At 39.4% G+C, this 57,671-nt stretch carries 48 protein-coding genes, 1 tRNA gene and 6 pseudogenes (1 of these 55 running past the window's edge); 26 read left to right on the top strand and 29 right to left on the bottom strand.

Going from position 1 to position 57,671, the window contains the following annotated elements; genetic code table 11:
• The 4 genes from AM629_RS04005 to AM629_RS03990 form a co-directional block, all read left to right on the top strand.
• Positions 1 to 1,224, top strand: the 3' portion of a protein-coding gene (locus AM629_RS04005; protein WP_054476361.1) for a Tex family protein. Its footprint begins 1,101 nt before the window's first position; only the last 1,224 of its 2,325 coding nucleotides appear in the window; its start codon lies off the left edge, out of view; the stop codon is at positions 1,222 to 1,224.
• A 740-nt stretch (positions 1,225 to 1,964) separates the two neighbouring features.
• Positions 1,965 to 2,189, top strand: coding sequence for a ferrous iron transporter A (gene feoA, locus AM629_RS04000; RefSeq protein WP_054476360.1), 225 nt, complete (start codon positions 1,965 to 1,967; stop codon positions 2,187 to 2,189).
• A gap of 63 nt (positions 2,190 to 2,252) precedes the next feature.
• On the top strand, positions 2,253 to 4,565 hold the full coding sequence (gene feoB / locus AM629_RS03995; RefSeq protein ID WP_054476358.1) for a Fe(2+) transporter permease subunit FeoB: 2,313 nt from the start codon (positions 2,253 to 2,255) through the stop codon (positions 4,563 to 4,565).
• A gap of 9 nt (positions 4,566 to 4,574) precedes the next feature.
• Entirely contained in the window at positions 4,575 to 4,814 is a 240-nt protein-coding gene (locus tag AM629_RS03990; RefSeq protein ID WP_054476356.1) for a FeoC-like transcriptional regulator, read from the top strand.
• 38 nt (positions 4,815 to 4,852) lie between these two features.
• Here the strand turns inward: AM629_RS03990 and bioH are convergent, their stop codons facing one another.
• A complete protein-coding gene (bioH, locus tag AM629_RS03985; protein ID WP_054476354.1) occupies positions 4,853 to 5,626 on the bottom strand; it encodes a pimeloyl-ACP methyl ester esterase BioH in 774 nt (257 codons plus the stop codon).
• Here bioH and AM629_RS21845 point away from each other — a divergent pair.
• Positions 5,626 to 5,910 carry a hypothetical protein gene (locus AM629_RS21845; protein ID WP_200905750.1) on the top strand — a complete coding sequence of 95 codons (285 nt, stop codon included), beginning with the start codon at positions 5,626 to 5,628 and terminating at the stop codon, positions 5,908 to 5,910. The genes bioH and AM629_RS21845 overlap by 1 nt on opposite strands.
• Positions 5,911 to 5,968: 58 nt before the next feature.
• Here AM629_RS21845 and AM629_RS21840 read toward each other — a convergent pair whose 3' ends face one another.
• Positions 5,969 to 7,189 (bottom strand): MFS transporter, encoded by a 1,221-nt coding sequence (locus AM629_RS21840; protein ID WP_072161801.1) that lies wholly within the window; start codon positions 7,187 to 7,189, stop codon positions 5,969 to 5,971.
• Between the two features lie 778 nt (positions 7,190 to 7,967).
• On the opposite strand from AM629_RS21840, the gene AM629_RS03970 reads away from it, so the two are divergent.
• From AM629_RS03970 to AM629_RS03950, 5 genes are all read left to right on the top strand, one after another.
• Complete coding sequence (locus AM629_RS03970) at positions 7,968 to 8,609, top strand: hypothetical protein (RefSeq protein WP_054476348.1); 642 nt, start codon at positions 7,968 to 7,970, stop codon at positions 8,607 to 8,609.
• 128 nt (positions 8,610 to 8,737) lie between these two features.
• Positions 8,738 to 9,622, top strand: a complete 885-nt coding sequence (locus AM629_RS03965; protein ID WP_054476347.1) for a phytanoyl-CoA dioxygenase family protein — start codon at positions 8,738 to 8,740, stop codon at positions 9,620 to 9,622.
• 50 nt (positions 9,623 to 9,672) lie between these two features.
• Positions 9,673 to 10,656, top strand: coding sequence for a phytanoyl-CoA dioxygenase family protein (locus tag AM629_RS03960; protein WP_054476345.1), 984 nt, complete (start codon positions 9,673 to 9,675; stop codon positions 10,654 to 10,656).
• 10 nt (positions 10,657 to 10,666) lie between these two features.
• Positions 10,667 to 12,319: a B12-binding domain-containing radical SAM protein gene (locus tag AM629_RS03955; RefSeq protein WP_054476344.1), complete on the top strand. Its 1,653-nt coding sequence runs from the start codon at positions 10,667 to 10,669 to the stop codon at positions 12,317 to 12,319.
• Between the two features lie 2 nt (positions 12,320 to 12,321).
• A complete protein-coding gene (locus tag AM629_RS03950) occupies positions 12,322 to 13,119 on the top strand; it encodes a TylF/MycF/NovP-related O-methyltransferase (RefSeq protein ID WP_054476343.1) in 798 nt (265 codons plus the stop codon).
• 10 nt (positions 13,120 to 13,129) lie between these two features.
• On the opposite strand, the gene tyrS is transcribed toward AM629_RS03950, so the two are convergent.
• Positions 13,130 to 14,329 (bottom strand): tyrosine--tRNA ligase, encoded by a 1,200-nt coding sequence (gene tyrS, locus AM629_RS03945; protein WP_054476342.1) that lies wholly within the window; start codon positions 14,327 to 14,329, stop codon positions 13,130 to 13,132.
• A 459-nt stretch (positions 14,330 to 14,788) separates the two neighbouring features.
• Positions 14,789 to 14,917, bottom strand: a pseudogene (locus tag AM629_RS23225) (pimeloyl-ACP methyl ester esterase BioH); the annotation flags it as partial.
• Positions 14,918 to 14,956: 39 nt separating this feature from the next.
• Here AM629_RS23225 and gntX point away from each other — a divergent pair.
• The 7 genes and pseudogenes from gntX to AM629_RS21835 all read left to right on the top strand — a co-directional run bounded on the left by gntX (position 14,957) and on the right by AM629_RS21835 (position 21,307).
• Complete coding sequence (gntX, locus tag AM629_RS03940) at positions 14,957 to 15,640, top strand: DNA utilization protein GntX (protein WP_054476341.1); 684 nt, start codon at positions 14,957 to 14,959, stop codon at positions 15,638 to 15,640.
• A 59-nt stretch (positions 15,641 to 15,699) separates the two neighbouring features.
• A complete protein-coding gene (gene nfuA / locus AM629_RS03935; RefSeq protein ID WP_054476339.1) occupies positions 15,700 to 16,275 on the top strand; it encodes a Fe-S biogenesis protein NfuA in 576 nt (191 codons plus the stop codon).
• Positions 16,276 to 16,620: 345 nt separating this feature from the next.
• Positions 16,621 to 16,956: a thiosulfate sulfurtransferase GlpE gene (gene glpE, locus AM629_RS03930; protein WP_054476338.1), complete on the top strand. Its 336-nt coding sequence runs from the start codon at positions 16,621 to 16,623 to the stop codon at positions 16,954 to 16,956.
• Between the two features lie 10 nt (positions 16,957 to 16,966).
• A complete protein-coding gene (gene glpG / locus AM629_RS03925; protein ID WP_054476337.1) occupies positions 16,967 to 17,815 on the top strand; it encodes a rhomboid family intramembrane serine protease GlpG in 849 nt (282 codons plus the stop codon).
• A gap of 16 nt (positions 17,816 to 17,831) precedes the next feature.
• Positions 17,832 to 18,590 carry a DeoR/GlpR family transcriptional regulator gene (locus AM629_RS03920; protein ID WP_054476336.1) on the top strand — a complete coding sequence of 253 codons (759 nt, stop codon included), beginning with the start codon at positions 17,832 to 17,834 and terminating at the stop codon, positions 18,588 to 18,590.
• A 361-nt stretch (positions 18,591 to 18,951) separates the two neighbouring features.
• Positions 18,952 to 20,454: a glycerol-3-phosphate dehydrogenase gene (glpD, locus tag AM629_RS03915; protein WP_054476335.1), complete on the top strand. Its 1,503-nt coding sequence runs from the start codon at positions 18,952 to 18,954 to the stop codon at positions 20,452 to 20,454.
• Positions 20,455 to 20,787: 333 nt separating this feature from the next.
• Positions 20,788 to 21,307, top strand: a pseudogene (locus AM629_RS21835) (Hcp family type VI secretion system effector).
• 38 nt (positions 21,308 to 21,345) lie between these two features.
• On the opposite strand, the gene AM629_RS03910 reads toward AM629_RS21835, so the two are convergent.
• From AM629_RS03910 to AM629_RS03895, 4 genes are all read right to left on the bottom strand, one after another.
• Entirely contained in the window at positions 21,346 to 21,525 is a 180-nt protein-coding gene (locus AM629_RS03910; RefSeq protein ID WP_054476334.1) for a hypothetical protein, read from the bottom strand.
• A gap of 28 nt (positions 21,526 to 21,553) precedes the next feature.
• Entirely contained in the window at positions 21,554 to 21,862 is a 309-nt protein-coding gene (locus tag AM629_RS03905) for a hypothetical protein (RefSeq protein ID WP_054476333.1), read from the bottom strand.
• Between the two features lie 56 nt (positions 21,863 to 21,918).
• A complete protein-coding gene (locus tag AM629_RS03900) occupies positions 21,919 to 22,374 on the bottom strand; it encodes a hypothetical protein (RefSeq protein WP_054476332.1) in 456 nt (151 codons plus the stop codon).
• A gap of 485 nt (positions 22,375 to 22,859) precedes the next feature.
• Entirely contained in the window at positions 22,860 to 23,090 is a 231-nt protein-coding gene (locus AM629_RS03895) for a hypothetical protein (protein ID WP_054476330.1), read from the bottom strand.
• 444 nt (positions 23,091 to 23,534) lie between these two features.
• On the opposite strand from AM629_RS03895, the gene AM629_RS03890 reads away from it, so the two are divergent.
• From AM629_RS03890 to AM629_RS03870, 5 genes and pseudogenes are all read left to right on the top strand, one after another.
• A complete protein-coding gene (locus AM629_RS03890) occupies positions 23,535 to 24,422 on the top strand; it encodes an alanyl-tRNA editing protein (protein WP_054476329.1) in 888 nt (295 codons plus the stop codon).
• 4 nt (positions 24,423 to 24,426) lie between these two features.
• Entirely contained in the window at positions 24,427 to 25,065 is a 639-nt protein-coding gene (locus AM629_RS03885) for a LysE family translocator (RefSeq protein WP_054476328.1), read from the top strand.
• 79 nt (positions 25,066 to 25,144) lie between these two features.
• The gene (locus AM629_RS03880; protein WP_054476326.1) at positions 25,145 to 26,821 is read left to right on the top strand and encodes a TauD/TfdA family dioxygenase; all 1,677 of its coding nucleotides are present in this window, start codon (positions 25,145 to 25,147) and stop codon (positions 26,819 to 26,821) included.
• Positions 26,822 to 27,564: 743 nt separating this feature from the next.
• Positions 27,565 to 27,837 carry a type II toxin-antitoxin system TacA family antitoxin gene (locus AM629_RS03875; protein ID WP_054476325.1) on the top strand — a complete coding sequence of 91 codons (273 nt, stop codon included), beginning with the start codon at positions 27,565 to 27,567 and terminating at the stop codon, positions 27,835 to 27,837.
• Positions 27,828 to 28,317 (top strand): annotated as a pseudogene (locus tag AM629_RS03870) (GNAT family N-acetyltransferase). Before AM629_RS03875 ends, AM629_RS03870 begins: the two are co-directional and overlap by 10 nt.
• A gap of 82 nt (positions 28,318 to 28,399) precedes the next feature.
• Here AM629_RS03870 and AM629_RS03865 read toward each other — a convergent pair.
• Genes AM629_RS03865 through AM629_RS03840 form a run of 6 tightly spaced genes read right to left on the bottom strand, consistent with a single transcriptional unit; the run spans position 28,400 to position 34,767 of the window.
• Complete coding sequence (locus tag AM629_RS03865) at positions 28,400 to 29,029, bottom strand: bifunctional 4-hydroxy-2-oxoglutarate aldolase/2-dehydro-3-deoxy-phosphogluconate aldolase (protein WP_054476323.1); 630 nt, start codon at positions 29,027 to 29,029, stop codon at positions 28,400 to 28,402.
• Positions 29,029 to 29,991, bottom strand: coding sequence for a sugar kinase (locus tag AM629_RS03860; RefSeq protein WP_054476322.1), 963 nt, complete (start codon positions 29,989 to 29,991; stop codon positions 29,029 to 29,031). The genes AM629_RS03865 and AM629_RS03860 overlap by 1 nt, the downstream gene beginning before the upstream one ends.
• Entirely contained in the window at positions 29,988 to 31,412 is a 1,425-nt protein-coding gene (gene uxaC, locus AM629_RS03855; RefSeq protein ID WP_054476321.1) for a glucuronate isomerase, read from the bottom strand. Before uxaC ends, AM629_RS03860 begins: the two co-directional genes overlap by 4 nt.
• A gap of 18 nt (positions 31,413 to 31,430) precedes the next feature.
• Positions 31,431 to 32,888, bottom strand: coding sequence for a fructuronate reductase (locus AM629_RS03850; RefSeq protein ID WP_054476319.1), 1,458 nt, complete (start codon positions 32,886 to 32,888; stop codon positions 31,431 to 31,433).
• A 38-nt stretch (positions 32,889 to 32,926) separates the two neighbouring features.
• A complete protein-coding gene (locus tag AM629_RS03845) occupies positions 32,927 to 34,228 on the bottom strand; it encodes a TRAP transporter large permease (RefSeq protein ID WP_054476318.1) in 1,302 nt (433 codons plus the stop codon).
• Positions 34,229 to 34,260: 32 nt separating this feature from the next.
• Positions 34,261 to 34,767 (bottom strand): TRAP transporter small permease, encoded by a 507-nt coding sequence (locus tag AM629_RS03840; RefSeq protein ID WP_054476317.1) that lies wholly within the window; start codon positions 34,765 to 34,767, stop codon positions 34,261 to 34,263.
• Positions 34,768 to 35,097: 330 nt separating this feature from the next.
• Here AM629_RS03840 and AM629_RS03835 point away from each other — a divergent pair, with 330 nt between their 5' ends.
• From AM629_RS03835 to uxuA, 3 genes are all read left to right on the top strand, one after another.
• Entirely contained in the window at positions 35,098 to 36,078 is a 981-nt protein-coding gene (locus AM629_RS03835) for a TRAP transporter substrate-binding protein (protein WP_054476316.1), read from the top strand.
• Between the two features lie 119 nt (positions 36,079 to 36,197).
• Positions 36,198 to 36,959 carry an FCD domain-containing protein gene (locus AM629_RS03830; protein WP_054476425.1) on the top strand — a complete coding sequence of 254 codons (762 nt, stop codon included), beginning with the start codon at positions 36,198 to 36,200 and terminating at the stop codon, positions 36,957 to 36,959.
• 198 nt (positions 36,960 to 37,157) lie between these two features.
• A complete protein-coding gene (gene uxuA, locus AM629_RS03825; protein ID WP_054476314.1) occupies positions 37,158 to 38,345 on the top strand; it encodes a mannonate dehydratase in 1,188 nt (395 codons plus the stop codon).
• A 197-nt stretch (positions 38,346 to 38,542) separates the two neighbouring features.
• Here uxuA and AM629_RS23875 read toward each other — a convergent pair whose 3' ends face one another.
• From AM629_RS23875 to AM629_RS03770, 12 genes are all read right to left on the bottom strand, one after another.
• Positions 38,543 to 38,704 (bottom strand): PDZ domain-containing protein, encoded by a 162-nt coding sequence (locus AM629_RS23875; RefSeq protein WP_161804207.1) that lies wholly within the window; start codon positions 38,702 to 38,704, stop codon positions 38,543 to 38,545.
• Positions 38,701 to 40,200, bottom strand: a complete 1,500-nt coding sequence (locus AM629_RS03820; RefSeq protein ID WP_054476313.1) for an anti-phage dCTP deaminase — start codon at positions 40,198 to 40,200, stop codon at positions 38,701 to 38,703. Before AM629_RS03820 ends, AM629_RS23875 begins: the two co-directional genes overlap by 4 nt.
• A 671-nt stretch (positions 40,201 to 40,871) precedes the next feature.
• On the bottom strand, positions 40,872 to 42,461 hold the full coding sequence (locus AM629_RS03815) for a serine hydrolase domain-containing protein (protein ID WP_054476311.1): 1,590 nt from the start codon (positions 42,459 to 42,461) through the stop codon (positions 40,872 to 40,874).
• A 211-nt stretch (positions 42,462 to 42,672) separates the two neighbouring features.
• Positions 42,673 to 44,277, bottom strand: coding sequence for a serine hydrolase domain-containing protein (locus AM629_RS03810; protein ID WP_054476309.1), 1,605 nt, complete (start codon positions 44,275 to 44,277; stop codon positions 42,673 to 42,675).
• 346 nt (positions 44,278 to 44,623) lie between these two features.
• Positions 44,624 to 46,216, bottom strand: a complete 1,593-nt coding sequence (locus tag AM629_RS03805; protein ID WP_054476307.1) for a serine hydrolase domain-containing protein — start codon at positions 46,214 to 46,216, stop codon at positions 44,624 to 44,626.
• A gap of 207 nt (positions 46,217 to 46,423) precedes the next feature.
• Positions 46,424 to 47,305, bottom strand: a complete 882-nt coding sequence (locus tag AM629_RS03800; protein ID WP_054476306.1) for a DMT family transporter — start codon at positions 47,303 to 47,305, stop codon at positions 46,424 to 46,426.
• Positions 47,306 to 47,871: 566 nt separating this feature from the next.
• Positions 47,872 to 48,738 (bottom strand): 2OG-Fe(II)-dependent halogenase WelO5 family protein, encoded by an 867-nt coding sequence (locus tag AM629_RS03795; protein WP_200905749.1) that lies wholly within the window; start codon positions 48,736 to 48,738, stop codon positions 47,872 to 47,874.
• Between the two features lie 49 nt (positions 48,739 to 48,787).
• Positions 48,788 to 49,744, bottom strand: a complete 957-nt coding sequence (locus AM629_RS03790) for a fatty acid desaturase family protein (protein ID WP_054476304.1) — start codon at positions 49,742 to 49,744, stop codon at positions 48,788 to 48,790.
• 780 nt (positions 49,745 to 50,524) lie between these two features.
• A complete protein-coding gene (locus AM629_RS03785; protein WP_054476303.1) occupies positions 50,525 to 52,120 on the bottom strand; it encodes a serine hydrolase domain-containing protein in 1,596 nt (531 codons plus the stop codon).
• A 358-nt stretch (positions 52,121 to 52,478) separates the two neighbouring features.
• Complete coding sequence (locus tag AM629_RS03780) at positions 52,479 to 53,579, bottom strand: amidinotransferase (protein WP_054476301.1); 1,101 nt, start codon at positions 53,577 to 53,579, stop codon at positions 52,479 to 52,481.
• A gap of 753 nt (positions 53,580 to 54,332) precedes the next feature.
• Positions 54,333 to 54,638 carry a hypothetical protein gene (locus AM629_RS03775; protein ID WP_054476300.1) on the bottom strand — a complete coding sequence of 102 codons (306 nt, stop codon included), beginning with the start codon at positions 54,636 to 54,638 and terminating at the stop codon, positions 54,333 to 54,335.
• A gap of 731 nt (positions 54,639 to 55,369) precedes the next feature.
• Positions 55,370 to 56,302: an alpha/beta hydrolase family protein gene (locus tag AM629_RS03770; RefSeq protein ID WP_054476299.1), complete on the bottom strand. Its 933-nt coding sequence runs from the start codon at positions 56,300 to 56,302 to the stop codon at positions 55,370 to 55,372.
• Positions 56,303 to 56,915: 613 nt separating this feature from the next.
• Between AM629_RS03770 and AM629_RS25175 the strand changes: the two are divergent.
• Positions 56,916 to 57,101: pseudogene (locus AM629_RS25175) on the top strand (hypothetical protein); the annotation flags it as partial.
• Here AM629_RS25175 and rhuM read toward each other — a convergent pair.
• From rhuM to AM629_RS21820, 3 genes and pseudogenes are all read right to left on the bottom strand, one after another.
• Positions 57,042 to 57,227: pseudogene (gene rhuM, locus AM629_RS21825) on the bottom strand (RhuM family protein); the annotation flags it as partial. The pseudogenes AM629_RS25175 and rhuM sit on opposite strands and share 60 nt — an antisense overlap.
• 42 nt (positions 57,228 to 57,269) lie before the next feature.
• Positions 57,270 to 57,364: transfer RNA gene (locus AM629_RS23210), tRNA-Sec, on the bottom strand.
• Positions 57,365 to 57,584: 220 nt separating this feature from the next.
• Positions 57,585 to 57,671, bottom strand: a pseudogene (locus AM629_RS21820) (RNA-guided endonuclease InsQ/TnpB family protein); the annotation flags it as partial.

The following is a 57,671-nucleotide window of genomic DNA, read 5'->3' as shown; positions in this document are numbered from 1 at the left end:
GCAAGCGTAGCCGCGTTGTGTATCAAACATCAGGTAGAACTGGTCGCTATCGGTAACGGAACCGCTTCTCGCGAAACAGAACGTTTCTTCGCGGATATACAAAAACAGTTCCCGGAGATAAAAGCACAAAAAGTCATTGTCAGTGAGGCAGGAGCATCTGTTTATTCTGCATCTGAGTTGGCCGCCCAGGAGTTTCCTGATCTGGATGTTTCACTGCGTGGTGCAGTTTCTATCGCCCGCCGCCTGCAAGATCCACTGGCTGAGTTAGTGAAAATCGATCCTAAATCCATTGGTGTGGGTCAGTATCAACATGATGTTAGCCAGACTCTGCTTGCCAAGAAACTGGATGCGGTAGTTGAAGATTGTGTGAATGCTGTCGGTGTCGATCTGAATACCGCCTCCGCACCTCTGCTCACTAAGGTGGCCGGGCTGACGCGTATGATAGCCCAGAATATCGTAAACTGGCGTGATGAGAATGGCCGCTTCAATAACCGAGCACAATTACTGAAAGTCAGCCGCCTTGGGCCAAAAGCTTTTGAGCAGTGCGCCGGATTCCTGCGTATTAGTCACGGTGATAACCCACTGGATGCATCGACCGTTCACCCGGAAGCCTATCCAGTCGTTGAAAAAATTCTGGCAGCGACTGAACAGAAGCTTCAAGAATTAATGGGCAATCCTTCCTCACTGCGTGGATTAAAACCTGAAGACTTCACCACAGAACAATTTGGGGTTCCAACCGTTAGCGATATTCTGAAAGAGTTGGAAAAACCGGGCCGCGACCCACGCCCAGAGTTTAAAACCGCGACCTTTGCGGAAGGCGTGGAAACGATGAACGACCTGCGCCTAGGTATGATACTGGAAGGTACCGTGACAAATGTGACTAACTTTGGTGCATTTGTCGATATCGGCGTCCATCAGGATGGTCTGGTGCACATCTCTTCATTGTCAGAGCGGTTTGTAACAGATCCCCACACGGTGGTAAAAGCAGGCGATATCGTCAAAGTAAAAGTACAGGAAGTTGACCTAAATCGTAAACGTATTGCGCTGACCATGCGCCTCGATGAACAACCGGGAGAAACCAGCTCACGCCGCAGCAGCAATACCCAAGCTGACCGCCGTCCTGAACGCAATGACCGGAACCGCAATACTCCACGCTCTCCTGCCTCAGCCGGGAACAGTGCCATGAGTGATGCACTCGCCGCCGCATTCGGAAAAAAACGCTGAGATTCATATACCTGTAAAGATGCACTGCCAAGGCAGTGCATCTCAGATTACGGAGATTTCTGCCATGTTAAGAACACTGCCCCCTCAAACTTTCACTATAAATATACATTTCAAGGAGTAGATTAGCGAAAAACGCCGTAAACCCTCGCCCAGTGCCAGGCAGGTGCTGAACGGTGACAAACTGACGCCCGGTGTGAACGGAAGGCATCAGTTGTCGTAGGAATGTGGTCATAATAGAAGTTCTGAATTTGGAATGGGAACCAAGATATTAACTGATAAGGGATAACTTTTGCGGCCCCCTCTTTACGGCGGGGAGCAGTCACAGAAGGGGCTAATATAGTTCCTAATCAAGCATTTAGAATACCCGGTAAATGTTATGAAGTTAGCATTATATAGAAAATCAATGAATTACCTTTGGATTTAAGAGGATCGGAATACAAACGATACCATAAATATCGCTGCTGAGAGACTGAAACATCGAAAGACAAAAACACCTTCGATTAAGGGTGCTGTACTGCCAGAGCAGGGCATCTTTATATCTTTTTAGCCAGAAGAAATCCACATTCACTTATCAATCTCAACCTTGGTGACTTCAATAATCAATAATGAAAATGCAACTAATATTGAAATCAATGTTAGTTATTATTTCCATTTACAATTAATATGGATAGAATAAAAATCGTACTTTTTATTCATTAACACGATTATCACTCTTACTTGCAAACATCGCGGAAGGTTATATGCAACTTCTTCCAGACCATAGTTACAAAATCATTGGCTTTTCTCCAAAGATAAGCCCCGCTTACCGGCAAAAATTGCTGTCACTAGGCATGTTACCCGGTTCCTCTTTTCATGTTGTCCGCTTAGCTCCTTTAGGCGATCCGATACAAATTGAGACTCGTAGAGTCAGTCTGATTCTGAGAAAAAAAGACTTGGAATTTCTTACATTAGACAACACTCAGTGAAACTGAATAATCCATTACAAACCACAAAACTGTTATTTCTAATCTTAATTTGGCAACGAAAACATGAAAGCACTCACCATTGGCTTAATCGGTAACCCCAATGCCGGCAAGACAACGTTATTTAACCAACTCACTGGCGCGCGCCAGCGTGTAGGCAACTGGGCGGGCGTCACGGTAGAACAGAAAACTGGCCGTTTTATCACGGCGGATCATAAAATCGAATTAGTTGACCTGCCAGGAACCTACTCTCTCACCACAATTTCCGAACAGACATCACTAGATGAGCAAATAGCCTGTCACTATATTCTAGGCGGTGATGCTGACATACTGATTAACGTAGTCGATGCTTCTAACCTTGAGAGAAATCTCTACCTGACACTACAACTACTGGAATTAGGCATTCCATGCATTATTGCACTAAATATGCTAGATATTGCTAAAAACCAACATATCCAAATTGATATTGCCGAACTAGAACAACGCCTTGGCTGCCCGGTTATTCCAATGGTGTCAACACGTGCCACCGGGCTAAATGAGCTGAAACAAGCGATAGATCATCATAAACAGAACTCAGTGCAGCCACTGATTCGCTACCCTGACAGCCTATTACAGGAAGTTGACCAGCTATCTGGTGCAATTTCAGACAATTTTAATCCTCAACAACGCCGCTGGTTAGCTCTCCAGATGCTTGAAGGAGATATTTACAGCCTGGAACGTTCTGGTCTTGCTACTTCAATATTGGCTGAATCTAAAGAACGCCTGCAACAACAGCAACATGAAGAACCGGAACTGGTCATTGCCGATGCTCGCTATCAAAGCATCAACGCGTTATGTATGGCAGTGATCGACACCCAAAAAGCCATGCCAAACAAACTCACACAGGCAATCGATAAAATCATCCTCAACCGCTGGCTAGGTGTGCCAATTTTCCTGGTTGTTATGTATTTAATGTTCGTGCTGGCAATTAATATCGGTGGTGCATTACAGCCTATTTTCGACGGTGGTTCTATTGCTATTTTCATTCACGGCGTTCAATGGCTTGGTCATACATTAAGCTTCCCTGAATGGCTGACGGTTTTCCTCGCACAGGGTATCGGTGGCGGTATTAACACAGTGCTACCACTCGTGCCACAAATCGGCATGATGTATCTATTCCTCTCTTTCCTTGAAGATTCTGGTTACATGGCACGAGCGGCGTTTGTCATGGATCGCCTAATGCAAGTGCTGGGACTGCCCGGTAAATCTTTTGTCCCGTTGATTGTTGGCTTTGGTTGTAACGTCCCATCGATTATGGGTGCGAGAACACTAGATGCACCACGTGAACGTCTGATCACAATCATGATGGCGCCATTTATGTCCTGTGGTGCACGGCTGGCAATCTTTGCTGTATTCGCCGCTGCATTCTTCGGTAAAAATGGTGCCACCGTTGTTTTCTCCCTTTACATATTGGGAATTATGGTTGCTATCCTGACTGGCCTGATGCTGAAATGCACCATTATGCGTGGTGAAGCTTCACCATTCGTTATGGAGCTTCCGGTTTACCATATTCCACATCTGAAAACCCTGTTTCTGCAAACCTGGCAACGCCTGAAAGGTTTTGTTATCCGTGCCGGTAAAGTGATCGTTATCGCCAGTATGTTTATTGGTGCACTCAACAGCTTTTCTTTTTCAGGTCAAGCGGTGGATAGCATCAACGAATCCGCGCTGGCTTCGGTCAGCAAAGTCATTACACCGGTATTACAGCCAATCGGAGTTCACCCAGATAACTGGCAGGCAACCGTGGGCCTGATAACCGGCGCAATGGCAAAAGAAGTGGTTGTTGGGACACTAAATACCCTGTACACCGCGGAAAATATTACTAATGAACCGTTTGACGCAGATGGTTTCAACCTACTTGGTGAACTGAAAGATGCGGTTGATGAAACCTGGGATAGTTTAAAAGACACCTTCACTCTGAGCGTCCTTTCTAACCCAATCGAAGCCAGTAAAGGTGACGGTGATATGGATAGCGGTTCTATGGGAACAATGAGTGCCAAATTCGGCTCTGCGATTTCCGCTTACAGCTATTTAATCTTCGTTCTACTGTATGTTCCCTGTGTTTCTGTGATGGGCGCTATCGCCCGCGAAACTAGCCGCGGCTGGATGACATTTTCTATTCTATGGGGACTGAATGTAGCTTACTCAAGCTCAGCGCTGTTCTATCAGATTGTGACTTTTTCACAACATTCACAGAGCAGCCTAATCACAATCCTTACTATAGCCATATTTAACGTATTAGTGTTTTTCTTCCTACGTCGGGCACGCAGCCGCGTAACGATGAAGCTGAACAACAACACTGGAAATCGTTGCCACTGCTCCAGTGGAAACTGCCACTAGGAGCCGAGAATGATTAGCTTGTTACAAGTAAGGGATGCAGTCGCTCTGAATGGACGGGCTGATGCCAAACTGTTGAGCCACCAGCTATCTGCTTCACTGTCGATGATTGAAGCTATGCTTGAGCAGCTCACAGTAATGGGCAAACTGGAAAAAATCAATGCAACTGCCTGCCTGAGTGGCAGTTGCAAACAATGCCCTGAGGTACAGAAATGTGATACGGCGGTTTATCGGATCGCTGGAGGACATTGAATAATTAAAAAAATAATCAATTCAATGTGAGGTAGTCATCACTTGACCTTGCTAACAAAATCAGCCAATAACCCAACAAATTCATCAGGATGAGAAATAAAAGGCGCATGAGCGGCATGGCGCATCATGGCAGAAACTGAACCCGGCCATTTTTCATCAAGAATGTTGAGGATTTTTCTTGGCACCAAACCATCCAGATAGCCATAAATCCGCAGGAATGGAATGGTAAGCTCAGCCAATGGCTCCCTTAAATCTTCAGTACGTAAAATTTCCAAACCAATATTCAGTACTTCAACAGAAGGCATCGGCTGTGCCAGCACAACGGATTTCAGTAGTCTCGCATCCTGACGGGCACTATCTGTACCCATCGTCTGTAAAGCAAGGAAACGCTCGACAGTACGCTGGAAATCTTCACTCAACTGATGTTCGAAATTGCTCAAAACTTCAGGCTTAATCCCCGGCCAGTCACCTTCTGCACTGAAATGTGGTGAAGAAGCCACGGTAATTAATCCGGCAACCTTATCCTGATGGTCAAGCGCAATCCGACTGGCAACCAGTCCTCCCAATGACCACCCCAACCACAGCGCATTTTCAGGGGCATGTCGCCAAACTTCATCCGCCATATCCGCGAGGCTCATCGGGCCATACTTCTGGCTGCGGCCATAGCCCGGCAAATCCACCAGATGCAAACAAAAATGCGGAGCGCATCGCATTTCAATGGAACGCCAAACTTCCGCATTCAACCCCCAGCCGTGCAGCAGCACAAGATCACGCGAACCTTTATCAGAAACCTGCCAAAACAGATCAGCCATTGTTATTCTCAACTTTATTTGCCATCAAGGAAAAAACCTATGCTAACAATGGTTGGGTACTGTTGGCTATGCCATCAGTCTCTTTGGTTTCCACATCACGGAATATGCAGTTTTTGCAGCAAGCAGCTGAAACGTCTGACAAACATGTGCCCATGCTGTGCCCTGCCCTCAGAGTTAACTTCATTACCTTGTGGGCGCTGCATCAAAAAACCACCTTTGTGGGAAAATATGATAGCGATTACCGATTATCGCCCTCCCTTAAGCCGCCTGATTCGCCGCTATAAATATCACCAGAGATAGGTTAAAAGATTTAAGTCAAAGAAAGTGTAAAATGAAAAATAACTACCATTTTTTTATATAGGCATGTTTTACAACTAGAAGGATAAAATAAGAAAAGGAAATTGCAACGATAAGAATGAGAAAAATATAAGGGGATTTATAATATGAAATTAAATATCCCATCATAACAGGACTGACAGCTGCACCTAAACTACCTAGGTTCTGTATTGCAAAGTAATGTCCCCTTAATCCTTCAGGTGCTATACTGTCAGTAAGCGAGTAAAGGACAGGGATAAAAATAATTTCTCCCAACGAGAAAGAAAATATTGCAATTATCCAATAAATCAAGTTCTGTTCAGAATAAATAAATCCAAAAATACCGAGGATAAAAAAAATTGCTCCTCCCGTCAGCCATCTTCCGATATAACCATCTTTAATATACTTTCCAACATGATATTGAAATCCTATAACAACCATAGCATTTGTTACCATCATTGCAGCAATAGCTGTATATGAAAACTCCTTATTTGTATAAACAATTAAATATTGAGATAAGTAATTAATGGTACTACCATATACAAAAGACCCGAGTACTGATGAAATCGTTATCAGAAAAAGCAAATAATTCTTTAAAGACTTTATATTACTGAGGGTATCTGTTAGTAATATATTATTACTCTGCGATAATATAGGTAAGGAATGAAAACAGGAAGAATAGTAGATTATAATAAATATCATCGGAAGCAATGCAGTAAGACCAGACAATATGAAAGGGAAACTATGATTATAACCTGAAAGTAATGCACCAATTAGTGGACCAACTGACCACCCTATGTTAATGATCGTGTAGTTTAAAGAAAATAATCTTATCTTAATACTTTGTGGTAAATAATCAGAGAAATAACTCTTTAATAGCACCTCAAATAATGAGTAAGCTAAGTTCACAAGAGAGAGAAGAAAAGAAACAAGGATAATGCTTTTAAAATATGGAAAAATTAAAAAACAGAATAAAAAAGTCAAAAGTGAGGATATAATAGGAAATTTGAATTTCTTATTGTCAGCAAGTATGCCTCCAATTAAGCTGGTTATTATTCCAAATATCATAGATGAAGATATAATATATCCAATAATGACAGGGCTAAAATTAAGTTCTACAGATAAATATATAGCTAAATAAGGGAGTGATGCACCTCGACCAATCGTTAATAATAATGATGAAAGGAGAAAAAAAGATACTGTTCTTTCGTTTTTAAATATATGCAATAAACTAATATTATAATTCATGATATTGATTAAATTCTCCCTTAGTGTTTATTTTCGTATAACGATCTATATATTTTTGTCATTATGAACACCATAAATAATTTCTAAAACAACATATAAATCCGTCATTAATTCTTGGCAAGATCGCCGAAGACCCTTAAAATAAACGAAAAAAAACAATCACCCTCCATTACTTTCCGACTACCGTCAGCTGATATCCTTTCAATACGAATACAACGTACAAGATAAAATCCAGTGATAAGTATTACTTGTGATTGTAGAATCTGCAAGCCATTTCTAAAGAAAATCATTCGGAAGAAAAGTTAATTAAACGAATAATAATATTAATTAACTCATTTTTAGTATTGTTTTTTTAGACATATACATCAAGAAATTATCACGATTACTGTTATTTTTTTAAATGTTTTATATGAAAATGGATTATTATGTGGTTTTCATAAATAGCACTTTTAGTCAAAATTACAATTTCATTATTAAATTACTGATATTTAAAAACAAATAATTATAAATGACATCAAGCTCCGACAATGCGAATAAATCTTATAAAAAATTGAATTGATCTTCTATAAGAATATTGTTATTAGAATGTGTGGTATGCGGTTCCTGTGATCTATATATTTTTATTGATTAATCACAACCTGTACCGGTTTTTTATGCTTTAAACCGCATTATACCGAAAGCATTGAATCATTTTATACAAGTTGTAGCGTTATATGTTGTACCCGTATTTTCATATTGAAATATTCCGCATTGTGATCATGTCATTTAGGAGAAAATTATGGAAAACGTTCATGCTAAAACTATCAGTACAAACCATATCATCAGTTCAGCAATGGTAAGTCAGAATGAGCTGTGTCGTATATCAGACAATGCAGATGTTATCAGAGCTAAAGCAATGGAACTCACAGATTCTTGGGAAGGAGTGATGTTTGCCCTGTCTGCGGAAGAACTAGAAAATATTGCACTAGCGTTAGAATTTTCACCAGATATTGCTGAGAAGATCCACAATGAACTCAAAACATTACAATATGCAAAAATACAGTCTCAAGTCGGCCCTTCTTTTATCGCAACTTATCATGTCTTAGATGTCAGCTTGCTGGCTCTAAGGGGTGTAACAGATTTTGATAATGCTCTTTCCCATGTAGATGATTTTAATCTACAATCCCTTCTGAACGAGAATCAGGACACCTTCCAGAAAATCCGTGCAGCTCTGCCGGGACATGCTGCACGTATGAATTTCAAGCCTGAAACCGCTGCGGCTGTTCTGAAAGCCTTAGGCGCAAATATTTCCCCAGACCTGCTTTATGAACTTTGCCCAAAATATGGCACAAGCTCAGTTATCGATCTGGAAGGTCGACGTGGTGTTACCACGGAATTTATCAGGAGTGTGACACTTACTCTCGGGATGACACTGATATAATTCATCATAATGCTCATATCTGGTGCTGTTTTTCTTGCAGCTCCAGTTTTTACGTATCCACAGTTCGGCCTGAATATAATTTTCCATCTGTTATTTTCTTAACAACTATTTTATATATGGAAAGAAAAATGTGTTCTGATATAAATAAATTAGAACCTGGACTAATAAAGAAATATAAAGAAGAGGGGTTTCTTCTTATTCCTTCTCTTATTAGCGGGGAAGATTTGAGAATCTTGGACGAGACCATTCAAAATATCATCAAAGATGCCGAAAATAATGAAACAGCCCCCCAAATTATTGAATACGAAAATACTCAAGTTGATAGTCTCTGGCTGCCAAGAAGATTGTTTAATCCCTTTGAGTTACATGAGCAGTTCAGACGAATTGCCACTTCAGAACAAATTCTCGGGCATGTTATATCTTTGATAGGCCAGGATATAGCCCTGCAACATAGTAAACTTAACATGAAGCCACGAAAAGTCGGCTCTGCTGTAGAATGGCATCAGGATTTCACCTATTTCCCACATACTAATGACGATCTTGTTGGTGTACTTATTTATCTGGATGATGCTACTTCCGAAAATGGCTGCCTGGAAGTTTTGCCACGTCAACATACGCGGTCTTTCGATCATTCACTTCCTGATGGCTCTTTTGCCGGGATGATTACAGAAGAAATAGATGAAGAAAATTATGGTCATCCTGTTACGTTAGCAGCTAAAGCAGGAAGTACAATATTTTTACATCCTTTTACTCCTCACCGTTCGGCTCCTAATGTTTCAGAGCAACCAAGAAAAACGTTGATTTTTGAATACAGAGCAGCTGATGCTTTCCCTATATATACAGGGAGCCAGCTAGTATCCATGGAGTCATATGTTCATCATCTTCATGGTAATCCTGCCACATACGCCCGCTTCGGTGGCCCCTCTCCTGCTATTTACACACCAAAAAATATACCTAAATCCCTCTATGAGCTTCAGGAGGTTTCAAGCAAAATTTTGAAACTAAAGGAGTGATTCTCATTAAAGTTTCCACTCTACAATTTATTTTATTTGGGAGATGAAAAATGCTTAGTAATCAATATGCAAATATTATCGATCAGTACAAAAATGATGGTTATGTTGTTATACGTAATGTTCTTAATCCAGTTACGGATCTTTTACCAGTTATAAAAGAATACGGTGAGCTTGCAAATAAGCTTGCCAGTCAATGGCTGGGACAAGGAGTTATTACAAGTTATGATAAAAATACACCCGAAGAAAATCGGCTTTTACAGTTAATGAAACAAACTGATGGAAACTGTTTTCAGGAACTTGATATTACGCTTCCGGTGGAAGCCGAAATTAAGGAGGACTCTCCGGTACATTTAGGAGAGGCAATATTCAATCTCTTGAGAAACCAGACAATTCTTGACGTAGTAGAAAATATTATTGGATCTGAAATCTATTCAGTTCCCGTACAACACATGCGCATTAAACCACCCGAAGCACAAATTACAGATGAAACTCAAAGTCACACACTTACATTAACGGGAAAAACCTTTTGGCATCAGGATTTAGCAGTTGTGACCGAAGACGCTGATAATACAGATATGTTGAGTGTCTGGTTACCCCTGAATGAAGCAACCGAAAAAAATGGTTGCTTGGTTGTGATACCCGGAAGCCACACCAAAGGGCTTGTGCATCATTGTGATACCCCTGTTTTACAAGGAATTCCCGATTCACTAATAGGCGCAAACATACGTCCTATTCCAGCGAAACCAGGCGACATGGTGCTCCTTCATCCACTTATGATACATGCATCTTTATCCAATATCAGCATGCACGGAAGGTGGAGCCTTGATCTGCGATATTGTCCTACTGGTCAACCGACAGGTCGACGATGGTTTCCTGGTTTCATTGCGAGAAGTAAATCTCACCCTGAGAAAGAATTATCTGATTATGAGGTTTGGGTCGAATCATGGCACTTTGCAAGACAAACCTTAGCTGGGCAACCTCATCCAAAATTCGATCGTTGGGATAAAAATGATCCCAGCCCTTTATGCGCATGAGGAGAAACTAATGTTAGATCTCTCTCTACTTCGAGACTCTGGTACGTTTTCAATCGATTGCGGCTCCCCACGGCTTGCTCTTGTTCATCATGGCTTCCGTACGACGCAACTAGGAGCAACTGACAAAAGGCAGGATGAATATGCCGCTAGATATGCTTCGCTAGGATTGCTTAATCTGGCTCGTTCCGCTCAAGTGGACTTTGAACGTGGGCATATACCTTTCCAACCTGAAATACAATATTTCGATGAGGATAATTTTACAGATGACATTGAGCTGGTAAAAGCCATAAGCGATTGGTTAAGGCCAGTAAAAGCGAGATTTGTATTGGTCAGCCTGTATTCACTAGCATTTGAAAGGACAAAGAATATGCTGTCCAATCTTAACCCCGAAGAAGTCTGCATCATGGTTGGTGGGGCACACCCAACCGTAGCCCCTAAAATTGATTTCGTACATCTTGTAGCAAGAGGTGAAGGAGGAGATGCTCTAAGGCATGTTCTTAGGCTGTTTCTACATCCTGAATTTGGCGTGGGGAACGAAGCACGTGGTTTGTGTTTCATGTTGGATGGTAGAGTTCAAATGGGAGAAGTCGTATTTGATAAATCTCTTGAGGATATTCCGTCACCAGCCTTTTCCTATGAACTAATACAGAGTAATACTAGCTTCGCTGGGCAGTCCCGGGAGAGATGGTGGAAAGCGGTAGGAGAATCACAACAAATTTATATTTGTACACAAAGCTGCCGAGCTCGCTGTACGTTTTGTTCAACATATCTTATACACGGGAAACTAGTTTCCCGGCCAATTGAGTTAATTGCAGGAGATATTGCACACCTTTTAACATTCGGTCATGACTCAATTCAGTTTCATGATGACGATCTACTTCAACATGAAAATTTACATGAACTTCTTGATTTGCTTTTAGAGTTTAATATTGCATGGACTTGCAATGCAAGGTCAGAAGTAATGACACCAGAACTTGCTCGCCGAATGTACGATGCTGGATGCAGAAAAGTCTTTTTAGGGGTTGAATCGTTAGACCAGAGAAGCCTAAATTATTACAACAAAGCGACCACCGTAGAAATGAATATAAATGCGGTAAATGCATTAAATGGCTCAGGTATCGGAGTTATATGCGGATACATCATTGGCGCGCCTCATGACACAGTTGAAAGCATCTTAGCTGATTTAGATCGAGTTTTAGCTTTACCTATATATTTCCTAGCCACAGCAATACTAACACCAGATATAGGTACTGTTGAATACCGCAGAGCCTTGAGGCGGATACCTTTGCTGCAAGATTTAGGTAACGATGGGACGGAAATGAATATTAGACCACGTCCTGAGATATTTGGAACTTCTGCCCCATATGGTTTACCTACTGTAGCTGAAGCTATATCTAAGGAAGAGTTAAATGAACTTTATACCCTTATTAATTGTGAATTTTTCTTAAGGAAAGAATATATTAATAGGATAATAAAATATACCTCAAATAATAGGCTAAATGAAGCGCTTTCATGGTGTTCACTGCAGAAGCTGAAAGCGGAAGAATTAGCAGAAAGCGCAACGTTGGCCTCAGTACAAGAGAGAACTGTTCAGTTACTCCAGAAAATAGATGCAGACTATCCGTATTATAGTGTCCTTTCTGAATTAGTTGAGGCTAGATAATTATGAAACCAGAAAAAGAAATTATCCCCTTTTTCCCCGAGATGATACAAAAATTAATAAATGAAGGGAAAGATCCACACTACTATGTTATTCAAGACTTCATGGAAGACAAATCATTAAGTTTATCCGAATTGGATAAACAAAGCCTTGTTAACAGTCACTATTTGATTTCAAAAAAAATCATCAGCCCACACAGCACAGAAGATATATTTACTTTTATCAAAGAAATATTATCAATACCATCATCACGAGAGGGGTGTATCGTGGAAGCAGGAAGTTATAAAGGCTCAAGTACAGCCAAGTTCAGCCTAGCGGCTAAATTAGCAGGCAGAGAACTTGTTGTTTGTGATTCTTTTATGGGTCTTCCGTTTCATAATGAAGTTCATGGCATTAGTATTGAAGGAAGGGAAGCGGTGTTTAGGGAAGGTGATTTCGCAGGTTCTTTTCAGGAAGTAAAAAATAATATTATAAAATATGGTAATATCAGTTCATGTACATTTATTAAAGGGTGGTTTGAAACATCCTTGGTTAATTGGTCACGGCCAATAGCTGCGATTTATTTGGATGTCGATCTTCAAAAATCAACTCGCGACTGTCTCAAATATCTGTATCCATGGTTAACACCAGGTGGTAGTCTTTATTCGCAAGACGGCCATTTACCACTTGTTCTTGATGTTTTTGAGGATGTGAATTTCTGGCGCAATGAAATAGGCACTCAACCACCCACAGTAGTGGGTATCAGGAAAAAGAAACTAATAAAAATAACAAAACCTGATACACCTTTTTTACCACTACTTTAATAATACTCCTTCAACTGCCAATACGGAATTTATATCGTTTACCTATCCATATAAGCGTGCCCGGGATAACCTCAATATTTTTAATTTCATCATCTTCTTTACTTTTATCAACACGAACAGCTCCTGAACGAATTAGCCGCCTTAGTTCAGAACGGCTTATCGTTGGCAGGGCTACTGAACAAAGATCCAGCAGTGTCATATTAGAGCCTTTTGGTAAAATCAATACATCATGATCAGCCTCTTCAGGTGTCCGCTTTTGTACTACACGCTCAAAATGCTCAGCCGCTTCCTTTGCAGATATGTCATCGTGATATCTTTTAACAATATTATAAGCGATATCTTTTTTGACCTTCATGGGGTTAAGGCCCTGCTCTAGTTGACTGACTATTGCAGATTGTTTTTCTGGCTCCATGTCTGTAGCAAGTGTCAAATAATTGATAATGACACTGTCAGGAATTGACATTACTTTGCCATACATATCATTTGCATTATCGGTTAACCCAATATAATTATTTTTTGACTTACTCATTTTTTCAATGCCATCCAGCCCTTCTAATAATGGCATTGTTATTACTATTTGTCCTTTTTTATCATAGGCTTCTTGAAGTGTTCTCCCTACTAAGTTATTAAATAACTGATCTGTTCCACCAAGCTCGACATCAGCATTAATCATAACTGAGTCATATCCCTGCAGAATCGGGTAAATAATCTCATGCAAATGGACTGGTGCTTTTGATTCAAATCGGGTCTTGAAATCATCTCGGTGCATGATTTGTGCAAGAGTAATTTTAGAGATTAACTTTATGACATTACTGAATGGCATATTGTTAAACCATTCTGAGTTTTTCCTTATTTCAATATTTTCGATATTTATAACCTTTGCAAGCTGATTTATATAAGTCTGACTATTTTTATTAATTTGTTCAGGTGTTAGTGGAGGACGAAGCTTATTTCTCCCTGTCGGGTCACCAATTCCAGCCGTAAAATCCCCAATGATAACAACAATCCGATGTCCTTCATCCTGAAAATCTTTAAGCTTTTGTAATACAACCGAATGCCCCAAATGTAAATCAGGTGCAGTCGGATCAAAGCCTAATTTTATTGTCAGTTTTCTATTTTCTTGTCTTGCAAGAGTAAGTTTATCCTGTAATCCTGCCTGTGGCTCCATAATTGCGATGTTTGAAAGCAATTTATCAATATTTTCTTTCATATAGTTAACCTAAATAATTATGTTTATTAATGATGGATAAAACAACTTTATACCATGTTTATAACAATCTCTATTGTCAAGTAAATAGTGATTCATTCTGATCTTATTGCATTAACGGAGATGTAGTACGCAAAAATATGTCGTTTGTCTTTTAATTAGATAACAGATGTAACTACCTCTATCAGAGACGAACAATCCCCTTCACCTTATATCCTCATCCGATCAACAGATTAAGGAGCTTCGACAGTTTTAGGTTTTTGCAAAGCCGAATAACCGGTTAGCTTATCAACTGAAGTTAATTGTACTGAAAAAGATCCCTTATAAAACAAAAGACTTATTTACCTGAAATCCGCTTGCAGCTGGTCACCCATAGCATCATTTCGTAAAGCTCTTCGTTGCATGACTACTCTGGCACCATGACCCAGAATATATCGTAAGTATCGATTACCGTTTTTGGTGATGCAAACAAAAATGCGGAGCGCATCGCATTTCAATGGAACGCCAAACTTCCGCATTCAACCCCCAGCCGTGCAGCAGCACAAGATCACGCGAACCTTTATCAGAAACCTGCCAAAACAGATCAGCCATTGTTATTCTCAACTTTATTTGCCATCAAGGAAAAAACCTATGCTAACAATGGTTGGGTACTGTTGGCTATGCCATCAGTCTCTTTGGTTTCCACATCACGGAATATGCAGTTTTTGCAGCAAACAGCTGAAACGTCTGACAAACATGTGCCCATGCTGTGCCCTGCCCTCAGAGTTAACTTCATTACCTTGTGGGCGCTGCATCAAAAAACCACCTTTGTGGGAAAATATGATAGCGATTACCGATTATCGCCCTCCCTTAAGCCGCCTGATTCGCCGCTATAAATATCACAGTACCCCACAACTTGCGTCAGTTTTGGCGCGTCTGTTTCTGCTGCACTGGCAACAGGGCTATCGTGATGGACGATGGTGTAAACCCAATATTCTGCTCAGTGTGCCACTGCATCGGCACAGACGCTGGAAACGGGGATTTGATCAAGGCAAATTAATGGCAAAGCCATTATCAGAATGGCTACAATGCGACTATCAGCAAAGCATTCTGCAACGCACGCGTGCTACACTACCACAAAGAAATTTATCAGCGGCACAACGTAAAACCAATCTCAGGAAAGCATTTCAGCTTTGTGGCCCAGTTGCAGGACAACATGTCGCCATACTTGATGATGTTATTACCACTGGTGCGACGATAACTGAAATTTCCCGTTTGTTAATTCGTGCTGGCGCCCGTTCAGTACAGGTCTGGGCGATTTGCCGAACCTTGTAGTCAATATGAGAATGGGCGTATTATAACCAACTATAGCAGTCAACTATTGAGCAAATGACATGATTAATATTACTGAAGCAGCGCAAGCCCATTTTGCCAAATTATTGGCAAACCAAGAACCCGGCACGCAAATCCGCGTATTTGTTATCAATCCGGGTACACCTACCGCTGAGTGTGGCGTGTCTTACTGCCCGCCGGATGCAGTTGAAGCAACAGATACTGAACTGAAATTTGAAAATTTGTCAGCATACGTTGATGAACTGAGCGCACCGTTCCTTGAAGAAGCAGAAATTGATTTTGTCACTGATCAGCTAGGTTCTCAGCTAACACTGAAAGCGCCTAACGCCAAAATGCGCAAGGTTTCTGATGATTCCCCCCTTGTAGAACGCGTGGAATATGTTTTGCAGTCACAAATTAACCCACAGCTAGCGGGTCACGGTGGTCGTGTCAGCCTGATGGAAATCACCGATGAAGGTTTCGCTATCCTGCAATTCGGCGGTGGTTGTAATGGCTGTTCAATGGTCGATGTCACCCTGAAAGAGGGGATCGAAAAAGAGTTGTTGAATATGTTCCCTGAACTAAAAGGAGTGAAAGACTTAACCGAACATCAGCGCGGTGAACACTCTTATTACTGACAACTGATTTTCCCGCTCGGGTAACCGTCGGGAAAACATCATTACGATAATAACCATTGGTATATACCCAATAGATTTCAAGATGCATCGCGACGGCAAGGGAACGAATCCCCGGGAGCATATACCCAATAGATTTCAAGTTGCAGTGCGGCGGCAAGAGAACGCATCCCCAGGAGCATAGATAACGATGTGACTGGGGTAAGTGAACGCAGCCAACAAAGCAGCAGCTTGAAAGATGAAGGGTATAGATAACTCTGTGACCGGGGTGAGTGAGAGCAGCCAACAAACAGGCAACTTGAAAGATAACAGGTATAGCCTCCAAATTCTAAGAGCAACTCAGAATATATGGAACATTTTCAAACACTCAGTCCCGAGCAAGCTTATCAACACTGGCAGGATAAATCCGCCATTATGGTGGATATCCGCGATCCACAGAGTTTCCAAGCCGGTCATGCATGTGGGGCTTTTCATTTAACCAATGAAACATTAAATGAATTTATGCTACAGGCCAATTTCGAGCAGCCTGTGATGGTTATGTGTTACCACGGCCACAGCAGCCAAAGTGCTGCTCAATACTTACTGAACCTGGGTTTCGAAACCGTTTACAGCATTAATGGCGGCTTTGAGGTCTGGCTGAAAAACTATCCTCACGCTGTTAACTCCTTACGTAATCCGGCATAACACACATCCTATGATCCACGTAATCACTATTTCAAACCCGCGTCTGGCGCAAGGCTTTATCGATTATATGGCAACCCATCAGGTATACCTGACTATGCGTCCGGGTCACGATGAGCGCCATGTAGAACTGTGGCTAGAAGATGACACTAAACTCGCACTGGTTCAGCAAGAGCTGGAGAAATTTACCCGTGATCCACTAAACGAACGTTATCAGACCGCCAGTTGGCAATCGGGCAAAGTCAGCCACTCACTGCAATACCAGAATAATCTGAACTGGCATTATTTGAGCCGTCAGGCTGGCCCGTTAACGATCACAGTTCTAATCCTGAATATCGCCGTTTATCTCTGGATGCAATTCGCCGGGGATTATCAGGTGATGTCCTGGCTAGCCTGGCCTGACAACAGCCAACATATGGAGCTGTGGCGTTGGGTCACTCACGGTTTGCTGCATTTCTCACTACTGCATATCATATTCAATCTGATGTGGTGGTGGTATCTTGGCGGGCAAACAGAAAAGCGCCTCGGTACAGGAAAACTGTTTGTTATCACTATTGTTTCTGCCGTTTTCAGTGGCTGGGGACAATCATTATTCAGCGGCTCTCATTTTGGTGGCCTTTCAGGTGTTGTTTACGCCTTAATTGGTTATGTTTGGTTAACCGGTGAACGAGCCCCCGAACGCGGCATTGGCGTTCCTCGTGGTTTGATGGCTTTTTCGATCCTCTGGCTGATTGTTGGCTACTTCGATACGTTTGGACTCTCCATTGCCAACGCAGCCCATTTCTCAGGTTTAACCATCGGCTTACTGATGGCGTTGTGGGATAACCGCTATACATTCAAAAATAATAATCAGCATTTTTAAGAATTAGGGGACTATCGTGAAGCAAACTCAACGGCATGATGCAATTGTTGAGCGGGTACGTATTCAGGGCTATGTCAGTACTGAAGAGTTGGTTGAACACTTTAATGTCAGCCCCCAGACTATTCGCCGTGACCTGAATGATCTGGCAGACAAAAATAAAATACAGCGGCATCACGGCGGTGCCGCATTGCCATCAAGTTCAGTTAATACTGCTTATCATGATCGCAAAATCATGTGGTCAAAAGAGAAAGCACGTATTGCCCAGCGTGTCGCCAGCCAGATCCCGGATGGTGCAACACTGTTTATTGATATCGGCACGACACCAGAAGCCGTCGCTCACGCACTGTTAAATCATAAAGATCTGCGGATTGTGACTAACAATCTCAACGTCGCGACCCTGTTGATGGCAAAAGAAGATTTTCGTTTAATCCTTGCGGGTGGTGAGGTTCGCACTCGTGACGGTGGAATTATCGGCGAAGCCACACTGGATTTTATCTCCCAGTTTCGGCTCGATTACGGCATTCTGGGTATTAGTGGCATTGATATGGATGGTGCACTATTGGAATTTGATTACCATGAAGTACGCATCAAACGCGCAATTATCGAAAATTCCCGTTGCGTTATGCTGGTAACTGACCATTCTAAATTTGGCCGTAATGCCATGGTTAATCTGGGTAATATGGACCTCATTGATTGCTTGTTTACCGATCAAATGCCTCCTGCAAGCATCCAGAAAGTGATTGAGCAACATAACGTTCAACTCGAACTCTGCTAATTATTTTTTTCTCTACTGGGGATAGGGCTATCCCCAGTATGCTCTTGCAATTCCTCATAATTCCATCTCTATACCTTATGGATTTCAAGGTGCATCGCGACGGCAAGGGAACGAATCCCCGGGAGCATAGATAACTAGGTGACCGGAGTGAGTGCCGCCAACAAAGAGGCAACTTGAAAGATAACAGGTATAGAATCTCCTAATTAATACCATGTCAATTATATGGGTACGATAATATTTGCCACCGATATCACGCAAATGTGTTTTTTCTCAGTTAATGGTTGGCTATTGGCAAATTTCTGATTACAATTGCGAGCGAAAACGAACATTAAAGAACTGTTTCGAACATTTAGGGGGATGAATGGAAACTAAAGACTTGATTGTTATCGGCGGCGGGATCAACGGCGCTGGTATCGCGGCTGACGCCGCTGGCCGGGGACTCTCCGTTCTGCTGCTGGAAGCACAAGACTTAGCTAAAGCTACTTCATCCGCCAGTTCAAAACTGATCCACGGTGGCCTGCGCTATCTGGAACATTATGAATTTCGTCTGGTCAGCGAAGCGCTGGCAGAACGTGAAGTTTTATTAAATCTCGCACCACATATCGCTTTTCCAATGCGCTTTCGTCTACCGCATCAGCCACACCTGCGCCCAGCATGGATGATCCGCATTGGTCTGTTCCTTTATGACAATTTGGGTAAACGAGTCAGCCTACCAAGCAGTAAAGGGCTGAAATTCGGTGCTCATTCCGTGTTGAAACCAGAATTGGTCCGTGGCTTTGAATACTCTGACTGCTGGGTTGATGATGCTCGTTTAGTGGTCCTTAACGCTCAGGAAGTGAAAAAACACGGCGGTGAAGTCCGTACACGAACAAAAGTTACCCGCGCCTGGCGCGAACATGACGGCTGGATGGTTGAAGCCGAAGATCTCCGTACAGGTAAAACTTATACCTGGCGGGCAAAAGGTCTGGTTAATGCCACCGGCCCTTGGGTTAAAGAATTCTTTGACGATAGCCTAAAACTGAAATCGCCTTATGGTATTCGCCTGATCAAAGGTAGCCATATTGTGGTACCAAGAGTGCATGATGAGCCACAAGCTTATATTCTGCAAAACGAAGATCATCGTATCGTCTTTGTTATTCCCTGGATGGATGAATTCTCCATTATTGGTACAACCGATGTGGAATATAAAGGCGATCCAAAAGAAGTGAAGATAGACGATCAAGAGATTAACTATCTGCTGAAAGTCTATAACGATCATTTTAAGAAACAGCTTAGCCGTGAAGATATCGTTTGGACCTATTCTGGCGTCCGCCCACTGTGTGATGACGAGTCTGATTCACCTCAGGCGATTACCCGTGACTACACACTCGATATTCATGATGAGCAGGGTAAAGCCCCATTGCTATCTATATTCGGCGGTAAGCTGACCACTTACCGTAAGCTGGCAGAACACGCAATGGATAAGCTGGTTCAATATTACCCCGATGCCAAAAAAGCCTGGACTAAAAATGGTCAGTTACCGGGCGGCAATTTAGAAGGCTGTGACCGTGACGGTTATGCTCGCTTACTGCGTAAACGCTACAACTGGTTACCGGAAGGCGTTGCCGTGCGCTATGCACGCACTTATGGCAGCAACAGTGAACTGATTCTGCAAAGTGCTAACAATCTAACAGATCTCGGTGAGTCCTTCGGCCAGGGCTTGTATGAAGCTGAACTTCGTTATCTGCTCGACAACGAGTGGGCTGTTGAACTGGATGATGCCATCTGGCGCCGTACCAAATTAGGTATGTGGCTGAATGAAGAGCAGAAACAGCGGATTACAGTATGGCTAGCAGAGAATGCAAAACCACACACTGAGATTTGATTTTTCTTCACAAAAAATCATTGCTCTTCCCGTTTAGAAAACGCGACTACCGCGAGAACGTTAAAAACATTCTCGCGGTTCTTATTGCGTAGAATTCATATCCGATTTCGCCCTCCAACGTTATACCAATCTTTCCTATTTCCAGATTGACACATAAATTGGCCAAATATTATATATATTCAGTGTAAAATATTATCTTATGCTTCCTCGTTGGAGCAATTGTCCACGAACATGTTAAGATTCTTATATAAACAATACTTTTGATTCTTTTATATTATGGAGATGATATAGACACTTCTATTAATTGTTATGAGATGGATATAGGGCGTTTATATGAGTTTTTCTATTTACTTAAAATTAACTGGTAGGTAAACAAGGGTTAATATCATCAGGATGTTCAACATCTGACTCTATAGGAAATAGGTATCAAATTGGACATGAGGATGAAATTCAAGTTTTATCTTTTGTTCATAGTTTAACTAGAGAACAAAATTCTGAACATCACCCGGTAGATTTTATAAAAATAATAGATAAATCATCCCCTCTACTTGGCATAGCTATTTCTAATAATGAGATTTTAAATGCTTTTTTTGATTTTTATAGAATTAACTCTTCTGGTGTTATGGAAAAATTCTATACCATAGAGTTAAGAGATGCCTCTATTGTTGATATATCTGCCAATTATCCTCACAGTATAGACAGTTCAAATGCAATACCATTTGAAACTATTTCTTTAGCATATAAAAGCATAACATGGAAGCATAACATGGAAGCATAACATGGAAGCATAACATGGAAGCATCACATAGCCGGAACCTCAGGCTACAGCATATGGGACGATAGAGTGTACTAACACCTTATCAATTAAGAGCCTGTACATTATTGTTGAAGTTATTCTAACTTCAACAGTTTTTTCTTTACTTTTATTGTAATGAAATATGATGCTATCAGAATAATTATTCCTCCGATAATACCAAATCCTTCAGGGGTAATTATAAACCATGCTAAACAAAGAGCAAATGTTATGAAAACTCCAACAAGATCTATTACAAAAGACTTAATTAATTCCATTTTTATCCACCAATTATCTCATGTTAAGTTAAAGATAAATTAATCTCTCTATTTCATCTAAAAGCAACTTTTCATCTTGTAAGGTCATGATGTTTTTTCTATAAATATTTATTAACTTCGCCATGTATGGTTCAACCAAGAAATAAAGCATTTCTAATCCTTTTTTCCTTAAAGATAAATATGTCACAGGCGATTCTATTTTTAATTTCCGCGCAGATCTAGCTGCCTTTTCAAAAATTCCATAAATAGCAAGAGAGTTTATTGATATGTTTAAAAAGGTTGCTATTTTTGCTTTTACAGATGGAACGGCATTTATCTTAATCGATATTATACCCAATAGATTTCAAGATGCATCACGACGGCAAGGGAGCGAATCCCCGGGAGCATAGATAACTATGTGACTGGGGTGAGTGAGTGCAGCCAACAAAGAGGCAACTTGAAAGATAACAGGTATAAACTTGTTACTGCGGTCGCTATACTAATCTTCGTTGCTGTTTGAACTCCATATGTAGCTACTATTAAATTAAATTTCTCAGATATAATTCTTTGTGTTCTCTCAGGAATCAAATCATACATTGTATTTATGATTGTAGACACAATATCATAAATGACATCACCTTTTTTAAAAATTGCTTTAATAGCTGCGTCAATCATTCTTTCGTCTTCATTAGATATCTGCTTACCATAAATATCTTTATATAAAAAAGCTTGAGAATTTCTCAATCTAACTAAACCTAAATAAATATCCTCCATGGTTGAATATACAATTGGAGCAGATTTTCTTGTTACATTATCTATGTTCTCTGCTATAACATGATCAGCCTGTTTTTTGTATGATAGATAATCCATAATATAACCCCTTAGACACCAATAGAATTGTCATTGCAACATAGACATTTTCATTAATATAACTAATATGTCAATAGAAAAAGGCAATATACCCAATAGATTTCAATTTGCAACGCGGCGGCAAGTGAACGCATCCCTAGGAGCATAGATAACGATGTGACTGGGGTAAGTGAAAGCAACCAACAAAGCAGCAACTTGAAGGATGAAGGGTATAGATGTCACAGTTTCACATGGATAGTAAGCGCAACATAATTACGCTACGAGCAAGCAGGCCCGTATTCCTTTAAGTCATCCACAATCTTATTGGCTTACAGTTTATTCTATGAGTTCATCCTTCGTAAGATAGAATAACACCAGCATTATCTTTAAGGTTTCTAGTAATCAATAACCACCCATTTTGCTAACCCGTTGCCCAAATGTTAGCTTGTTCATATTCATTTAAATAATCAATATATTAGTATCGAATAGAGACTTCATAGCAATCATTACCATTCTTCGCGTAACTTACCTTGATGTTCCAATCCATCCAACTTTTTATCCCCCCATAAACCAAAAACGCTACTATTCTGTTCTGGAATATTAACATCAAGATAAGTATCTATTGCTCTTCGGAGCTGTACAGCATGTGACTTATCAGGAGAACATTCCTCTACAATTTCAAGTTTTCTAATCGTTTCTTCCAGAAGATGTATATTAATTCCTACCATAGCAACCATACTTTATTTCCCCCTGCCCCATATACTTTATCAGCTTAACTATTTATTTTTAAAATAAAAAATTATCGCGACAGTTAAAAAAACAGATTTTACTCTTAAAATCGTTATTGACTATGTAGGTAAAACATAAAAACATTCCAACTTTTCCACTTGCAACAATGCTCTAAGTATCCTATAAATAAGTTGACTATACACATATTGATCTTATTTATCCAATTCTGGTAGTCAGCAAGAAAGATTACCTATAACGTTTAAAACGAATAGTAATATGATATAAGATTACATGACATCTTGATTAGCAAAAAAAATCATCATCTTTGGATAATAGAGGTTTAAGCTAAAAATAAAATAACAATAAGATTTAGTCCTGTTTTGGCAAGAATTACATTAACAAAATACCCTGTAATAATAGGTATCAGAAAACTATAACTAGCGAGATGTTACATGGCTACTGATATGAATATTAATGAACTCTTAAAAGCAGAAGCTTCATTTATGCTGGGAACCCTGATGTTAGAATCCAACATTATCGAGGTTATGAAGTACGAAAGTGGCACCATTTTGATAACCCAAGATAGTCCATTCTACCCAAAGAACTATAAATGGCCAGACCAGCTACATGATAATGGAATAATTTCAATAGGCGATAAAGAGCTTGCTGTGACAAAAGTTTACACCGCGGGTCTTATTGATGGTCATGTATATATAGATCAAGAAATAACGAAACAAGCAACGTCGCCAGATAAAATTATGCCAGCACACTACTTACCTGATTTACACGGAATTTCTGAAAGAGATCTTATAGGGCAAACGGTAACTCTATCTGTGAACGATGAAACAAGATATAGGGTAAGTGCTGCACACTCGATGGCCCACTTTATGTCCCTTGCTTTAAATAAAGCAACACATCATATATGGTCCAAAGTGTACGATACCGATGATTTGGGAAACTATAATTTAGATAAAGCCGCCATTTACCAATCTTCTATTACAGAGCTTCGATCCGTTGATATTTATCGATTTGGTAAATCACTCAGAAAGAAAGGATTTGATAAAAATATATTAATTGAAAATCTGGATAAAATTGATAGAGAAGTTAATAACACACTCAATAATTGGTTATCTCAGGGTGCGGAAATAAACATTGAATATAAATCAAAAGATATTAATGATACCAGATTATGGAAATCTGCAATTGACTCCACGGTGGTCACTATCCCATGCGGAGGCACACATATAAATAATATTAATGAAGTCAAAGATGTAAATGTTGAAATAAAAATCGGTGAATCTGCTGATTTTATTCAAATAACGACTTATTGCAGAGTATAAAGTCATGAATCTCGACCTACTTTATTTTTATCTTCTTCTGGTTGTTTTATCCTATATAACACCAGGCCCAGACTGGGCTATTATCAGTAAAGGGACATTTAAATGCAGAAAAAATGGGCTAATAACGGCAATTGGTGTACAAGCAGGTCTTGTTTTTCATTTGATCCTAGGGTCATTAGGCGCAACTTTAATTCTGGCAACATCAAAAACTGCATTTAATATATTACAAACCCTCGGTGCTTTATATTTAATATATTTAGGTTATATTGGATTAAAAGATGCTTTTAACAGTAGAAAAAACCAAGTCATTGAAAATCAAATCACAAATATAACACAGAAAAATAGCAATCTATTTATTACCGGGCTTTTAGCCAATATCTTTAATCCCAAAGTGGCTATTTTTTTTATAAGTATTCTTCCTCAATTTATTGATCCATCACGCCCGGCCTTAAATCAAGTTATTATCCTGGGATTAATAGATATATTGATTGGTGTACTTTGGTGGGCAGTATTTGTTAATGGATTATCTTATATACAGTCTGTTTTATTTAATAAAAACGCTCAATTAATTGTTGAATCTATAACTAGTTCATCATTGTTATTATTCGGTGTGGCAATGTTTGTCGGGATGATTATTAGTTAATTTTTTCAAATACCACTATGTTTCTGTATACGCCAATATATTATTGTTGGCAAATACCTATTTAAGTGAGGGTAATTCAATGAAAGGCAAAATATTATCTATAGTATATGATGATTCTTATATTAACAGCTCAAATCATCGGACAATTAAAAGCGCTTTTTTTAATATCATTAACTTTCTAAAATATCATGGTTTTTCTGTATGTGATTCAGATTCATTCTTGTCTTCTAATAAGAGAAAAAGTGATATAGATATATTCATCACAACAAATAAAGAATCTATAGAACATGATATTGAATGGCCAAAAATTTCTATTATCTTCCCATTATACAGTCATAATATTAATGGAATAGAAATAACTAATAATAAAGATCTAAAAATGTCATATCTGGAGTTTCCCGATAGAAAAGAAAACTATTTAAGTAGACTAGATGGAAATATCACAGTGAATTTTGAAGGTGAATCTCATCTTCTTCATGGTTATTTGACAACAAAATTCACACATTATAAAGATTGGCATACTTATTTGACATTCGACAACCACGCCATAGGAGTAAAAAAGGAAGTTAATGGGCATTATCTTTACTTCTTAGGAATCATAAACTCTTTTTCATCAAGATATTTTTCAGAAAATGATAATGAGAAGTTTTTGAAATCATTTTTTTCATCTGTATGTAATCTATTAAACTATAAAATTACCTTTAATCCTGGAGTAAATTTCTCGGAAGTACCATCTAAATTTCCAGAAGAGTATTTCGTTAAAGATTTAGAAAAATTAAAAGGAGATTATATACTCAATATAGACCATGACAAGCTTATTAAAGAAGGAATATATAAAAATCCATTATCCAACCCCTATGAAAATCTAAATTCATTTTTATCAGAAAGTTATAAAAGAATAACGTATTTAAATCAGGATATAATCCAGAAATTATATGAATTTAAAAACCACTCCAATCAATATGGTGTATTACTCTTAAAAGGAATTAATCCAGGAAATTACTTACCATCAACACCATTAGATTCATTGGATTATCCTGACAAAGGAAATTTCTTTGGAGAAATGTGGCTAGCAATGATTGCTGAATTTCTTGGCTATGCTGTAAGTTATATCCAAGAGAAACAGGGCAATGTTTTTCAAAATCTTGTTCCTCACCCTGGAAAAGAAACATTACTTTCCTCTGCCAGCTCCAGGAAAGAATTAGATTTTCACACAGAAATTGCTTTTCATCCACATATGTGTGATTACGTATTATTATATTGCTTACGTCAAGATCACGACAAAACCGCCAAAACTTTTATAGCAAGTGCACGAATGATGATCCCATACTTATCACTGAATGAATATAAATTACTTTTTAAACCCATTTTTATTACAGGAATAGATTATTCATACGGCAGTCCCAATGGAAAGAGAGGTAATGGCCCGATTACTCCTATTTTTCATGGCGATCCTAACGACCCATATATGATATACGATCTGGATTTAATGCAAGGTATCAATTCTGAAGCTGAAATATTACTGGATAAACTGAAGAAATTAGCTAATGAAAATAAGGTCTGGGTTACTTTAGAAAAGGGGGATTTGCTTATTATTAATAATAACCGGTGTGTTCATGGACGAACAGAATTCATTCCCCGTTATGATGGTAAAGATAGATGGCTATTGCGAACCTGTGTACTAAACAACATTACTCCCGCAAGTTCTGATATATTAGAACAATCAAGGATAATTAACACAAGGTTTATTGTTTGATGGAATAACTATATACAACCAAGGATGGATGTTTTATAATTATTTCTTATGATATATATCTGATTTAACGTTAATAATATAATAATAAAAACAATAAAAACACTTGGATTTATAAATAACGTTTCGTAATTATGCTACACATAGCCTTCTTCAACCCATTGTTATATATAGAATTATGAGTGGTATAAGATGTAGCACTATTTTGTAATCTTATTTATAGTAAGTTGAATACACCAATCTATTTTTCTACCATAGAAAATATTTCCTTTTTAACCATATAAGAAAACACCCTTATTATATTTTTTTCATCCTTACCAAATCCCTGGTAATAAGATATCAATCCTGCGATAGAATTCTGACAGTATATCCTTGATTGGGATGACTTGGTGTTTACAGAAATGCTATCATCAAGGATTGCTTATCAAGCAATGGTTTGGCGTTGCCTGAGATTCTTTGCTGAACGATTTAATAGAATGCTTAACACATCAATACGGATATATACCCTATGGATTTCAAGATGCATCGCGGCGGTAAGGGAGCGAATCCCCGGGAGCATAGCAAACTATGTGACCGGAGTGAGTGCAGCCAACAAAGAAGCAACTTGAAAGATGACGGGTATATATATTTTGGATAACCCAGCATGCTTACGTTTCATAAGATTTCAAATGAAGACGCTAAATGTACATCTATTAGTTATACAACTGCTATAATGACTGTCTACCAATTTGCTACACAGGTGATTTATGAGAACACAACCTAAAGAAACCCCGATCAACATCCGGGCGAAAGCCTTCCAGCGGGAGCTTATTGACCATGCAGCAAACCTGCTCTCAAAGACCCGAACTGATTTCATCTTGGATGCTGCCTGCCGCGCAGCCGAAGATGCCATACTCGATCAGCGCCACTTTTTCGTTAACGACAAAAAATACCATATGTTCATGCAGATGCTGGAGCAACCGCTTTCTGATAATGAAGGTTTTAAAAAACTGATGGGATATAAAGCGCCGTGGGAATAAGCACACCTGAAATATTAACGGCTGAACATAATATAAATGATTTTTATTGCCAGCATGAAACATTAAACGAATGGCTTTCACGCCGGGCTTTAAAAAATAATAAGCTCGGCGCGAGCCGCACATTTGTTATTTGCAAGGAAGGCACAAAAGACGTTATCGGTTATTATTGTCTAAGCGCCGGTTCAATTAATCATATTGAATCTACACCATCGCTTAAACGCAATATGCCAGATCCTATCCCTGTAGTGCTTCTTGGCCATCTGGCTGTCGATGTGGAATATCAGGGGGAAGAAGCTCGGGGCATTGCTTCTCCAAGATGCTTGGAAGCGTGTCGCCAGCACGGCAGAACAAGTGGGCATTTCAGCTATAATCGTCCACGCACTTGATGAGAGCGCTCGAACGTTCTATACGCGTCTTGGCTTCGTCCAGTCACCGTTGGAGCCATACACGCTGATGCTGCCATTAGGCAAACAGAAGTGAAAGAATTTTTACTAAACCCTTTTTTTCCCTTTGGTATTATTGTCGGAATAATATTTTATCCCAAGACAAGAACCACTATTCCTTAAGTATTCACCAAATCCATCGCTTCACGAGTCAGGCGACCGATTTCCTGCCAGTTTTGGCTACCCACCAGCGCTTGACTAACCATCCATGAACCACCACACGCCACAATACGCGGTACAGCAAGATAATCGCGAATATTATTTGGTCCGATTCCCCCAGTCGGCATAATTTGCAATTCAGTATAAGGTGCCAATATCGCTTTAATCATTGGCAAACCGCCGGAAGGTTCTGCCGGAAAGAATTTCAATAGTTTTAGCCCCAATTCCATTGCACCTTCAATCGCACTTGGGTTATTCACACCTGGAATAATCGGAATATTCAGTTCCTGACAGGCTTTAACGGTATTTGGATTAAAACCCGGGGAAACGATAAAAGTCGCCCCCGCTTCCTTGGCAGTAACCACCTGCTCACGATTCAGAACTGTTCCTGCACCAATCAGCATATCCGGCTGAGCCTCTCTCAGCAGACGAATAGCTCCCTTCGCTGCCGCAGAACGAAAAGTAATTTCCGCTACGGGTAAGCCATTGTCAGCTAATGCCTTACCCAACGGAATAATATCTTCCGCTCGGTCAACAGCAATCACCGGGACAATTTTTAACTGGCGTAACTGCTCAATCATTTGTTTCATCAGTTTTTCTCCTGCTCTGAAAAGAAGCTATCAGTCATCGTTTTAGTAACGCTGCTTGGAATAATCGCCCCTTTATGCTGAATGACGATACCAGCAAGACGATGCCCCATGATTGCCGCTTGTTTTATCGGGCAACCCATTAGATAGCCAGCCAAAAATCCGGCATTAAAGGCATCTCCCGCCGCCGTGGTATCGACCACTTTAACAACCGGCTCGGTTGGGATCTGCTCAATCAGCATACCCTGTACCAAATTCTGATAATAACAACCGGCAGCACCCACTTTAACAATCGCTTCTTTAACCCCAACCCGTTTGAGGCGAGCCATGATTTCTGTCACCGATTTATCCCCCCACAAATGGCATTCATCATCATTTGTCACCAGTGCCAGTGAGGTAAAAGAGAGTAATTTCTGATAGCAGTCTTGAGCTTCTGCCACACTTTCCCATAATGCCGGGCGGTAATTACTGTCGAAAACGATTGTTTTCCCTTGTACGGCCAGTCCAGCCAACAGATTCAGTAACTTTTCACGATCATCGGCAGGCAAAATAGCCAAACTGATACCACTGAGATAAATAGCATCCATCTGCTGCAACGATTGAATAACAGAAAAGAAATCAGGATGGCGAGCCATATAACGAGCGGCAGAATCATTACGCCAGTACAGAAAGGTGCGCTCTCCCTGCTCATCAAGCTGAATCAGATACAACCCCGGCTGATGAGCTGGATCACGTAACACCAGATGCGTATAGATGCCCTCATCTTGCCAACGTTTGATCATTCCTTCACTGAGTAAGTCCATTCCCAGCGCAGTCACAAAATTGACAGCAATTTTCTGTTGGCTTGCTCGTGCTAAATAAACCGCACTGTTCAGTGCATCACCACCAAAAGTCTGATGCATCGTGCCGAAAGGCGCGCCATTAAGTTCAATCATACATTCACCAAGGAACGCAATCTGCTTCATGGGTTTTCTCCCGGCAAAGCAAAATAACGGCGGGCGTTATTAAAGCAAATATCCTCAACCATCTGTCCTAACATCATTCTATCGTTGGGAATTTCACCATTTTCTGCCCATTGCCCCAACAAGTTACACAGAATGCGACGAAAGTATTCATGTCGTGTGTATGAAAGAAAGCTACGGGAATCAGTCAACATACCGACAAACTGGCTCAACAACCCAAGTTGAGAAAGTTGTTCAAGCTGGCGCAACATGCCATCTTTCTGATCATTGAACCACCAGCCCGAACCAAACTGCACTTTACCGGCAATCCCGCCCCCTTGGAAGTTACCAGCCATCGTTGCAATCACTTCGTTATCTCGTGGATTCAGGCAGTAAAGAATCGTTTTCGGCAATTCATCCGTCACATCCAGACTATCTAGCAGGCGGGATAACGGCCAGGCGATATTATTATCACCAATGGAATCAAAACCACTATCCGCACCAAGCAGACGAAACATGCGGGTATTGTTGTTACGGATAGCGCCGATATGCAGCTGCATCACCCAACCACGGGCCGCATATTGCCGACCAAGCCACACCAAAACCGCCGTGGTGTACTGCGCAATTTCAAACTCAGAGAGAGTATCGCCAGTCAGCCGTTTTTGCAGAATACCATTCAATACTGTTTGCTCAGGAACCGGCGCATAACGCAGATTCTCTATGCCATGGTCAGAAGCCCGGCAGCCATGCTCGGCAAAATGATCAAGACGATGCTCCAACGCGTGTAACAGATCAGCGAAAGAAGAGATCGATACATCCGCCACAACTTCAAGCTGTTTGATATAGTCAGTAAAACCCGCCAACTCGATTTTAAATACCCGGTCAGGGCGCCAACTCGGTAATACTTCGATATCAAAATTCTCATCTGCCACGATTTGGCGGTGATATTCCAGAGAATCCACCGGATCATCCGTAGTCCCAACCATTCGAACATTCATTTGCTGCATAATGCCACGGGCTGAAAATTCTGGGGTTGCCAGCTTTTCATTGCATTGATGCCAGATTTCATCGGCAGTTTCCGGCCCCAATAATTTCCCGGTAATGCCAAACGGACGGCGTAATTCCAGATGTGTCCAGTGATAAAGTGGATTTCCTAATGTCAACGGTACCGTTTTTGCCCATGCTTGATATTTTTCATCATCACCCGTTTGTCTGCCGGTAATGAGTGATTCATCAATACCAACAGAACGCATTGCCCGCCATTTATAGTGATCCCCCTCGAGCCAAATCTGACCAAGGTTATCAAACTGGCGATTTTCAGCAATTTCACGCGGATTAAGATGACAGTGATAGTCATAAATCGGCATATCTGCGGCATATTCATGATATAGCTGACGGGCAATGTCATTGTTCAGCAGAAAATCTTCACATATAAAATTTTTCATACTCTTTCCTTCACCCATTTAGAGTGCTGCCACCGCCCGACGAGCGCCGCAATCTAGTAATTGCTGGTAAGCTTCAGTAACTGCCCGGACAAAATGCGGATTGGCTAGCAATGGATTGCCAAAAACAGCCAACAATGCAGGTACCACATCAATAGATACCCCATATTGCTGGTAAATAGATTTAAATTGCTCCACCAGTGGATCACGCACATCAATCAATTTGTCTTGCTCATCTTTACCGCTGACATAACGCATCCATCCGGCGATACCTAAAGCCAGGTGAGGATAATCGCTGCCATTGGTCAGGTGATAAGTCACAGAGTCCAACATACGCTGTGGTAATTTCTGGCTGCCATCCATTGCTATCTGCCAAGTCTGGTGTTTAAGGCTGGGATTACTGAAACGCTTAATCAGCAGATGGGCATATTGGGAAAGATCTGTTCCTATCGGCATCGTCAGAGTTGGTGCTTGCTCTTGCAACATCAAACCCAAAACAGCTTGCCTGTAATCGGAATTAGCCATTGTGTCAGCAATATGTGCATACCCTCCCAGATAACCCAGATAAGCCAAAAATGAGTGGCTACCGTTTAGCATCCGTAATTTCATGGTTTCAAAAGGCACGACATCTTTAACGAATTGTGCCCCTGCTAAATCCCAGTTTGGGCGGCCATTGGCAAAATTATCTTCAATCACCCACTGACGGAAAGGTTCACAGGTGATTGCACAGGGATCATATACACCTAACTGTTCAGCAATCTCCCCCAACGATTCTGATGTCGCAGCAGGAACAATGCGGTCAACCATTGTGCATGGGAAAGTCACATTTAGTTCAATCCACTGCGCCAGTTTTTCATCACGTAAACGGGCAAAACCCACCACCGCTTCACGAGCAACATTGCCATTTTCTTTGACGTTATCACAGGACATCACCGTCAGCGGCGGTAAACCACGTTCATAACGCAGGCGAAGCGCTTCAACAATATAGCCAATAGCGGATGTTGGTTCGGTTGGGTTGGCTAAATCTTGTTGAATCAACGCATTATTTTCATCCAGCTTACCGCTGGCGATATCGGTACAATAACCTTTTTCAGTGATTGTCAGAGAGATAATCGCCACCTGCGGCTGTGCCATGGTTGCCAGAATACCTTGCTGACCCACAAACTCAGGATGCAAAGCATCAACCATAGAGCCAATAATTTTCAGCTCAGTTTTTTCTGCCTCTTTTTCCGCAATGGTACACAAGCAATCCTGATCTTTAAGGTGCTGAATCCCCGTCTGGCCGGAGAATAAGCTGACTTCACAAATTCCCCAATCACTGTTTGTTTTTTCCAGCATATGATGCGTAAAAACTGCCTGATGTGCCCGATGAAACGCGCCACACCCCAGATGAACAATACGGGCAACCAACCTTTTACGATCATAGGAAGGGTAAGAAATAGCAGAGTTGATTTTGCAATTGGCTATATTGCGAATCATGGAACAATTCCTTTTTAAAACGCAAATTACCTGAATAATTAGTAATTCAGTAACATCTTAGGCAACCACAGACTCAGCTGTGGCATAAAGGTCACCAGCATCAAGGCGATAATCAAAGCGCAGTACATTGGCACCAGCGGTTTCAATACCTGATTAATGCTGACCTCACCAATGGAACAGCCAACAAATAGCGCACTCCCTACCGGCGGCGTACAGATACCAATAGCCAGATTAAAGGCCATAATGATGCCGAAGTGTACCGGATCAACCCCCATACTCTGCGCCACAGGCAGAAAAATCGGCGTAAAAATCAGAATCGCCGGGGTCATATCCATAAAGGTTCCAACCAGCAACAGAATGATATTAATGACGAGTAGAATAACCAGCGGGTTTTCCGAAACTACCATCAATGCATCAGCAATCAGATAGGGCAGATCAGCATTTGCCATTGCCCAAGACATTCCCATTGATGCACCAATCAGCAGCAGAACAATGGAAGTCGTCACAGCAGAATCCAAAATGATTTTTGGCAGTTTAGTCATACTGACTTCGCGATAAATCAGGACTGCCAGTACAAAGCTGTACAACACTGCAATCGCGGAAGCTTCTGTCGCAGTAAAAATACCGGCAATGATACCGCCCATAATAACCACAATCAGCATCAGAGAAGGCAATGCACGAATCAAAGTGATAAAAAACTCGTTCCACGTGGGCCTTGGTGAAACTGGATAGCCACGGCGTTTAGCAATAATTGCCGCCACTATCATCAGAGATACCCCCATCAGAATGCCAGGAATATAACCTGCAAGAAACAGCGCAGCAATTGATGTACCACCGGAAACCAGTGAATAAACAATCAAAGTATTACTTGGTGGGATCAACAAACCGGTAGGGCAGGAAGCAATGTTTACTGCGGCAGAATACTCCGGTTCATAGCCCTCTTTTTTCTGCATTGGCGCCATCGTTCCACCGACTGCCGCAGCAGATGCCACCGCAGAACCTGAAATCGCACCGAAAAACATATTCGCCATAATATTGACGTGAACCAGTGAACCGGGCAAGCGACCACCAATAACTTTTGCCAGATTAATCAACCGGGTAGCAATCCCCCCCTGATTCATAATATTTCCCGCCAAAATAAAGAACGGAATAGCCAGTAAAGAGAAGTTATCAACACCCGCAGCCATACGTTGAGCGACAACAGTAATAGCCGCTCCCATTGGTAGCGTCATCATAATGGTCAGTAATGATGACAAACTAATCGCAAAGGATACCGGGACACCCAGTGCCAGTAATACCGCGAAACTACCAAACAAAGCTAAAACAACTTGCCAATCCATAAGCTCATCCCCTTCTGTCTTGTCTGGTGATTTCAATCATTTTCCGAAATGGTGGTATCTTTGCCTGAAAAATTCTGAATAAGAGCAACGCTATCTACCAGTGCATAGAAGATTATCAGAACACCGCTGATTGGCAGACATAAGTAGACATATCCCATCTGTAGCCCCAACGCGGGAGTGATTTGCCCAGTTTCAAGCGTCGAGATAGCCAGTACCGATCCGCCATACACCAGCACCACGGAAGCAAACAGAGCAATCAAGGTCTGTATAACTAAACCCACAATATTTTTACCTACCCCCTTAAGTTTCATGGCTAATAAGTCGATAGCTAAGTGGCGGTGTTGGCCTGTGGTATATGCCGCGCCAATCATGGCGACCCACATAAACAGATAACGGGCAAATTCATCCGTTACCGTACTCGGTGTACCAAGCACATAGCGGGAAACGACTTGCCATGTAACACAAAACACCAAAAAAGTGGAAAGGCAGATTGTAAAAAATGCCAAACCTTTATTGATGCAATCCACAAGGTTTTTCATGGGGCTTGTCCTTTCTATTGATCTTAACGAAATTGATCTTAACGGAATTGACCTTAACGGATGCCATATTTGGTCAACCAGATAATGGAAAACTGCTTGACCAACGCAAGTAAAGAGAACGCTACGCCACCTGGATTATAAGATCCAGGTCAAAAAAACATCCAGTGAGCGGGATCACAAACTGACTGGTTCACTAGCTGACACGATTATTTTGTGATATTGGTCAACCAAATAGCATTTACTTTTTGACGACAGCAGAAGTGGTGCTTATGGTTTGGCCGTCAGTTCAGTTGTGCCCGTAACCTATTTACAGCAATTGGAGAACGAACAATGAACAATTCTAAGCGTATTTTATGTACTGTAATCGGGGCGATATTTACCCTGGGAGCGTCACAAGTTATGGCAGTGACAACATTAAAACTCAGCCATAACCATAACCGCGATCACGCAGTACACAAGGCAATGACTCAGTTTGCTGATGAAGTTCGCCAAAAAACAAATGGTGATGTTCGTATTCGGATCTATCCAGATGCACAATTAGGTAATCAACGGGAATCCATGGAGCTGATGCAAAATGGTGCGTTGGATTTAGTCAAATCTAACGCCGCAGAGCTGGAAGCTTTCTCACCCGCTTATTCCGCTTTTAATCTGCCTTATTTATTCCGCGATAAAGCACACTACGAAAAAATCAAAAATGGAGAAATGGGTAAAGAGATCCTCGCTTCCAGCAAAAACCGCGGGTTTATTGGCATAACCTACTATGAAGCAGGTGCACGCAGCTTCTACGCCAAAAAACCCCTTCGTACTCCCGCCGATCTCAAAGGTATGAAGATCCGAGTACAACCTAGTCCAACAGCCATTTCAATGGTGAAAAACTTGGGAGGTAATCCAACACCTTTGGCTTACGGCGAATTGTATACTGCTCTGCAACAGGGAGTTGTCGATGCCGCAGAAAATAACATTCCCTCTTTCAGCCTGAGCCGTCACAGTGAAGTTGCAAGATACTTCTCACTGGATAAACACACGATGGTGCCAGATGTATTAGTTATTTCTAATAAATCTCTCAATAAGTTGTCATCAGAACAACAAAAAATTCTCATGAATGCTGCAATCAACTCCTCGGAATATATGACGAAATTATGGGAAAAATCAGAGGCGAGGGAACGCCAAAATGCAGAAAAAATTGGGGTTAAATTTATTGATGTCGATAAAAAGTCATTTGAAGAAGCCGTCAAACCTATGTACGACGACATCAGGAAAAATGACCCGATACTTTACCGTATGGTAGAGCGCATTCGCGCAGTAAAATAATCATCATAGGTGAAGGTCATTTGGCCTTCACCCTGAAATGGTATTTTTGGTTGACCAATTCCTGTTTTTGACTATGATCCATACAATTAATAGATAATCATCGTAATGGTAGTCACATGATGAAGCATTTACTTGAGCCAAAACGTCCTTACCAAGAAGTCGGCATTTTATTAAGGCAGATGATTGCTAATCAACAATATCACATCGGGGATCGCTTACCCCCCGAACGGGAACTTGCTGAATTATTAGGAGTTTCCAGAACCGTGGTTCGTGAAGCATTAATTATGCTCGAACTGGAAAATCTGATCGAAGTCCGTAAAGGCTCCGGGGTCTATATTATCAGTCTCCCTCAGCTGTTGCCTGCCTCTTCATGCTCAATCAATGCAGCAGGGCCTTTTGAGCTATTACAGGCTCGTCAATTATTGGAAAGTAATATTGCCGAATTTGCCGCAATGCAAGTGACACCAAACGACGTTGCTAGTATGCGTCGAGCATTGAAAAGAGAATCCGAAGATTTGGTTTCTGGTGAAGATGAATCCGGTGACAGAGAATTCCATCTGGCAATTGCTGAAGCAACCCATAACAGCATGTTAGTTGAACTACTCAAACAATCCTGGGCTTGGCGGGAAAATAATCCCATGTGGCTGAAACTCCACACCCGAATCACTGACAAAGATTACCGTAAAGAGTGGTTGCATGATCATCAGATCATTTTCTCCGCCATGATCAAAAAAGATCCGGCTGCTGCTAAACAAGCAATGTGGCAACATTTGGAGAATGTAAAATTACGTTTACTGGAACTGTCTGATATTGATGATCCCTATTTCGACGGTTATCTCTTTAATTCGTATCCCTACGAAATAACAAAGAGACGTAATTAATTTAACGGAATAACTAATAAATAAGTTTTTATACCCGTCATCTTTCAAGCTGCTGCTTTGTTGGCTGCGTTCACTTACCCCAGTCACATAGTTATCTATGCTCCTGGGGATGCGCTCACTTGCCGCCGCACTGCAACTTGAAATCTATTGGGTATATATCCAGTTGTTCTTTCTAAATTTGTGCAAAGGTAAATAACCATGGAACAAACCTGGCGTTGGTTCGGCCCAAATGACCCTGTTTCCTTAGATGATATCCGTCAGGCGGGTGCAACCGGCATCGTTACCGCGTTGCATCATATTCCTAACGGACATGTTTGGCATAAAGATGAGATCTTAGTCCGTAAGACGATGATTGAAGATAAAGGGCTTATTTGGTCAGTTGTTGAAAGTGTACCTGTCCATGAAGAAATTAAAACTCAAACCGGTCACTACCAACAATGGATTAATAACTATAAAACTTCACTAAAAAATTTGGCGGAATGTGGCATTGATACCGTCTGCTATAATTTTATGCCAGTACTCGATTGGACACGCACTGATCTTGAGTACCTGCTTCCTGATGGTTCTAAAGCCTTACGTTTTGATCAAATTGCCTTTGCCGCGTTTGAGATCTATATCCTCAAACGCCCTAATGCAACAGCCGATTATACCGTTGAAGAACAAACTCAAGCAAAAGTCTATTACGACAATATGTCGATTCCTGATATTAAGCAACTTACTGCTAATATCATTGCCGGTCTACCGGGCGCCGAAGAAGGCTATACGCTGAAAGAATTTCAGGTTCAATTAGATCGCTACAAAAATATTACCCGCACTAAGCTACGTGAACATTTAGCTTATTTCCTATACCAGATTGTTCCTGTTTGTGAAGAATATGGTTTACGTCTGGCAATTCACCCGGATGATCCACCGCGTCCTATTCTGGGCTTACCGCGTATTATTTCCACTATTGAAGATATTGAATGGCTGACAACCATTGAACCAAGCCCAGTTAACGGCATTACCATGTGTACCGGCTCCTATGGTGTTCGTGGTGATAATGATTTGGTTGAGATGATTAAGCGCTATGGCAACCGAATCTATTTCACTCATCTACGCTCCACTCAACGGGAAGAAAACAGCAAAACTTTCCATGAAGCCGCTCATCTGGCTGGTGATGTGGATATGTATAACGTAGTTATGGAAATCCTACGTGAAGAATATCGCCGTAAACAAGCTGGAGATAACCGTTTAATCCCAATGCGCCCTGACCACGGCCATCAAATAATTGATGACCTAAAAAAACAAACTAATCCCGGTTACTCCTGTATTGGCCGTTTAAAAGGTTTAGCAGAAATTCGCGGTCTGGAATTAGGTTTAAAACGGGCATTTTTTGAAAACAAATAATGAGTTTGAGTTATTCACTATATTTACTAGTAACCCTAAAAAGGGTTACTCTTTATATTTATCCACATCGATGTAACTATCAGGGTGTTAAAATAAAACCTTACTTTATTATTTTAATTCATTATATAACAGTCAGAAAACAGAAAACCATTATCAAGTTCTCTGTTTTTCAATAAGTAAGAATAAGTTATACCAATTTATTTTTTATTCTCATCAATCACATAAGTCTTAGATTTATCTTTACCAGATGTTTGTAGGTTACGGTGCGTTTTCAATCCACCTTTCTTCCAATCTGGCCATTGTTCAACTATTTTACTCGCTTCACTTAAATAAGCTAAAAACTCCTCTTTCTTAGTCATTTCTTTAACTCCTTTATTAATCTATCTACATTAGCTGCTGATTCGGTTTCTTTCTCTATATAAGATAATGATAGCATCTTCATTCTGAGTTTTCCATCTCTCCTATCCCAATTAAAAGTTTTACCCTCTTTATTTTTTCTTTTGATTTTATAACCTACTCCTAGATTTATAGAGAATAAATTAAAGAAACAACGAGGCCCTACCCCCACAAATGGCTCAAAAATTACTTTATTGTCAGCTACCCCTCCCTCAGGAGTTGAAATAGAATCAGGGTGAAAATCAAAGGCTTTACTTTTAGGATAAGGTTCAATATAGACAACTCGTTTTATACCACTGGCAACGATATGTTTTGCACAATTATGACATGGAAATGTAGTACAATATAATATTCCATTATAAGTACTAATATTACTTCTTGCACATGCTAAGATAGCTTCCATCTCAGCATGCACAACCCTCCCATACTCGGTAATATCCTTGATCTTGCTTTTCAGAAGATATTCTTTAAATTCTTCCTTTTTTTCATTTTTGACATCTTTAAGTATATCTTCAATAATTAATCTTTTCTCTTTCGCATTTGAATCCTCACCTAATTTATAATCTCTACCATTTTTAGTATCTTCAATTTCATCTCCTACATATTCAGGCCAATATAATCCTCCGCCAAATTTTGGTACATCGTTAGCCCCAGTTGATATGATACTTTCATTTTTCGTTAATACAGCCCCAACCTGACGGGAAAGATCTCCAGATCGTAATGAAGCAGAAAAAGCCATGAACATAGCATATTCATCAAAGGTCGGAGTAACATATGGATTACCAAAAATAAGATCCAATATTCTCCATATATTATTGTCGGTCCTATTTTTATTTCCATCATAACTTATAAAGAAATCTGATAACTCATAAGTATCTCTTGTATGCTGTCCCCACTCATTTCCCTCATTAGAATCACGACTAATCAACTCCTTAGCCTTTTCCCTATCAATGCCTTTATCGACAGTAAGATTCTTTAATCTTTGAGACTTACTAGTATATACACCTATCAGGAAAAATCCATTTCCATAAATCTCCCTTAATGCGTTGACCTCATCTGGATGTTTGAGAGAATTTATAATATATGCTCTCCTAATAGATGGTTTCGGTAAAGAATTTTTCTTCTCTCTTCTTTTATTTATTTCTGCTGTCGCAGCTAATGCCAATATAGAATTATCTTGGCTAGACTCTCTTAAATAATTACCCTCCGACATTAAACAACTTATCCTTTCATAATTATCCTTTGTTGAGGGAATATCTCTTAATACTGAAATGATTTCAGAAGATATTCTTATCTCCTGCACATCATATCTAAACGCATTAAGCTTCTGTGTTATAGAATCTTTGATTATTTCCAAATCAGTTCCTACAGCACCAACTAACCCAATAACGACCTCAGAATCAAGATCACAAGATATCTGATCATCTTCAGATGAATATGTTTTATTTATATTAATCATGTGAATTATTTCCACCTATTATTGTTTTATCTTATTTATTAAAAATAACAATTAATCACAGATAATGATATCTATAGAAAACAAATGATAACATTAAAATAAATATAATTTCGAAACCAAATAAAAATCTATTTAATTATTCTATCCTATATATCCTAGACTAAAATATTTTTTCAACATTAAGTTGGAGAAATAGGAATCAATATCACATAATGTACTCTCTATAATGAATTCACACTCCTTTTATTGTGATCAAGATTAAACTATATTTCTCAATTATGTATATATCACTATACTATTCCTGCGAAAATTATTAGAAAGCGTTTTTCTGATGAGCAAATCGCTATGCTGACTAAGATGCAATGGTGGCACTGGCCCTTGGAACAGCTAAAAGAAGCGATGAAATTGCTCACTTCTCCTGATGTGGAAGTTTTATATCAGTGGTGGAAATCAAGGTAATTTATTTGGCAACTTTAGATTTCAAGTCACTGAAAATAGCTCACATAATCATTTAAAGTGCATAAGCTATGTAAAAAAACGGCCAGAACATCATCATAATAGTTCTGACCGAAAATAAATAGACTAGATAGAAAATATCTTTATGCTCTCAATCGAATCTCTTCATCCTATAAAAAAGCATTATTCTTAATGCATATTTACAACCTTATCAATTAAACCGGGACAAATTCTATCTTCCAACAACGTGAATCATTAACATAAAGATGAGGTTTATTGGTATCAGAGTCCAATTCAAAATCAATAATCAGTTCTGTAGCCCGAGAGAAATAACTATTATCGTAAACCCACCGTAAAGCTTCTTTTTTACCGGGTAAAACAACCGCATCAATATAAATCTCACCACTAGAGACTTCAATATTGATAATCGATTCTGTTTCGTGATTGAAATAGCGTCCTGACAATTGCTGAATATCGATATCACCTTTATCAATCATCTTTTTCAAATAAAAAACATTGTCATTTTCATCAATCTGTTCCAGTGCGATAATATCATTATTTTCAATGATAGGTCTGAACCGGAATTCTCCTCCTTTTTCTTGGAATGTACCATCAACGTTAAAAATAATCGGATTACCTTTTTCAAATAAATTACCTAATAAATAAGTTTCTTCTTTGGTAATAATATAAGGATAGGGATCAACCCCTTTGAACATACCGGTGATATCGATATTATTAGTTTGGCAATGCTCTGGCTCAGTCATGCCAGTATTAAATAACACATTAAGACATTGATTAACAAATTCAGAGACATTCATGCCTGTTGCAGCCGTAATCACGATACCTAATTTAACATCAGGTAAAATACAAACCTCCGCTTTAAAACCACCATAGGAACCATCGTGCCGTATTATCTTTTGTCCTTCACGTTGGCTGATAATAAAACCGTAAGCATAATTGTTGCGATTACCATTAGTTAAATTTGGCATACGAGATAAATGAGGTAACATATCCCGAACAATCGATGGTGAATAAAATGCTTTCATCCAGCGACACAAATCACTCACTGTAGAACGAAGCCCTGCACTACCTATAGTTGAATCGTTGTGATCATATCTCATCCATTGATTTGCATCTTCGTTATAGACATAACCTATCGCCCGATCAGAGATAATCTCAGTAACCTCATCATAGAAAGAAGTATTATTCATCTTTAATGGGATAAAAATATTTTCTTTCGCATATTCCCTTAACGATTTACCTGAAACCACTTTGATGATTTCCGCCAACAAATTATAGCCCATATTGCTATACCGAAAACGTTCCCCTGTAGTGAAATTAAGTACTTGTTGCCGTTTAATTAGTTTTCTCAATAAATCTATACTACGATGGTCAAAATCTGAATTTTTACCTGCCAAGCCATAGGGAAGATATTTATCCCGTAATCCACTGGTATGATGAATAAGATGCTCAATGGTAATATCAGAAAAATGTGCCGGGAAATAATCTACATATTTTCCAACTTTATCCTTGACGTTGAGCTTTCCTTCTTTTTCCAGCAAGGCAATACAAAAAGCCGTGAATTGTTTTGAAACACTCGCCATATAGAATTTCGTATTTTGGGTTACAGCAGCAGCATGTTCAATGCTGGATTGCCCGATATAGCGTTTATAAATGGTTTCATTTCCGTGGGTAACAGCAATCGCGAGGGCGCCGCCATTTTTCTTATTTTCAATATCAATTAAATTATCTATTTTCTTGAGAAGCAACTTAATATTATCTCTAGATATCGTTAATTCCATCATTAATTCCCTTATTTAAGGTTATAAAACAGGCAAAATAATAAATATACCCGTCATCTTTCAAGTTGCCTCTTTGTTAGCTGCACTCACTCACCCCGGTCACTGAATTATCTATGCTCCCGGGGATTCGCTCCCTTACCGCTGCCCTGCAACTTGAAATCTATTGGGTATAATAAAAAATACCTTCAAGCTCTCCTGTCCTGCTAAGGCAGTGTTATCTCCTATCAATTAGAACGAACTCTATCCTCCAACTGCGGGCATCATTGATATAGAGACGTGGTTTATTAGTATCAGGATCTAATTCAAAATCAATAATCAGTTCAGCACCAGGAGAGAAATAACTATTCCCGTAAATCCGCCGTAAGACTTCTTTTTTACCTAGATAAACTATTCCGTCAATCTCAATTCCATCACCAGAAACAGAAATAACAAACGTTGCTTCTGTTTCATGGCTATAATAACGTCCTGACAATAGTTGAATATCGACACCACCGTCATCAACCCTTTTTTTAAGATAGAAGACATTGCCATTTTCATCAATCTTTTCCAATGCAATAACACTGTCATTTTCAATGACCGGTCTGAACCGGATTTTACCGCCTTCTTCCTGGAATGTACCGTCCGAGTTAAAAATAATCGGGTTACCTTTTTCGAATAAATTACCTAACAAATAAGTATCTTCCTTGGTAATAATATTAGGATAAGGCTCATCCCCTCGGAAAATACCGGTGATATCAATATCACGAGTTAGACAATGCAGTTTTTCTGGCTCAATATGGGGGGGGTTAAATAATATATCAATATGCTGTTCCACCCACTGACTCACCTCAACACCTGTTGCTGCAATAATCGCAATACCTAATTTAGCTTCCGGTAAAATGCAAACATGAGATTTAAAACCAGCATAGGAACCACCGTGTTGTATTATCTTTTGCCCTTCGCGTTGGCTGATAATAAAACCGTAGGCATAATTATTACGATTACCATTGGTTAAATCTGGTGTACGGGATAATTGAGGCAACAGATCCTGAACAATGGATGGCGAATAAAACGCTCTCATCCAACGACACAAATCATTTACCGTAGAATACAGCCCTGAACCACCGACCACCGCATCGTTGAGATCATCTCTTATCCACTGATGCAAGCCCGCGTTATAAGCGTAACCCATTGCCCGATCAAAGATAATCTCGGTAACATCATCGTAGAAAAAGGTATTTTTCATCTTTAATGGAATGAAAATATTTTCTTCTGCATATTTCCTCAACGATTTACCTGAAACTACTCTGACTATTTCCGCCAGCAAATTATAGCCCGTATTGCTATAAAGATAATATTCTCCAGGCGAAAAGTTAAGTACCCGTTGCCGTTGGGTCAATTTTCTCACTAAATCAATATGACGATGATCAAAGTCGGAATTTTTGCCCGCCAGGTTATAAAGCATAAATTCATCCCGTAATCCGCTGGTATGATGAATAAGATGCTCAATGGTAATATCAGAAAATTCTGCGGGGAAGTAATCTAAATATTGTCCAACTTTATCCTTGACGCAGAGCTTTCCTTTTTTCTCCAACAAGGCAATGCAAAAAGCCGCGAATTGTTTTGAAGTACTCGCTAAATAAAATTTAGTTTTAGGGGTTATAGCAATAGCATATTCAATGCTGGCTCGCCCGATACAACGCTCATAAATAGTTTTATTTCCATGGGTGACAGCAACCGCGAGCGCTCCCCCCATTTTTTTATTTTCAATATCAACCAATTCATTTATTTTCTTGAGAAACAATTTAATCTTATCTGTAGATATCGTCGATTCCATCATTAATTTCCTTATTTACAATTATCAAATAGAACATATACCCAATAGATTTCAATTTGCAGCGCGGCGGCAAGTGAACGCACCCCCAGGAGCATAGATAACTATGTGACTGGGGTAAGTGAACGCAGCCAACAAAGCAGCAACTTGAAGGATGAAGGGTATATATATTCAGTTTAATAGCAATTACATATGTGGACTGTACTGTAAGACGTAAACAAGAAATATCCAAGTGACAATGATTATCATTTAATGTATGAGCAGCAATATAAAGTAACTATGAGAGCTGATATTTACGAAAAACAGGCAGAACATAAATATAATAGTTCTGCCTGATTGATCACTTTATAAATTAAACTGCAACGAATTCTATTTTCCAACAACGTGCATCACTGATATAAAGATGAGGCTTATTGGTATCAGGATCTAATTCAAAATCAATAATCAGTTTAGTACTGGGAGAGAAATAACTATTCCGGTAAATCTGCTGTAAAATTTCCTTTTTAACAGGATAGATAATCCCATCAATACTAATCCCATTACCAGCTGATATAACAGAAATAACTGCCTCCATTTCACGGCTATAATAACTCCCTAATAATCTATTAATATCGACACCACCATCATCAATTTGCTTTTTAAGATAAAAGACATTGTCACTTTCATCAATCTGTTCCAATGCAATAACACGGTCATTCTCAATAACGGGTCTGAACCGGATTTTACCGCCTTTCCCCTGGAATGTACCGTCAGCGTTAAAGATTATTGGGTTACGGTCTTCTAACAAATTACTTAAAAAATAAACATCTTCTTTGGTAATAATATAAGGATAAGACTCTATCCCTCGGAAAACACCCGTGATATCAATATCACTGGTTAGGCAATGCGGTTTTTCTGGCTCAATATCAGTGTTAAACAATATATCAATATTCTTATCCACCCAGTCAGCAACATTAATATCTGTTGCAGAAGTAATCGCGATACCTAATTTAGCATCTGGTAAAATAACAATATTAGCTCTGAAACCAGCATAAGTACCACTGTGGTGTATTATCCTTTGCCCTTCACGTTGGTCGATATCCAAACCGTAAGCATACTTATTGCGATTGCCATTGATTAAATCTGGTGTACGGGATAATTGAGGCAACAGATCCTGAACAATAGATGGCGAATAAAACGCTCTCATCCAACGACACAAATCATTCACAGTGGAATGAACCGCTGCACTACCTACCACAGAATTGTTGATATCGCTTCTTATCCACTGATGTGAATCTTCGTTATAAGTGTAACCCATCGCCCGATTAGGGATAATCTCGGTTATATCGTCAAAAATAACGGTATCTTTCATCTTTAATGGGGCAAAAACATTTTCTTCTGCATATTTTCTCAGCGTCTGACCTGAAACCACGCTGATTATTTCTCCCAAAAAATAATAGCCTGTGTTGCTATAAAGATGATATTCTCCTGGGGTAAAGCTAAGTATCTGTTGCCGTTGAGTCAGCTTTCTTACTAAATCAGCATTGCAGTAATCAAAATCTGAGTTTTTACCTGCCAGATTATAAAGTAAAAATGTATCCCGTAACCCGCTGGTATGGTGAATAAGATGCTCAATGGTAATATCAGAAAAACGCTCAGGAAAATCATCCAAATATTGTCCGACCTTATCCTTAACGTTGAGCTTTCCTTCTTTCTCCAACAAAGCAATACAAAAAGCTGTGAATTGTTTTGAGGCACTCGCCAAATAGAATTTAGTATTTGGCTGTATAGCAATAGCATGTTCAATGCTGGCTTGTCCAATATGGCGCTGATAAATCGTTTCATCACCGAAGGTAACAGCAACAGCGAGAGCCCCACCCTTTTTTTTATCTTCAATATTAACCAGTTCGTCTATTTTATTAATAAACAATTTAATATTATCTATAGATATCGCTGATTCCATCATTCATTCCCTAATAATTTAACGTGATACAAACATGATATATATGCAATTTGGTAATACGACATATGCGGGCAGTACTGTAAGATGGAAATAGACAACATACAAATGATAATGATTGTCATTTAATATATAAGGAGCAATACAAAGTAACTGAAGTGCTTAAGTCCACAAGGGAACTGCCAGGCTGATTACAACCCGGCAAATATAGATTTATTCGGTGGAAAGAGATATTTTCTTTGTACGAAATACCAGGAAAAGCCCTAACAAAATGGCTACCATTCCCAACAAACTTAGAGTAGATAATGAATTTCCCAAAAACAAATAATCCATTACAGCCGTCCCCCCAGGAACGAGATAAAAAAGGCTGGTTACATTCACCAAATTACCTGCCCGAATGAGCCGATAAAGTAATAATTGAGCCACAACAGAAATAACTAATCCAAGCCATAACAACGAAATAATAAAGCCAGGCACCAGCTGAAATTCAAAAGGCTGAAAAGGAATAAATAGCAAGCAAAGCAATAGGCTAACACCATATTGTAGAGGTAAAACTACAGAAGGAGCTTGATGAATTCGTTTCTGTAAAATCGCCCCGATACTCATACAAGCCAGTGCTGCCAAAGCAAAAGTAATACCGGCCAGAGAAAATCGGGACAGCACGAGACTTTGATACACCACTAATATCAAACCCAGCAACGCTAACAATAAACCCGCCAAACGTACAGCCGAAAAACGGCGCTCGATGACTAACAATGTAATAATCGGTTGAATTCCCATCACTGTAGCCAGAACTCCGGGGGTAATTCCATTGTCCAGCGCGAAAAAATAACAAATAGAATAACCACCGATTAGCAGAATGCCGGTACTGGCTACTTGTTTACGCGTACCCTGTTCGGGCAGGAAATGGCCCTTACGCCCGAACAATAATCCCAGAAATATCAAAAAAATAAGCGCAACAGCAAAACGCATTGAAAGAATGGCAAACGCGGTACTGTGGTCAAGTCCCCACCGCGAAAAAATCGCACCACTACTCCACAACAAAACAAACAGCAAAGTCGAGCCATAAGAGACCCATAGGGCTTTAGAAATCATCGGAATCACACCTGTCTTATGTTTTAGCTAAGCCAGCACAGCCAAATCTGGCAACACGTTGCATGCAAACCATCTCTCAGAAACGAGAATATTACACAGTTATATACCCGTCATCTTTCAAGTTGCTTCTTTGTTGGCTGCACTCACTCACCCCGGTCACATAGTTATCTATGCTCCCGGGGATTCGCTCCCTTGCCGTCGCGATGCATCTTGAAATCCATAGGGTATAGATAATAAAGGAGGTGGCGGTGGAGCTGGGGGAGAAGTGAAAAAATGCATGTACACTTCTACGGCTGTTAATGCTAAGCCAACAGATGCAATCAGTGTATACCTGTTATCTTTCAAGTTGCCTCTTTGTTGGCCGCACTCACTCACCCCGGTCACATAGTTATCTATGCTCCCGGGGATTCGCTCCCTTGCCGTCGCGATCCATCTTGAAATCTATTGGGTATACATGCAAGTAATAACATAGTATGCGTCTTATAATATTTTATATTAATTATTTAAATGTAGCTGCATATCTCTCTATGGTCAAATATCTGTGGAACTATTTTCAATATCATGATTTATGTCCACCAGATAAGATCACCATTTTGCTGCACACCCATAAAACAAGTCACAAGCAATCGCCGTTCTGGTACAGATAGGGTATTACCATTCAGTACTGCATGTATTAAATTTCCATTCAGCAATATCAAATCCCCCGCCTCAATATTGATTACCATGTTTGCATGATTTTCCAATAATTCTGCTGGATAGGGAAAACCACTGTAAGTTAAACCAAGGGTACTACGTGATTGGTTGTCAGGTTGAATATTCCATACTTTTAATTGCCCTCCATTTTGGGGAACGTCAGCGTAAAAATTTACCGCCATGACACGATTAATTTGTTGGACCTCAAAATCGCTCTGACGTGGGTCGCTCAACTGTGCAAGATCATCATGAGGTAACAACAGGAATTCACCGAAATTATTCCAATACACAATTTTTACGTTACCCGCAGCAACACCATGATACATAGCAGGACGCGTTACCTGTGGTTTATTCCCACTAAAATACGTTATTTGCTCTATGAAATGATCAATTGGATTGATCGTATCCTGGAAAATCTCACTCATTGCCGGGCGGAAATTTTCTACTTCTTCTATATATTGGCGGGTATTTTTTTCAATATGAGATGCCCCGATAAAATATCCCTCAACACCATCAATACCATCTCCGTAACGGGGAGTGAGTGCTGGAGAACGCCAAAAATTTTCAATTATTTTCTTTCTTTGTTCTGGTAAAAGAAAATGACTAATCCGGCAAGCGGCAAGATGACCATCCAGAAGATCAGAAACCGCATTCATAGATATATTATTTGATGTTTCGTATACCATAAATTCTGACTTTGCCAGCTTTGTTCCTCTAATATCGAATTTTTCTTGCATCATAGCAGACTCCTTTAATAATAAATTCGTCGGACTTTCCAATTACCGGGAACTATTTTTGGTTTATAGATTTATGCAGTAAGGGTCTACGTTTGTGTAAAAAACCTAATATTGCAGGTACTGGGCTGACAACTCTTTCCTGTGCTGAAAGTTTAGTTAGATATTTCTTACGTAAATTAGGTAACAACTTCCAATGAGTGTCACCTGAAATATGATGTTCTTGATGATAACCATCATTAAACATCAATAAATTATAAATTCCCCCATAATAACTGACTGAATTTGAAAATCTATTCTCTGGCTGTGCACCATAATGCTCATAATAGTTTTGTATATTAACCAAGATAAAAGCAAAATAGAGAGAGGGTAAATAGCAAAATAACGCCCATTTCCATGACAAGGTGAATAAGATAATAACCCACATTGCTTGAAATAACCTATCTAACCTCAATTGCCATAACTCTTTAATTTTCCTCGCCTTGTCTTTCGAAAGGAGTTGTTCATATCCCTTATCAACGTTGCTAAACGGTTTATGCCAGATAAATACAGCCCAAAACATACGAACAAAACTGTTATATAGAGTGAATATTCCACCAAGGACAGAATAGTTCCAAAGAGAGCTATGCTCCCCGATTTCTTTTCCATTTATAAAAGTAGAAGACGTATCCTGTGGTCCATTTTCACCTACTCCCCGGTCGTTATTATATTTGTGGTGATTACGAACATGGGACAGATGATAAGCCTGTACAGACTGTCCAATATTCATTGAATTCAGTATAGACACAAGCATATTCATGGTACGAGAAACAAACCAGGGAGTATGAGTGAAAAAATGTGATATCACTATTATGTTGTAAGTTGTCATCAGTGTCAGCAGCACAACATTACCCAACCAACCCACAAGAGTGAAATTATCCCAATATACAACCAGAGTAACAGTAGCAACCACATGCAATATACTTAATGTAAACATTACCGCATCCCAAGAAGAATGTTTCCAGATGCTCATAGCGGCTCCTCGTCAAAATAAGATTGTAAACTTCTGCGTCGCTTTACATCCACTGTTACACCATGGAAATAAACCGAAAGAATTAAAATTCCTGAAATTACATAGAATCGGAATAAACCCCCAATGTTTTATTGCTGCGATCCTTGGTTCATCCTACATTTCAACAATCACCTGATTAGTGAATCTTTAACCCCTTTTCTGGATTAATCATCAGTTTCCCAAATGCTATATACCCAATGGATTTCAAGATGCATCGCGACAACAAGGGAGCGAACCCCCAGGAGCATAGATAACTATGTCATAGATAACTATACTCCTAGGGTAAGTGAGTAGGCAACCTGAAAGATAACGGATATAAGAACAAATATAGCATCATTATACATAGATTGATCATCATTAAATTCAAAAACGTGAATACGATAATAATTATCTAAATGACGCCAAAGCCATTCGAAATCATTCTGGCGCGACTAGCAATACCCGCAATAGTGACCTTTCATAAAGATTTAGTTTAAAAATCATAACATTGATTATTTAAAACAGTATAAAACTCTTAAAAAATTTATTTTTTCATTAATAGCATATGGGCATTTGATTTTATAAAAAATTGAACTTAAACAGAGTTATCATTATTTCCAAAAAATTACCCTGAATAAATAAATAGATATTTATAATGTTCGCATTAGGTCAAGAATATAATTATTCTAACCAAGATAATTATGTTCTCATATAATCCGCTCAATCCTGCCAGAGAAATGCTATTCTCAATTCGTATTTACACTAAATGGCGCCGAACTCCACCTTCCAGCACCGTGAATCGCTAAGATAGAGATGAGGTTGATTCGTATCAAAATCCAACTCAAAATCGATAACAAACCTCGTTACCGGAGAGAAATAACTATTAGCATAAACCCGATGTAATACTTCTTTTCTTTCAGGCGAAAAAATCGCATCAATATAAACATCACCATCAGAAGCAGCAATAAAAAGAGTCGCTTCTGTTTCATGACTATAATATCGCCCTAAAAATTGCCGAATATCGATATAACCTTCATCGATCATCTTTTCAAAATAAAGAATATTCCCGTTCTCACTAATCTGTTCCAATGCAATAACACTCTCATTTTCAAGGATGGGCCTGAATCGAATTGCACTTCCTACTTCATGGAACGTACCGTCATGGCTAAAGATAATCGGTTTACCTTTTTCGAATAAATTACCTAATAAATAGCAATCTTCTTTGGTAATAATATAAGGATAAGGATCTTCCCCCCGGAAAATACCGGAGATATCGATATCACTGGTTAGACAGCGCGGTTTTTCTGGCACAGAAATATCAATGTTAAACAATATATCAAGGCACTGGTTAACCCATTTAACAACATTAATACCTGTCGCAGCAGTAATAGCGATACCTAATTTAGCATCAGGTAAAATACAAACTTCTGATCTAAAGCCGGCAGAGGAGCCATCGTGTCGTATTATCTTTTGCCCATCACGGTAATCGATAACAAAACCATAGGCATATTTATTACGATTACCATTGGTTAAATCCGGCGTACGGGATAACAGAGGAAGCAAATCTTGAACAATAGATGGGGAATAAAATGCTCTCATCCAACGACACAGATCATTCATAATAGAATGAACACCTGAAGCACCGACTACTGAGTCGTTAAGATCATCTCTTATCCACAGGTTCTTACTCTCGTCATAGATGTAACCCATTGCCCGGTTAAAGATAATCTCAGTTACATCATCATAAAAACCAGTATCCTTCATCTTTAATGGGACAAAAACATTTTCTTCTGCATATTTTCTCAACGACTTGCCTGAAACCACTCGAACAATTTCCGCCAGCAAATTATAGCCCGTGTTGCTATAGAGATAGAATGTCCCCGGCGTGAAGTTAAGCACTTGTTGCCGTTGGGCCAGTTTTCTCACCAAATTAAGATTGCGGTGGTCAAAGTTCGAATTTTTACCTGCCAATCGATACAGCATAAATTCATCACGTAATCCGCTAGTATGATGAATAAGATGTTCAATGGTAATATCAGAAAAGTACTCAGGAAAGTAATCCAAATATTGCCCAACCTTATCCTTAATACCGAGCTTTCCTTCGTTTTCCAATAAGGCAATGCAAAAAGCTGTGAATTGCTTTGAAACACTCGCTAAATAAAATTTAGTACCAGGATTTATAGCAACAGCGTGTTCAATACTGGCTTGGCCAATATAACGCTCATAAATGATTTCATTTTCATAAATAACAGCCGCCGCCAGTGCACCACCATTTTTTTTATTTTCAATATCAACCAGTTCGTTTATTTTCTTGAGAAAGAATTTAATATTGTTTGCAGATATCGCCGATTCCATCATTAATTTCCTCACTTAAGGTTAGACAAACAAAGTCTGGTGGCGCAGCTGGGGAGAAATGAAAAAATGCATGCACACACCTACTGAGGTTAATACTAACCTAGTAGAAACTAGTATGCATGCGAATAATAACATGGTATATACAGTCTTCTAACATTTAATTTGGTTATTTAAATGTAGATGCATATTTCACTATGGTCAAATATCTGCGAGCTATTTTCACTATCATAAGCACTTTTTCAATAGTAAAATTACGCCAATACATAACCAAACCAACGTAATAATGGCTACCCTAATACAGAAAGCTTAATGTGAACATTACGCATTCCAATAAAATATTGCCAGATAGCCATAGCTGCTTTTAGTCAAAATAAGATTGTAAACTTCCGCGTCGCCTTACATCTACGGTTGCACAATGGAAGGAACCACCGAAGGAGTTAAAATTCCTGAAATTACATGGAATCGGAGTAAAACCCCAACGTTTCATCGCCGCGATCATTGGCTCATCCTGCTTTTCAACAATCACGCGATTCTCATCCAACATCAGAATATTCATATTGATCCATTTACTGGTCATATACAACGGATGATCGTCAGGAATAATCGGCTCAGGGGCATGTAACACATCCCATCCTTTAAACAGTTCAGGAATCTTTAACACCTTCTCTGGATTAATCAATAACTTCCCAGGCGCCATAGGAACAAATGTGGCATCAATATGCATAGGGCTATCATCGTTAAATTCAAAAACGTGAATACGATAATCATCACCTATATGACGACGAAGCCATTCGATACCAAATTCATTCGTCACATGGCTCTTTTGCGCAATAATATCTCGCCCACAACGGATAAAGTCCGCAGCATCAAATGTCGGTTCAAATTCAGTCACAGCAAGGCGAGTACTATCCTTACCATCATCCTGATACCACTCAAAATCATATTGTTCATCTATTAACTGTGGTTTTGGCCCCGCGCTCCATCTCGCTCCTTGCTTAAAATAATCTTTAAGTAAAGTTTTATATGCCGCCGTTTCAAAATAACGGGAACGCCACGCCAGCGGGCATTCAATAATATCATCACCAATAACTAACAGGGCATCACGAGGCATGGCACAATATAGCCCAGTACTGCTCCAACCGGGCGCCCCAAATACCTGAGATTGATCTTGAGGCTCGGGCCGACGTACTTTAACCCCTTCACTTTCGAGAATATGAACAAACTCTTCTAACTCTCTGGATGCTGCCTCAATCCGCTCTTTTGGAAATGACCGTCCTGCATTCCGGTGAAAAGTCTCAATCTGATTCGGCGGTAATACCGGCTCTATCGCCATATGCCAACCAGGAAATCTGGCACCATCAACTACACCAACAATAACCTCTTCAAGCGGGTCCCATTCGTTAAAAGAATTAACTGGGGAAGAATTTTTACTATCATTATCTGTTAAATTTGAATCAAGCATGTCATCTCCTGATATTTTAATATTATGTCGCATTAAAACTGTAACAACTGTATTAATTGCGACCCTAACACCATCAATGGTGACTTCGTATGAAAAATTCAGTTCAAATATGCAATCATACGTAATATTATTAGTTTACATATCTTTAAATTTGTAAATTAAATAACTATGACTACTTTAAGGTTAATAAATTCCGTCAAAGATCACAATTTCGGTTATTTATAAAAGGTAAAAACGGTTAAATATTTTATTTTTTCACCATGAGACATTAAATGACAGCAACAATATACCAAAACAACCTTATATATAAACCTCAATCGACGTTATAAATTTGTCTGCATGCAATAATATATGGACATTTAAATTTGTAAAGTAATTAAACCCAAGTCTATAAAACAAAGCTAATGTTATTATTTGATATATTATTATTACCTTTAAAACATTACCTCAAATAAACCACAATTCATTTATAAGAAGTAAATTAATATAATAAGTGTGACATACTCCCGTTATGAAATTAAATTAACCAAGTGCAAAAAAATTCTTGTTATTTTAATCCAATATAAATCACTTTAACGAAACAGGCAGAACAGTTATATTAACGTTCTGCCTGGGGTTAAGTGCATCTAGTAGAAAACATCTTTTTGAATTGAATAAAACCAGCTCTATCTGATTATATCTTTCAAACAAAATTCAATTATTCTACCGAATATATTATTCCATGCACTCATTCAGAGATTTAATAAAGACTTATTAAATCTCTACTCCTACTATATATTTTATCTTAGTAAGATTGCTTTTCGCAATTTTTACTTTTACATCTAATTTTTCATGAAGAACACGTAAAAGAGACAGATAGAGCAGCACAATCTTCTCTTTATCCTTATCACCATCCACCAGTAATAGATGGAAATCATCAACTACGCCTAAAATATTCAGGCTAACGATGACTGAACTGGGTGACAAAATATCAACCTTAACCTTCTCTACCTTACCGACTTTAAGCTCATCATCTACAAGCAGCTCTTCATGTAGCAAAATATCTTTTTTAATCATCATAATATAAACTCCACAATTTAATGTAACTAATTGATAAATAACTTATATTACTCAAGAATACAAACAATAAGCTATTTATCTTGCCCATATAAAATTGTAACCATTTTCACTAGAAAATAAGTGTATATCAGGAATTTATCCAGCATTTAGATAATATATACAGCATTTTTGATGCCATATTGCTGCCTTATCTAATACATATAACTATAGATGCCATTAATGTATTGTCAATAAAATACAAAAATAAATTTAATTAATTTAAAATCAATATTTTATTAGCAAAAAACAAATAAAAAAGACATTACATCCTATAATGAACATAATATATTGTTGATTTTCCCCTTCTAATATAATGACATACATGAATGATAATGAGAAATAACCTTATAATTTCCCTCGACTATATAAAAGGTAAAACTGAGAACATATCGCAAAAACAACGAATAGTTCATAACATTTTAATATTATATTTTATGGAAATTACAAGCAGCATATTAATAATATGATAGTTCATAGGAAATAATATAATTACATCCCATTCCACAATGATAATAATAAAAATAAATTTCATGTAATTATCTAATTATTAAATATACCCCTCATCTTTCAAGTTGCTGCTTTGTTGGCTGCACTCACGGTCACATCGTTATCTATGCTCCCGGGAAGGCGTTCACTTGCCGTCGCGCTGCATCTTGATGATCCATAGGGTATATCATGCAAATTACAAGCTCTTACCCAGAAGTTCTGGATAGCCAATTCCTTATATCTTCAACAATAGGAGCAACTTGCAAAACACCTTCACTATTTTTAAATCCATGGTTCAATCCCGAGTATTGGTAGAAAGTAATATTATTTTTCTTTAATTGCTCCTCCATTTTCATAGCTGCACTCACACTGACCGAGTTATCATTCAATGTTTGAATAATCAGAACCGGTCTTTTCGTCTGATTTAATACTTTATATTGATTAATACCCAATGCAACTTTCCACCAATTAGTGCCATGATTACTCATTTCCAGCTTACCCGTATTATTGCTGTTATGTATTCTTTGCTGGAATGCTCTAAATCCTTTAATCGCCTGATCAATATGTTCTGGTGGAACTTCACTCTTCATACTATGAATAATATCATCAGCTAAATACCGACCGCCACCATTCAGTGAGATTGTTCTATCAATATAGTTAACTTGCGATGTAATTAAATTGGCAACCGTCGCCCCTTCACTGCCACCCAATATAATGATTTTTTTATATTTATTTTGATTTTTCAGATAACCAATGATCTGAATATAATCCTTAACCCGCTGTTCTGGCGTATCTAATTCTATATAAGCCTTGGGACAATCTGAACGCTCACCGGCATCAGACCAAGGAAGTAATGCATTAATACCATATTTCTCCACGGTTAGCACATCTGTATCTGGATAAATATCATTGAATGTCTCATTTACAAACTTATTATTAGCTATACTATTACAATCAGAACCTTGTATCAGCACCAATAGGTTTTTACCTTCTCTTTGCTTAAGATAGTAAGTTATTTCACTACCATCATGACGGAAAAACTGTTTATGTGTATTCGAGTAAACGAAACCTATATAACATGTAAAAATCAGAATTGACGTCAGAATCTTCTGTCGTAAATTAAAACAATATGCTTTCATTAACATCTCCTTTAGCAGACATGTTTAAAGACCACAAATTAGCAATATTGTTCCTGTCAGAAAAATTTTTAGAATTTAAAATCAAGGTTCAACACTTTTTTATCCTAAGTACTAATTACAATCACCAAATCCTCAATCCACTTGGAGATACAAAATAAAGAACAATTACGGTGATATCCAAGATGTTAAGATGAATTACACCAATGCAGATTTTCTGTCAGCAAAGCCAAAGCATTACTTCGCTTAAGCCAATTAATTGAAGCTGGTGAATTAACATTAACAATCTCTGATGATGAACAAGATATTCAGCAGCTAACAGATAATTTACTCGCTATAAAAGGCATTGGTATGTGGACAATTAACTATACCTGTTATCTTTCAAGTTACTTCTTTGTTGGCTGCACTCTCTCACCCCGGTCACATAGTTAGCTATGCTCCCGGGGATTCGTTCTCTTGCCGTCGCGATGCATCTTGAAATCTATTGGGTATATACCTGTTATCTTTCAAGTTGCCTCTTTGTTGGCTGCGTTCACTTACCCCAGTCACATCGTTATCTATGCTCCTGGGGATGCGTTCTCTTGCCGCCACACTGCAACTTGAAATCTATTGGGTATATTCCCTGTTACGGGGATTTAATTACCTGAACGGTTCATTACATGGTGATGTTGCAGTAAGACGTAATATCCAAAGATTGTTCAATCAAAATGAAAAAATTTCCGCAGAACAAGCAGAAAAATGGTTGGCGGAATTGAGTACCACGAGTAGATCGGACGCGATAACCGATAGCGAGGATCATTGAGAGGTTGTAATGCAGTGTATTACGATTAACTTGTCGATTGCCCTCTTGTCGAACTTGTAAGAAAGACTTACAAGTTGAATTTTGTACAAGTTCACCCTCATCATAGATAATCTTAACATGCTGTGTGAAGGGATTTTTCGAGCTTAGTGGCATTCAGGAGAACTCAATTGGCGGAAGATCACAGGAGTCGAACCTGCCAGAGACCGCTGGCGGCCTCATCTGGATTTGAAGTCCAGCCGCCCCACCGGGGACGATGATCTTCCCTATGTACCTGTTATCTTTCGGTCACATCGTTAGCTATGCTCCCGGGGATTCGCTCCCTGGCCGTCGCGATCCATCTTGAAATCTATTGGGTATAAATACCAAAGAATTATGAAAAGCAGCCAATCATAGCGCAGATTATCTGGCTTCTGAATCCGTTTGCTGAAATCATTCTCAATTTGGTGACTGCTCCCCGCCCTGTCGGGCGAGGCTTCCCACTTCCTAGGCCGCAACCGTCTGTGTGACGGATTTACACTGGCCTCCATGGGCAGAAACGACGAGTCCCGCCGCTTGTAATTCCAGTATTCC

This window comes from Photorhabdus heterorhabditis, assembly GCF_001280945.1.
Lineage (GTDB): Bacteria > Pseudomonadota > Gammaproteobacteria > Enterobacterales > Enterobacteriaceae > Photorhabdus > Photorhabdus heterorhabditis.
The sequence above is the reverse complement of the archived record's forward strand: the minus strand, read 5'-3'. Positions and strand labels throughout refer to the sequence as shown.

Excerpts from the sequence above, each read along its gene's own strand:
- AM629_RS03810 (WP_054476309.1), bottom strand. The coding sequence starts at position 44,277 with ATGATGGAATCGACGATATCTACAGATAAGATTAAATTGTTTCTCAAG.
- AM629_RS03800 (WP_054476306.1), bottom strand. The coding sequence starts at position 47,305 with ATGATTTCTAAAGCCCTATGGGTCTCTTATGGCTCGACTTTGCTGTTT.
- AM629_RS03815 (WP_054476311.1), bottom strand. The coding sequence starts at position 42,461 with ATGATGGAATTAACGATATCTAGAGATAATATTAAGTTGCTTCTCAAG.
- AM629_RS03955 (WP_054476344.1), top strand. The coding sequence starts at position 10,667 with ATGTTAGATCTCTCTCTACTTCGAGACTCTGGTACGTTTTCAATCGAT.
- AM629_RS03970 (WP_054476348.1), top strand. The coding sequence starts at position 7,968 with ATGGAAAACGTTCATGCTAAAACTATCAGTACAAACCATATCATCAGT.
- AM629_RS03880 (WP_054476326.1), top strand. The coding sequence starts at position 25,145 with ATGAAAGGCAAAATATTATCTATAGTATATGATGATTCTTATATTAAC.
- glpE (WP_054476338.1), top strand. The coding sequence starts at position 16,621 with ATGGAACATTTTCAAACACTCAGTCCCGAGCAAGCTTATCAACACTGG.
- AM629_RS03795 (WP_200905749.1), bottom strand. The coding sequence starts at position 48,738 with ATGATGCAAGAAAAATTCGATATTAGAGGAACAAAGCTGGCAAAGTCA.
- AM629_RS03885 (WP_054476328.1), top strand. The coding sequence starts at position 24,427 with ATGAATCTCGACCTACTTTATTTTTATCTTCTTCTGGTTGTTTTATCC.
- AM629_RS03780 (WP_054476301.1), bottom strand. The coding sequence starts at position 53,579 with ATGCTTGATTCAAATTTAACAGATAATGATAGTAAAAATTCTTCCCCA.
- AM629_RS23875 (WP_161804207.1), bottom strand. The coding sequence starts at position 38,704 with ATGACTAAGAAAGAGGAGTTTTTAGCTTATTTAAGTGAAGCGAGTAAA.
- AM629_RS03830 (WP_054476425.1), top strand. The coding sequence starts at position 36,198 with ATGAAGCATTTACTTGAGCCAAAACGTCCTTACCAAGAAGTCGGCATT.
- AM629_RS03890 (WP_054476329.1), top strand. The coding sequence starts at position 23,535 with ATGGCTACTGATATGAATATTAATGAACTCTTAAAAGCAGAAGCTTCA.
- AM629_RS03990 (WP_054476356.1), top strand. The coding sequence starts at position 4,575 with ATGATTAGCTTGTTACAAGTAAGGGATGCAGTCGCTCTGAATGGACGG.
- uxaC (WP_054476321.1), bottom strand. The coding sequence starts at position 31,412 with ATGAAAAATTTTATATGTGAAGATTTTCTGCTGAACAATGACATTGCC.
- glpG (WP_054476337.1), top strand. The coding sequence starts at position 16,967 with ATGATCCACGTAATCACTATTTCAAACCCGCGTCTGGCGCAAGGCTTT.
- uxuA (WP_054476314.1), top strand. The coding sequence starts at position 37,158 with ATGGAACAAACCTGGCGTTGGTTCGGCCCAAATGACCCTGTTTCCTTA.
- AM629_RS03900 (WP_054476332.1), bottom strand. The coding sequence starts at position 22,374 with ATGGATTATCTATCATACAAAAAACAGGCTGATCATGTTATAGCAGAG.
- AM629_RS03775 (WP_054476300.1), bottom strand. The coding sequence starts at position 54,638 with ATGATGATTAAAAAAGATATTTTGCTACATGAAGAGCTGCTTGTAGAT.
- AM629_RS03820 (WP_054476313.1), bottom strand. The coding sequence starts at position 40,200 with ATGATTAATATAAATAAAACATATTCATCTGAAGATGATCAGATATCT.
- AM629_RS03875 (WP_054476325.1), top strand. The coding sequence starts at position 27,565 with ATGAGAACACAACCTAAAGAAACCCCGATCAACATCCGGGCGAAAGCC.
- bioH (WP_054476354.1), bottom strand. The coding sequence starts at position 5,626 with ATGGCTGATCTGTTTTGGCAGGTTTCTGATAAAGGTTCGCGTGATCTT.
- AM629_RS03865 (WP_054476323.1), bottom strand. The coding sequence starts at position 29,029 with ATGAAACAAATGATTGAGCAGTTACGCCAGTTAAAAATTGTCCCGGTG.
- feoB (WP_054476358.1), top strand. The coding sequence starts at position 2,253 with ATGAAAGCACTCACCATTGGCTTAATCGGTAACCCCAATGCCGGCAAG.
- AM629_RS03895 (WP_054476330.1), bottom strand. The coding sequence starts at position 23,090 with ATGGTTGCTATGGTAGGAATTAATATACATCTTCTGGAAGAAACGATT.
- glpD (WP_054476335.1), top strand. The coding sequence starts at position 18,952 with ATGGAAACTAAAGACTTGATTGTTATCGGCGGCGGGATCAACGGCGCT.
- AM629_RS03950 (WP_054476343.1), top strand. The coding sequence starts at position 12,322 with ATGAAACCAGAAAAAGAAATTATCCCCTTTTTCCCCGAGATGATACAA.
- gntX (WP_054476341.1), top strand. The coding sequence starts at position 14,957 with ATGCTAACAATGGTTGGGTACTGTTGGCTATGCCATCAGTCTCTTTGG.
- AM629_RS03840 (WP_054476317.1), bottom strand. The coding sequence starts at position 34,767 with ATGAAAAACCTTGTGGATTGCATCAATAAAGGTTTGGCATTTTTTACA.
- AM629_RS03860 (WP_054476322.1), bottom strand. The coding sequence starts at position 29,991 with ATGAAGCAGATTGCGTTCCTTGGTGAATGTATGATTGAACTTAATGGC.
- AM629_RS03845 (WP_054476318.1), bottom strand. The coding sequence starts at position 34,228 with ATGGATTGGCAAGTTGTTTTAGCTTTGTTTGGTAGTTTCGCGGTATTA.
- AM629_RS03960 (WP_054476345.1), top strand. The coding sequence starts at position 9,673 with ATGCTTAGTAATCAATATGCAAATATTATCGATCAGTACAAAAATGAT.
- feoA (WP_054476360.1), top strand. The coding sequence starts at position 1,965 with ATGCAACTTCTTCCAGACCATAGTTACAAAATCATTGGCTTTTCTCCA.
- AM629_RS03790 (WP_054476304.1), bottom strand. The coding sequence starts at position 49,744 with ATGAGCATCTGGAAACATTCTTCTTGGGATGCGGTAATGTTTACATTA.
- AM629_RS03850 (WP_054476319.1), bottom strand. The coding sequence starts at position 32,888 with ATGATTCGCAATATAGCCAATTGCAAAATCAACTCTGCTATTTCTTAC.
- nfuA (WP_054476339.1), top strand. The coding sequence starts at position 15,700 with ATGATTAATATTACTGAAGCAGCGCAAGCCCATTTTGCCAAATTATTG.
- tyrS (WP_054476342.1), bottom strand. The coding sequence starts at position 14,329 with ATGAAAGAAAATATTGATAAATTGCTTTCAAACATCGCAATTATGGAG.
- AM629_RS03835 (WP_054476316.1), top strand. The coding sequence starts at position 35,098 with ATGAACAATTCTAAGCGTATTTTATGTACTGTAATCGGGGCGATATTT.
- AM629_RS21840 (WP_072161801.1), bottom strand. The coding sequence starts at position 7,189 with ATGAATTATAATATTAGTTTATTGCATATATTTAAAAACGAAAGAACA.
- AM629_RS03770 (WP_054476299.1), bottom strand. The coding sequence starts at position 56,302 with ATGAAAGCATATTGTTTTAATTTACGACAGAAGATTCTGACGTCAATT.
- AM629_RS03785 (WP_054476303.1), bottom strand. The coding sequence starts at position 52,120 with ATGATGGAATCGGCGATATCTGCAAACAATATTAAATTCTTTCTCAAG.
- AM629_RS03910 (WP_054476334.1), bottom strand. The coding sequence starts at position 21,525 with ATGGAATTAATTAAGTCTTTTGTAATAGATCTTGTTGGAGTTTTCATA.
- AM629_RS03805 (WP_054476307.1), bottom strand. The coding sequence starts at position 46,216 with ATGATGGAATCAGCGATATCTATAGATAATATTAAATTGTTTATTAAT.
- AM629_RS03965 (WP_054476347.1), top strand. The coding sequence starts at position 8,738 with ATGTGTTCTGATATAAATAAATTAGAACCTGGACTAATAAAGAAATAT.